Annotated in this window: 48 protein-coding genes and 1 riboswitch (2 of these 49 only partly in view); of the genes, 19 read left to right on the top strand and 29 right to left on the bottom strand. The window is 64.5% G+C overall.

Annotated features, from left to right (window positions below; translation table 11 throughout):
- Positions 1-414 carry the beginning of a TIGR01459 family HAD-type hydrolase gene (locus J4G32_RS12975; RefSeq protein ID WP_210493880.1) on the bottom strand. Its footprint begins 447 nt before the window's first position, so the window shows 414 of its 861 coding nt (coding positions 1-414); the start codon lies at positions 412-414; the stop codon falls past the left edge of the window.
- A 120-nt stretch (positions 415-534) separates the two neighbouring features.
- On the opposite strand from J4G32_RS12975, the gene J4G32_RS12970 reads away from it, so the two are divergent.
- Positions 535-1,488, top strand: a complete 954-nt coding sequence (locus tag J4G32_RS12970; protein ID WP_246505025.1) for a hypothetical protein — start codon at positions 535-537, stop codon at positions 1,486-1,488.
- Positions 1,489-1,590: 102 nt separating this feature from the next.
- Here the strand turns inward: J4G32_RS12970 and J4G32_RS12965 are convergent, their stop codons facing one another.
- The 8 genes from J4G32_RS12965 to J4G32_RS12930 all read right to left on the bottom strand — a co-directional run bounded on the left by J4G32_RS12965 (position 1,591) and on the right by J4G32_RS12930 (position 10,125).
- Positions 1,591-2,412 (bottom strand): MipA/OmpV family protein, encoded by an 822-nt coding sequence (locus J4G32_RS12965; protein ID WP_210493871.1) that lies wholly within the window; start codon positions 2,410-2,412, stop codon positions 1,591-1,593.
- A gap of 182 nt (positions 2,413-2,594) precedes the next feature.
- Positions 2,595-3,359, bottom strand: a complete 765-nt coding sequence (locus J4G32_RS12960; RefSeq protein ID WP_210493867.1) for a hypothetical protein — start codon at positions 3,357-3,359, stop codon at positions 2,595-2,597.
- Between the two features lie 222 nt (positions 3,360-3,581).
- The gene (locus J4G32_RS12955; protein ID WP_210493863.1) at positions 3,582-4,484 is read right to left on the bottom strand and encodes a carbohydrate kinase family protein; all 903 of its coding nucleotides are present in this window, start codon (positions 4,482-4,484) and stop codon (positions 3,582-3,584) included.
- On the bottom strand, positions 4,472-5,566 hold the full coding sequence (locus tag J4G32_RS12950) for an ABC transporter ATP-binding protein (protein WP_210493860.1): 1,095 nt from the start codon (positions 5,564-5,566) through the stop codon (positions 4,472-4,474). The genes J4G32_RS12955 and J4G32_RS12950 overlap by 13 nt, the downstream gene beginning before the upstream one ends.
- Positions 5,566-7,080, bottom strand: a complete 1,515-nt coding sequence (gene argH, locus J4G32_RS12945) for an argininosuccinate lyase (RefSeq protein ID WP_210493856.1) — start codon at positions 7,078-7,080, stop codon at positions 5,566-5,568. The genes J4G32_RS12950 and argH overlap by 1 nt, the downstream gene beginning before the upstream one ends.
- 5 nt (positions 7,081-7,085) lie before the next feature.
- Positions 7,086-7,943 (bottom strand): carbohydrate ABC transporter permease, encoded by an 858-nt coding sequence (locus J4G32_RS12940; RefSeq protein WP_246505024.1) that lies wholly within the window; start codon positions 7,941-7,943, stop codon positions 7,086-7,088.
- On the bottom strand, positions 7,943-8,860 hold the full coding sequence (locus J4G32_RS12935; protein ID WP_210493850.1) for a carbohydrate ABC transporter permease: 918 nt from the start codon (positions 8,858-8,860) through the stop codon (positions 7,943-7,945). The genes J4G32_RS12940 and J4G32_RS12935 overlap by 1 nt, the downstream gene beginning before the upstream one ends.
- 11 nt (positions 8,861-8,871) lie before the next feature.
- Positions 8,872-10,125, bottom strand: coding sequence for a sugar ABC transporter substrate-binding protein (locus J4G32_RS12930; protein ID WP_210493848.1), 1,254 nt, complete (start codon positions 10,123-10,125; stop codon positions 8,872-8,874).
- Between the two features lie 190 nt (positions 10,126-10,315).
- Here J4G32_RS12930 and J4G32_RS12925 point away from each other — a divergent pair, with 190 nt between their 5' ends.
- The 3 genes from J4G32_RS12925 to J4G32_RS12915 all read left to right on the top strand — a co-directional run bounded on the left by J4G32_RS12925 (position 10,316) and on the right by J4G32_RS12915 (position 15,260).
- Entirely contained in the window at positions 10,316-11,542 is a 1,227-nt protein-coding gene (locus J4G32_RS12925) for an ROK family protein (RefSeq protein WP_210493847.1), read from the top strand.
- Positions 11,543-11,564: 22 nt separating this feature from the next.
- Positions 11,565-13,988, top strand: a complete 2,424-nt coding sequence (locus J4G32_RS12920) for a PIG-L family deacetylase (protein ID WP_425515512.1) — start codon at positions 11,565-11,567, stop codon at positions 13,986-13,988.
- A gap of 507 nt (positions 13,989-14,495) precedes the next feature.
- Positions 14,496-15,260 carry an LOG family protein gene (locus tag J4G32_RS12915; protein ID WP_246505023.1) on the top strand — a complete coding sequence of 255 codons (765 nt, stop codon included), beginning with the start codon at positions 14,496-14,498 and terminating at the stop codon, positions 15,258-15,260.
- A gap of 74 nt (positions 15,261-15,334) precedes the next feature.
- On the opposite strand, the gene J4G32_RS12910 is transcribed toward J4G32_RS12915, so the two are convergent.
- From J4G32_RS12910 to J4G32_RS12875, 8 genes are all read right to left on the bottom strand, one after another.
- Positions 15,335-16,111, bottom strand: a complete 777-nt coding sequence (locus J4G32_RS12910; RefSeq protein ID WP_210493844.1) for an SDR family oxidoreductase — start codon at positions 16,109-16,111, stop codon at positions 15,335-15,337.
- A gap of 81 nt (positions 16,112-16,192) precedes the next feature.
- On the bottom strand, positions 16,193-16,807 hold the full coding sequence (locus J4G32_RS12905; RefSeq protein ID WP_210493841.1) for a nucleotidyltransferase family protein: 615 nt from the start codon (positions 16,805-16,807) through the stop codon (positions 16,193-16,195).
- A 2-nt stretch (positions 16,808-16,809) separates the two neighbouring features.
- Complete coding sequence (locus J4G32_RS12900; protein ID WP_210493838.1) at positions 16,810-17,871, bottom strand: XdhC family protein; 1,062 nt, start codon at positions 17,869-17,871, stop codon at positions 16,810-16,812.
- Between the two features lie 24 nt (positions 17,872-17,895).
- Positions 17,896-20,205 (bottom strand): xanthine dehydrogenase family protein molybdopterin-binding subunit, encoded by a 2,310-nt coding sequence (locus J4G32_RS12895; RefSeq protein ID WP_246505022.1) that lies wholly within the window; start codon positions 20,203-20,205, stop codon positions 17,896-17,898.
- 1 nt (position 20,206) lies between these two features.
- Positions 20,207-21,220 (bottom strand): FAD binding domain-containing protein, encoded by a 1,014-nt coding sequence (locus J4G32_RS12890; RefSeq protein ID WP_210493832.1) that lies wholly within the window; start codon positions 21,218-21,220, stop codon positions 20,207-20,209.
- Entirely contained in the window at positions 21,217-21,693 is a 477-nt protein-coding gene (locus tag J4G32_RS12885; protein WP_246505021.1) for a (2Fe-2S)-binding protein, read from the bottom strand. Before J4G32_RS12885 ends, J4G32_RS12890 begins: the two co-directional genes overlap by 4 nt.
- A 348-nt stretch (positions 21,694-22,041) precedes the next feature.
- Positions 22,042-24,810 carry a phosphoenolpyruvate carboxylase gene (ppc, locus tag J4G32_RS12880; protein WP_210493826.1) on the bottom strand — a complete coding sequence of 923 codons (2,769 nt, stop codon included), beginning with the start codon at positions 24,808-24,810 and terminating at the stop codon, positions 22,042-22,044.
- A gap of 88 nt (positions 24,811-24,898) precedes the next feature.
- Positions 24,899-26,215, bottom strand: a complete 1,317-nt coding sequence (locus J4G32_RS12875) for an Hsp70 family protein (RefSeq protein WP_210493825.1) — start codon at positions 26,213-26,215, stop codon at positions 24,899-24,901.
- Between the two features lie 173 nt (positions 26,216-26,388).
- Between J4G32_RS12875 and J4G32_RS12870 the strand changes: the two genes are divergently transcribed.
- On the top strand, positions 26,389-28,710 hold the full coding sequence (locus J4G32_RS12870; protein ID WP_210493823.1) for a Tex family protein: 2,322 nt from the start codon (positions 26,389-26,391) through the stop codon (positions 28,708-28,710).
- On the opposite strand, the gene solA is transcribed toward J4G32_RS12870, so the two are convergent.
- Positions 28,707-29,906: an N-methyl-L-tryptophan oxidase gene (solA, locus tag J4G32_RS12865; RefSeq protein WP_343232647.1), complete on the bottom strand. Its 1,200-nt coding sequence runs from the start codon at positions 29,904-29,906 to the stop codon at positions 28,707-28,709. The two genes, J4G32_RS12870 and solA, sit on opposite strands and share 4 nt — an antisense overlap.
- A gap of 103 nt (positions 29,907-30,009) precedes the next feature.
- Positions 30,010-30,117: riboswitch (TPP riboswitch) on the top strand.
- 75 nt (positions 30,118-30,192) lie between these two features.
- On the opposite strand from solA, the gene thiB reads away from it, so the two are divergent.
- The 8 genes from thiB (at position 30,193) to nagA (ending at position 40,000) form a co-directional block, all read left to right on the top strand.
- Entirely contained in the window at positions 30,193-31,194 is a 1,002-nt protein-coding gene (thiB, locus tag J4G32_RS12860) for a thiamine ABC transporter substrate binding subunit (RefSeq protein WP_425515517.1), read from the top strand.
- Positions 31,195-31,202: 8 nt separating this feature from the next.
- The gene (locus J4G32_RS12855; RefSeq protein WP_210493819.1) at positions 31,203-32,777 is read left to right on the top strand and encodes an ABC transporter permease subunit; all 1,575 of its coding nucleotides are present in this window, start codon (positions 31,203-31,205) and stop codon (positions 32,775-32,777) included.
- Entirely contained in the window at positions 32,764-33,450 is a 687-nt protein-coding gene (locus tag J4G32_RS12850; protein WP_210493815.1) for a thiamine ABC transporter ATP-binding protein, read from the top strand. Before J4G32_RS12855 ends, J4G32_RS12850 begins: the two co-directional genes overlap by 14 nt.
- Before the next feature lie 168 nt (positions 33,451-33,618).
- Positions 33,619-35,919: a putative bifunctional diguanylate cyclase/phosphodiesterase gene (locus J4G32_RS12845; protein ID WP_210493811.1), complete on the top strand. Its 2,301-nt coding sequence runs from the start codon at positions 33,619-33,621 to the stop codon at positions 35,917-35,919.
- A 234-nt stretch (positions 35,920-36,153) separates the two neighbouring features.
- On the top strand, positions 36,154-37,044 hold the full coding sequence (locus J4G32_RS12840) for a glucosamine kinase nucleotide-binding domain-containing protein (RefSeq protein ID WP_210493807.1): 891 nt from the start codon (positions 36,154-36,156) through the stop codon (positions 37,042-37,044).
- Positions 37,037-37,822 carry a GntR family transcriptional regulator gene (locus J4G32_RS12835; protein WP_210493802.1) on the top strand — a complete coding sequence of 262 codons (786 nt, stop codon included), beginning with the start codon at positions 37,037-37,039 and terminating at the stop codon, positions 37,820-37,822. The genes J4G32_RS12840 and J4G32_RS12835 overlap by 8 nt, the downstream gene beginning before the upstream one ends.
- Complete coding sequence (locus J4G32_RS12830) at positions 37,812-38,867, top strand: SIS domain-containing protein (RefSeq protein ID WP_210493794.1); 1,056 nt, start codon at positions 37,812-37,814, stop codon at positions 38,865-38,867. Before J4G32_RS12835 ends, J4G32_RS12830 begins: the two co-directional genes overlap by 11 nt.
- A complete protein-coding gene (nagA, locus tag J4G32_RS12825) occupies positions 38,867-40,000 on the top strand; it encodes an N-acetylglucosamine-6-phosphate deacetylase (RefSeq protein ID WP_210493790.1) in 1,134 nt (377 codons plus the stop codon). The genes J4G32_RS12830 and nagA overlap by 1 nt, the downstream gene beginning before the upstream one ends.
- Here the strand turns inward: nagA and J4G32_RS12820 are convergent.
- The 4 genes from J4G32_RS12820 to J4G32_RS12805 form a co-directional block, all read right to left on the bottom strand.
- Positions 39,997-40,434 (bottom strand): GNAT family N-acetyltransferase, encoded by a 438-nt coding sequence (locus J4G32_RS12820; protein WP_210493782.1) that lies wholly within the window; start codon positions 40,432-40,434, stop codon positions 39,997-39,999. The two genes, nagA and J4G32_RS12820, sit on opposite strands and share 4 nt — an antisense overlap.
- The gene (locus J4G32_RS12815) at positions 40,431-41,255 is read right to left on the bottom strand and encodes an ABC transporter permease (protein ID WP_210493772.1); all 825 of its coding nucleotides are present in this window, start codon (positions 41,253-41,255) and stop codon (positions 40,431-40,433) included. The genes J4G32_RS12820 and J4G32_RS12815 overlap by 4 nt, the downstream gene beginning before the upstream one ends.
- 5 nt (positions 41,256-41,260) lie before the next feature.
- Positions 41,261-42,208, bottom strand: coding sequence for an ABC transporter permease (locus J4G32_RS12810; protein WP_210493768.1), 948 nt, complete (start codon positions 42,206-42,208; stop codon positions 41,261-41,263).
- A gap of 66 nt (positions 42,209-42,274) precedes the next feature.
- Positions 42,275-43,774, bottom strand: a complete 1,500-nt coding sequence (locus J4G32_RS12805; protein WP_210493765.1) for an ABC transporter substrate-binding protein — start codon at positions 43,772-43,774, stop codon at positions 42,275-42,277.
- 150 nt (positions 43,775-43,924) lie between these two features.
- Between J4G32_RS12805 and J4G32_RS12800 the strand changes: the two genes are divergently transcribed.
- The 6 genes from J4G32_RS12800 to J4G32_RS12775 all read left to right on the top strand — a co-directional run bounded on the left by J4G32_RS12800 (position 43,925) and on the right by J4G32_RS12775 (position 49,043).
- Positions 43,925-44,953: a serine hydrolase domain-containing protein gene (locus J4G32_RS12800; RefSeq protein WP_210493762.1), complete on the top strand. Its 1,029-nt coding sequence runs from the start codon at positions 43,925-43,927 to the stop codon at positions 44,951-44,953.
- Positions 44,954-45,029: 76 nt separating this feature from the next.
- Positions 45,030-45,932, top strand: a complete 903-nt coding sequence (locus tag J4G32_RS12795; RefSeq protein ID WP_210493758.1) for an N-acetylmuramic acid 6-phosphate etherase — start codon at positions 45,030-45,032, stop codon at positions 45,930-45,932.
- A 48-nt stretch (positions 45,933-45,980) separates the two neighbouring features.
- Positions 45,981-46,883 carry an N-acetylglucosamine kinase gene (locus J4G32_RS12790; protein WP_210493754.1) on the top strand — a complete coding sequence of 301 codons (903 nt, stop codon included), beginning with the start codon at positions 45,981-45,983 and terminating at the stop codon, positions 46,881-46,883.
- A 22-nt stretch (positions 46,884-46,905) separates the two neighbouring features.
- Complete coding sequence (locus tag J4G32_RS12785) at positions 46,906-47,700, top strand: bestrophin-like domain (protein ID WP_210493750.1); 795 nt, start codon at positions 46,906-46,908, stop codon at positions 47,698-47,700.
- An 81-nt stretch (positions 47,701-47,781) separates the two neighbouring features.
- Entirely contained in the window at positions 47,782-48,684 is a 903-nt protein-coding gene (locus J4G32_RS12780) for a sugar kinase (protein WP_210493743.1), read from the top strand.
- 2 nt (positions 48,685-48,686) lie between these two features.
- Entirely contained in the window at positions 48,687-49,043 is a 357-nt protein-coding gene (locus tag J4G32_RS12775) for a DUF3088 domain-containing protein (RefSeq protein WP_210493738.1), read from the top strand.
- Positions 49,044-49,074: 31 nt separating this feature from the next.
- On the opposite strand, the gene J4G32_RS12770 is transcribed toward J4G32_RS12775, so the two are convergent.
- From J4G32_RS12770 to J4G32_RS12740, 7 genes are all read right to left on the bottom strand, one after another.
- A complete protein-coding gene (locus J4G32_RS12770) occupies positions 49,075-50,658 on the bottom strand; it encodes a peptide chain release factor 3 (protein ID WP_210493734.1) in 1,584 nt (527 codons plus the stop codon).
- A 407-nt stretch (positions 50,659-51,065) separates the two neighbouring features.
- Entirely contained in the window at positions 51,066-52,181 is a 1,116-nt protein-coding gene (locus J4G32_RS12765; protein ID WP_210493732.1) for a succinylglutamate desuccinylase/aspartoacylase family protein, read from the bottom strand.
- Between the two features lie 31 nt (positions 52,182-52,212).
- Positions 52,213-53,211 carry a glucokinase gene (locus J4G32_RS12760; protein ID WP_210493728.1) on the bottom strand — a complete coding sequence of 333 codons (999 nt, stop codon included), beginning with the start codon at positions 53,209-53,211 and terminating at the stop codon, positions 52,213-52,215.
- A 44-nt stretch (positions 53,212-53,255) separates the two neighbouring features.
- Positions 53,256-55,064 carry a glycoside hydrolase family 15 protein gene (locus J4G32_RS12755; protein ID WP_210493723.1) on the bottom strand — a complete coding sequence of 603 codons (1,809 nt, stop codon included), beginning with the start codon at positions 55,062-55,064 and terminating at the stop codon, positions 53,256-53,258.
- Positions 55,065-55,081: 17 nt separating this feature from the next.
- Positions 55,082-55,849: a trehalose-phosphatase gene (otsB, locus tag J4G32_RS12750; protein WP_210493717.1), complete on the bottom strand. Its 768-nt coding sequence runs from the start codon at positions 55,847-55,849 to the stop codon at positions 55,082-55,084.
- Positions 55,850-56,213: 364 nt separating this feature from the next.
- Positions 56,214-57,533, bottom strand: coding sequence for an HlyD family type I secretion periplasmic adaptor subunit (locus J4G32_RS12745; RefSeq protein ID WP_210493703.1), 1,320 nt, complete (start codon positions 57,531-57,533; stop codon positions 56,214-56,216).
- A protein-coding gene (locus J4G32_RS12740) for a type I secretion system permease/ATPase (RefSeq protein WP_210493701.1) crosses the window boundary here: on the bottom strand, positions 57,533-57,671 show its final stretch. 1,637 nt of this gene lie beyond the right edge of the window; the window shows 139 of its 1,776 coding nt (coding positions 1,638-1,776); the start codon falls outside the window, past its right edge; the stop codon is at positions 57,533-57,535. Before J4G32_RS12740 ends, J4G32_RS12745 begins: the two co-directional genes overlap by 1 nt.

Raw genomic sequence — 57,671 nt, 5'->3', positions numbered from 1 at the left:
GTAGTAGTCCATGAGCTCGGTCGCCACCACCGCATCCGCAGTTTCGAGGTCGACCAGTTCGACGTCCAACCCTTCGAAGACGTGCTCCGCCCGGGGGGTGCCGATGTGGAAAACCCGGCGAATTCCTGTCTCCTCGATGCGAAAGCGGGTCAAATCGCCTGAGGTCACAATGGCGTCCCAGGCTGAGCGCGAAATCCGCTTGGCGTCCAGCAACGCCTCGACCTCGGCGCCGCGCGAAGGAGCATTGGAGATCAGCACCACGCGGCCGCCGTTGCGGCGAAAGGCCGACAATGCGTCGGCAGCCTTCGGGTGAGCCACCACCCCATCATGGAGGACGCCCCAGACATCGCAGAAAATGACGTCGTAGCGGGACAGGATTGCCGCGGCACTGTCGAACACGGGGGGTATCATCATGAAATCAACGGATGTCCAGAAGGGCGAGAGAGAGCGGGCTCGACGGATGTGGGAGGGCAGGATATCTCTCCATAGAGCGCGGCATCCGCCCCGCCAAGCGGCAACATCCCGATGGTTCCCATGCTTCGTCCCTGGCTCGCGTCACTCGGATTTCTCTGCCTTGTTGCAACAGCCCAGGGAGCGTCCCTCGATACCCTGGCGGTCGACGTCACAAACACCAGCGAACCGGTCCTTTGCGCCGAAAAAGACAATGTGACGATGAACTTTGCCTCGCCCAGCGTGCGCAACTTCCGGATCGAGGCCGCGCACCCGACCTATATGGGAACGCTACGCGACGACAAATGGGAGCCCGACTGGACCGCCTGCGGTGCTCTCACCGCAGCGTCATCGGCCGCCCCGCCCTCGCACAAGGTCACATTCTACGAGAGCGTTGACGTGTGGCTCACAGGCTTCACGTTTCCCAATTTCTGGCGCAAGAGCGACGTCACGGTTCAGGTGGGCGACAGGGTCGAGAAGAACCTGCATCTGATCCAGCTGTGGGTCCGGCGCGATGAGCGCGCCGAGGAGGTGCTGGTGCTCTATCCGGCCGACGGATATTGGCGCATCCGCCCCCTGCCTCCGGCACATCTGGGATGGAGCGCCTACGGCTCGTCATTTCTGCTGGGCCCGATCGAAGTCAACGAGCGGCCCATCGTGAACCTCAAACACGTGCGGTTCGATCCCAAGACGATGACCTTCACGGTGACCTTCACGGACGGCAATGCGGCAACCGTCGCCATCAAGAATCTCGATCGCGACCGCATGACCCTCGACGTCACTCTGGACCGGCCGATCGAGAAAGGCCCGTTTGCCGCCCTCCGCTCCATGTATGTGACCGAGTTCAACGCCGACGTGGCACGGATTGCGGCCCGCGAGGAGGGTGCGCCCTCATGGACGGAAAGCCCCATCATGACCTTTCGCAACGCCAAGGCGACGGATGTCTGGATGGGCCGCCTGGTGCCGTCGCGCCACAACACAAGCGCCCCCGACATGATGTTCAACCGGTTCGGCGATAGCGAGAAGCCGACGCGCTGATACCGGATCGCCGCCAATCACGGTGAAGAAAAGGGCGCCCCGTTTCCGGAGCGCCCTTTGAAGGAGTTCAGCCCTCAACGAGGACGACGGTCTTAGCGACTTTTACAGTCCTGAATCGAACGAATAGGAGACGGTCATGCCGAGCCCGAACTGGTTCTCGGAGCCGAACCGCTTGACGATCGGGCTGTCGCCCGCATCGCCCACAAGGCGCTTGTAGGTCACGAAGGCGGTGGTGGACCACTGGCTCGACCAGTCGTAGGTCAGGCCGGTCGTGGCACCGACCGACGTGATTCCGCCTGACGGCCGATAGGCGGTGACCTGGCCGTTGAGGAACGCCTCATAGGGTGTCACGCCGAAATAGGTTCTGGTGAAGGAGTTGCCGCCAAGTGCAACGCGCGGTCCGACCGAGACGATGAAGGCGCCATAGCGCTGGACCACATCGAGCCCGATATCGCCGACGAAGCCTTCATAGCCATTGATGCCGTAGCGGATTTCGGCGCGAGCACGGAGAAACTCGACGGGCCAGTATTCAACGAAGAGGCCGGGCTCCACGGCCCAGTCGATCTTGTTCAACCCAAACAGCCGCCGATCGCTGCTCAAATAGCGGCCGCCCTCATAGCGTCCGACGACGCCGAGTGTCAGCCCCGACTGCTCGACGAACGCAAAGCTCACCCCGTCATCCGGAGCGGAATATCGGACTGGCGTGCCGGCGCGGCGGAAGCTGAACGAAGGGAAGGCCACGAAATCCATCTTGTCCGACCCAGGATAGGATGTGCCGATCTGGGCATTGCCCTTCACGGTCACAATCCAACCGTTCGGGTTGGTCGGAAGCGCGGTAAAGACGGGATCAGCCGCCAAGGCCGGCGAGGCAGACACCGCCATCGCAGCGGTGGCAGCGAGAGCGAAAGACTTCAAAGAACGCATGACAGATCCCGGTTCGGCTTCTGAATGAAGTCCTGACGACATTCGCAAATGTGGTCAAGGCCGATAGAGTTACAAATGCCGCAAGGTTCTGTCAGGATCCTTTACGGGACCTAAAGACAAGACGGCCGCGTTGCATAACGGCCACGCCTGGGCAACGCCTTTGCCACAGGCGGGCTACGCGATCATCGCCGTTGCGGACGAAGCGAGCGTGCCAGTTCGCGGATGACATTGTCCTCGATGTTGAGGTTCAGACCGTCCTGATCGTCATCCGCCGCGTCGTTCTCGGCCGGCGAGGCTTCGGCTTTCTCAGGCGGGGCGGGCTGGCGCTGCGCAGGACGCTCAGCGGGTTGCGCCTGAGCTCGGCGGGGTTCGGGTTCGCCGGCGTCGCGGGCTCCCTTCTGCGGCGCATAGGTCCGGTTGGCGCCGAGGCGACCTTCGAGGGTGTCCAGAAGTGTGTTGAGTGCCGCATTCGACAAGGGAACATCAAGTGAAGGGGGAAGTCCCTCGAGAGCGATCGCCCGGTTCTGGTAACCGGCCTCGCCCGTCACTTCAGGTCCAAACCAGGGCAGCGGTCGAAAATCGCGGGAATCGTCTTCCTTCTCGAAATCGACCGAGATGAGATCCAGCGGACCCGGGGTCACGAAGCGATCAATCCGAACCTCGCGCGCGCCGATCGAGAGAGTGGAGCGAACGTAATCGACCTTGCCGGGGGTCACATCGAGCAGCGCTTCCGCATGCGTGCGTGGAACATCTGTTCTTTCCTCGACAGGAAATCCGTTGCCCGTCGTCACCAGCACGAGACTGCCCTTGTCGCCGTCAATCACGACAAACGAGCTCCGATCGGCCTGGTTCGGGAAATGCCCCTCTGTCAGCCGATTGCCACCGCGCTCCTTGCGGATCAGGCGCGCAAGAGATGAAGCAATGAGATAACGTCTGGTAGTAATCATTTTAGTCTCTCTCTAATCAGCAAGTCTAAATACGCCACTTCAAAAAAAATTCCAGACACTTGTTAACAACTAATACATTGTTGCGGGCGACCGCTACCCCTTTGTGCTGATGGGCAAATCTCTTGCGTCCTGATTTTTCGGAAGTTTCTCCCATTAACCATATCTGGATTAAAGAGAGGTCAACGCCCAAGCTTGGCCGCAGCATGCGCCGACAAGGCAGGCTTACGCGAGGCTGTTCAATGCCGACACGCCGCCTGATGCCTGGACCGAAAGGCTGCCCGCTGCAATCGCAGCCTCCAGGCAACTTGCCCCGTCGCCGCCCGCAAGCCAGACATGCAGGAACCCGGCATTGAACGCATCCCCGGCCCCAGTGGTATCAATGACATTAACCTTCGGAGCCGTGCGAACGAAGCGATCTCCGCCGCGAGCGAGGATCGCGCCGTCGGCTCCCCGCTTGAGGACCACGAGCGGAAAATGGGCCGTCAGGCAATCGAGCCCCTGCTCGATCTTTGTCGTCCCCGCCAGGGCTGCCATCTCCTCGACATTGGGCAAGAAGGCGTCGATTCCCTGGCAAGTCTGAAGGAAATCTGCGCGATAGATCAGATCCTCGTCCCAGCTCGGGTCCAGCGATACGGTCAGGCCCTTTTGCTTGGCGCGCGCCACCAGATGCACAATTTCGGCGAGGGTCGCGTATTCGGCGATGTGCAGGTGGCGCATTCCCGGGGCGTCCAGCGCTGCTTCAAGGGTGGCAGGATGTCCATGGCCCGCACGCCGGGACAGAAAGGCCCGGTCTTGAGCCTGGACCATCGCCACCGTTAGTTGAGGCCCCGCATCGGCGGCCCGTTCGACGAAGGACAGGTCGACGCCACTCTCCAGGAGACCCACGTCCAGCCCCAGCGATAGCGGGTCTGTGCCCAGACGGCTCACGAGGGCTGCGGACCTGCCGAAACGCGCAAGATGGGCGGCGGTGATGAAGGCCCCCCCGCCCGGGACGACCGCCACATCGCGCGCGAAAAGCTCCCGGCCAAGCACTGGCATGCCGGAAAGGCCGGTGAAGACCAGATCGCAATAGGTCCGGCCGAGGCACAGGACCCCACCGACCGCCCCGCCGCTCACATCCGGCATAGGGCCCGTTCGGTTTTCGCGTCGAAGAGGTAGAGGCTGCCCGCCGGAGCGCGCACCGTCACAGAATCGCCGGCGCGCGGGATCGCGCGCCCGGGCGCGGTCGCAATGGCCGGCGTTCCGCCGAGGTCAAGATGGACGAGGGTTTCGGCTCCGAGCGGTTCGACGACGGAGACCTCACCCGTCAGGACGAAGGTCTGGCCGGCCTCAGCCTCGTCGACAACAAGGTCGTGCGGACGCACGCCCACCAGCACATCGGCGCCGTGGCTGACCGCCGCGTCGGCCGGCACCGGCAGGCTCAAGCGCCCGGATTTGAGGATGGCGGTGCGCGCGCCACCCTCGTCCCGAATGGTTGCCGGCAGCAGGTTCATGGTCGGGCTTCCGATAAAGCGCGCCGTAAAGATGTCGGTCGGGTTGTCATAGAGTTCCATGGGAGTGCCCACCTGGAGGATATGGCCGTCGCGCATGACCACGATGCGATCCGCCATTGTCATCGCCTCGACCTGATCATGCGTCACGAACACGATGGTGGTGCCGAGGCGCTGATGGAGCTTCTTGATCTCGATGCGCATCTGAGCGCGCAGCTGGGCGTCGAGGTTCGACAGCGGCTCGTCGAAGAGAAACGCGACCGGGTTGCGGACCATGGCGCGGCCGATGGCGACACGCTGGCGCTGCCCACCGGACAACTGAGCGGGCCGGCGATCAAGCAACGCCTCGAGGCCGAGCATCTGTGCGGTCTCGGCAATCCGCTTCTTCTTGTCGGTCTCGCTGAGCTTGCTCGTGTAGAGACCGAAACCAATATTCTGGCCGACCGACATGTGCGGGTAAATCGCGTAGTTCTGAAACACCATCGCGATGTTTCGGTCCTTCGGCTCGAATTCGTTCACCACGTGACCGTCGATGCTGACAGTTCCGCCAGAGATGTCCTCAAGGCCCGCGATCATGCGCAAGGTCGTCGACTTGCCGCAGCCGGATGGGCCGACCAGAACCACAAATTCACCGTCCTTCACATGGAGATCGATGCCGTGAACGACGGGCGTCTTGCCATATCGTTTGACAAGTCCGTCGAGCGCAATGGTGGCCATCAGGCTTCTCCCCGAAGCGAATTGAATCGTGTGTCGAGCTCGTGCCGGGCATCGGTTTCGCGCAGGCGTATCCGGTCTGCGGCGTCGCCCAGCTGGCCGAGCTTATCCCGGTACGCCTGAAGGGCTGCCGCCAGCGGCTGCGGTGCCGGCCCGCCGAAGCGCTGACGGATCGCGACGAAATAGTCCGGCGAGACGATTTCCGCGAAGGCCATCGCGTCGATTTGGCTCCCGCGCCCGGTGGCGCCGACAAACGCCGTCTTGAAGGCCGCATAACCATCCTTGGCCAGATCGCCCTTGACCGCAACGACCGCACGCGCGACAGCCGCGGCGATCTCGTGCGCCTCGCGGAAGGACAGGCCCTCGCGACGCACGAGAGAGTCAGCCAGTTCGGTGACCGTGATGCAGCTCCGGCGAATGTTGTCGCGGACACGCTCTTCGTCGATGCTCACTTTGTCAATGAGGGCGGCCAGCAGGTCCAGCACGCGGCCGCCGGATGCGAAAGCCTCGTAGCCCATGCTCTGGGTTTCGCCTTCGCTGTCGTTCATGTCGGTGAACGGCGTATTGTGCATCACGTCGAGCATCGCGCGGGCGCGGCCATAGGTCTGCGAGGCGAGATGGCGAAGGTGCTCGATCGGCACCGGATTGCGCTTCTGCGGCATGATCGACGAGATCTGCACAAAAGCGTTCGGCACATAGACTTGTCCAACCTCGAAGCTTGTCCAGAACTGCAGATCCTGGATCGGTCGGCCAAGATGGAGAAACATCAGGGCGATCGCGGAATAGGTCGACGTCACATAGTCGACCGCCGCGATGCACCCATACGAATTTTCAAGCGGGCCTGAAAAACCGAGCAGAGCTGCCATGCGCGCGCGATCGATCGGAAATCCCGACGTCGTGATGGCAGCAGCACCCATGGGCGACAGGTCCACCGTCTCGCGCGCCGCCGCCAGCCGCGCGATGTCGCGCAGCAGCACTTCGATGACGGCCGCCAGATAATGCCCGAACGTCGTCGGCTGGGCCGGCTGACCGTGCGTATAGGCGACGATAAGCGTCGCGCTTTCCCGCTCGGCGACGGCGATCAACCGCTCCGCAAGGCGATAGGCCTGCATCAGAAGCCCGTCGATCCGCTCCTTGAGGGCGAGCTTGAACAAAGTGTGGTCGATATCGTTGCGCGACCGGGCCGTGTGCAGGCGGCCGGCGAGATCGGGCCCGAGCCTCGTCTTGAGTTCTTTCTCGATGAGGAAGAAGAAATCTTCGACCTCACCCGTATAGGTCAGGCCGTCGACATCGAGCTCGGCATCGATCGCCGAAAGGGCCCGCGCGATCGCACGCGCCTGTTCAGTATCGAGGATGTGCGTTTCATGCAGCATGACGAGATGGGCGCGATCGATGCTGCGGAAACCCGCCACATGATGGGCCTTGGCGCCATCGAAAAGAGGACGCAGGACGGTTTCCTTGTAGACGGGATCGGGAAACACGCTCGTATCGGGCAGAGACGGACGGGATGTCTTCATCGCGCTCACCCCTTCAGTCCGGCCAGCATCACGCCGCGGACGATGTAGCGCTGCAGGAGCAGAAACACGATCAGGGTCGGGATCGTGGCGAGGCTCGCGCCCGTCATGATCATCTCCCACTGGATGGCCTGCTCGACCGCGAAACTCGAGAGCCCGACCGGGAGGGTGTAGAGCTCGCGGCTATTGGTGACGATCAACGGCCAGAAAAACGCCGTCCAATTGCCCAGGAAGGTGAAGATCGCAAGCGCCGACAGCGCGGGCGTCACCAGCGGCATGGCCACGCGCCACCAGATGGTAAATTCGTTGAGGCCGTCCACGCGGGCCGCCTCGAGAAATTCGTCCGGCACCGTCTCGAAGAACTGCTTCATCAGGAAGGTCCCGAAAGCCGTCATCATGCCCGGGAACATGATGCCCCAATAGGTGTCGACCCAGCCGAAGGTGCTGGCCATGAGATACCAGGGTATCACCAGCATCTCGGTCGGAATCATCAGCGTCGAAAGGATCGCGATAAAGATCACATAACGACCGCGGAACTGGAATTTCGCCAGGGTGTAGCCCACCAGGGAATCGAAGAACACATTCGACAGCGTGACCGTCACGGCGATGACGAGGGAGTTGATGAACCAGCGCAGGAACCGGCCATCCGACAGCACGGTCCAGTAATTGTCGAAGGATGGCGACTCGGGAATGAGTTTGAGGTCGTAGACCTGCGACGCGTCCTTGAGCGACGTCGACAGCATGAACAGCAGGGGTGTCACCATCACCAGCCCGCCGATTAACAGCAGCGTCCAGGCGACGATACGGCCGGGCCGGAAGGCGCCGCGCGCCATACTCCTGCCCGAGAGGGTGATCTGCGGTGCCATCAGCGATCCTTCAAGACGCGCAGCTGGATGAGCGAAACGGCGAGGAGAATGGCGAAGAGCACAACGGTCTGCGCTGCCGCATATCCCATATCGAAGGATTTGAACGCCGTCTGATAGATCATCATCACCAGCGGCTTGGTGGTGTTGAGCGGGCCGCCCGGATCATTGAAATTGATGTTGTAGACCTGATCGAAGATCCGCAGGAAGCCGATCGACGAGAACACGATCAGGAACACCAAAGTGGGCTTGAGCAGCGGTAGCGTGATGCGGCGCAGAATGGCGAATTCGGACACGCCGTCGATGCGCGCGGCCTCGTAGTAGGAGGTCGGAATCGCTCTGAGACCGGCAATGAAGATGATCACCTGGAACCCGAGACCGGCCCAGATGGCGGGTGCAAGAATCGCCGGCAGGGCCTGGGTAGTGGAACGCAGAAAGGGCTGTTGCGGCAGACCGGCCCAGGTGAGGAACCCGTTGATCACCCCGATCGGAACCGGCTGGTAGAACCAGCGCCAGACCCAGGCCATCGCAGCAGCGGTGGTCAGGAACGGCAGGAAATAGAGGGCACGGATGAAACCGTGCATGAAGCGCACGCGGTCGAGATAATAGGCGATCGCAAACGAGATCAGGAGACTGATCGGGGTCCCGATGATCAGATACAGGAACGTGTTGCGAAAGACCTGCCAGAAGAGCGGATCCTGCACCAGCCGCGTGTAGTTCTCGAGGCCGACGAACGACGCCGGCCTCATCAGGTTCCAATTGGTGAACGACAGGCCAATGGCCTGGAGCGTCGGCCAGAAGCGAATGACCGAATAGAACAGGATCGGCACCGCCAGAAACGTCCAGGCCCACACGACGCGCTTGTGGCTGAGGCTCAAACCGTTCCACAAGCCACCCGGTTTTGCGCGCGCTGTCGACACTGTCGCGCTCCCTACTTGGCAGCGCGGTCGATGATCGCCTGCTCGGCCTTGGCTGCCTCGGCGAGCGATGCCTTCAGATCCTGGTTCTGAAGCAGGACCCGGTTGACCATGTCGATGGCGGTCTGGCGCTGGGCAGCCTCATCGACGAACATCGTCGTGTGGGCGTAGTCGAGGCCCTTCAGGAACGGGCCATAGATCGGATTGGACAGGTTCTTTTCCGTCATGGCGGCCGAGCGGCGGGCCGGCAATTCACCCACGACCTGCAGCCAGAGCTCCATCGCTTCCGGCGAGCTGATATACGTTAGGAACTTCTTGGAGGCCTCGAGCTTCTCGCCCTGGACACGGCTTGTGATCGCATTGGCGAAGTAGCTGGCGTAGTTGCTGCGCATGCCGTTCGCATCGGCCGGTAGCTCGGTCACGCCCCATTCGAAGCCCTTGATCGACGAGAAGGCGCCGAGCCGGAACGTGCCGTCGATGGTCATGGCCGCAAGGCCACCCTTGAAGGCCGCCTGCGCCTCGTCCATGAAGCCCATGAGCCCGACCTTCTGCTTCGTCTGGAGATCGGTATAGAATTGCAGGGCCTTGAGCCCCGCGTCACTGTCGTAGGCAACCTTGCGGTCGTTATCGGTGTAGGGCACGCCGCCGTTCTGGCGGATGAGCACTTCACGCCACCATTGGTGATCCTGCCCGGCCATATCGAGGGTGAAGCCCTCCGAGATGATATTGCCGGCGCTGTCGCGCTTCACCGTCTTTTCGGCGGCCGCGAGAAACTCCTGCAGGTTCTGAGGCGGCTTGTTGGGGTCGAGACCCGCCGCCTGGAACAGCTTCTTGTTGTAGAACAGCGCGAGGGAGCGCACGGCGGTCGGCAGTCCATAATACTCGCCGCCGCGCTCCATGGCTTTCACGATCGGAAAGAACTCGGCCTGGATTTTGTCGTGCGGGAACGCATCCTTCGGCAGGGGCTGGATGAGCTTGCCCGCGATGAAGCCATCGACCCAGCCGTAGAACAGCTGCACGACATCGGGACCTTGGCCTGCGGTCACGGCTGCCGCGACCTTGGTCTGATATTCGGCGTACGGAAATGTGGTGTGCTTGACGGTGATGCCGGGATTGGCGGCCTGAAATTTCTGGATCAGCTGATCCATGGCCTTGACGCGGGTCTCGAACACATATTGCCAGTATTCGATCTCGACAGCACTGGCCGCATTGGCCGCCAGAACACCGACACCGAAGGCAAGACCTGCGAGCATTTTCCGTAAGCGCATAGGATGACCCTCCAAAATGCCCGCGAAGCGAAAGGCTCCGGCGCAGCAAGAAACACGTTCCCGTTATGGCGGGGCGACGCACCGCACCCCTGCAAACAGGCTGGCTTGCACACCCTGTCCTGTCAATAAAATAATTTACTTGAGTTAATCGCAAGGCCTCGCCATCCTTTGGCTCCAGACAGGTTTGCTGATGCCGCGCTCGAAACCCTCACCTTCGTCGAAAGCTGCGATCGGAAACAATCCCGAGCGCAATCGAAGCCATAACCGTCGGGTGGTTCTCGACGCGGTGCGGCTGCATGGACCGATCGGCCGCACCGCCATCGCCCGCCACGCCCATCTCACCGCGCAGGCCGTCTCCAACATTGTTGGCGAGCTTTTATCCGAAGGTCTTTTGCTTGAATGCGGCCGGCGTCGCTCGGGCCGCGGCCTGCCGCCGGTCCAGGTCATCGTCAATCCCGATGGCGGCATGACAGTCGGCGTCGAGCTTGCGGCCGATCGGCTGGTAACGGTCCTGGTCGACCTCTCCGGACACGTGAGAGCTCACCGCACAACGCTGCTCGCCGATCCGACGCCCGCCAAGATCGTGCCGCTGCTGACGCGGGCAGTCGATGACATCTGTCAGGCCGTGCCCGGCAGTGCTGCGCGACTTCTGGGTGTCGGGGTCGTGATGCCCGGACCCTTCGAGATCGAGGGCATGAGCTCGGTCGGCCCAACGACGCTGCCCGGCTGGTCGGGTCTCGATGCGACGGCGATCCTGAGCAAAGCCCTTGGGAAGCCGGCGATCGTCGAGAACGACGCCACCGCAGCCGCCGTCGGCGAGCGACTGCACGGGGTTGCCCGCAATTTCAAGAACTTTGGGCTGGTGTATTTTGGCGCCGGCCTGGGCCTGGGCATTGTCAGCGATGGACGCCCCATGCGCGGCGCGTTCGGCAATGCGGGAGAGATTGGCCACGTCATCGTATTGCGCGGCGGTAAATCCTGTGCGTGCGGAAACAACGGCTGCCTCGAACGCTACGTTTCCGTTCATGCGCTTCAGGAGCGCCTGCGACGTCACGGCATCGCCTGCGAAACCACCGAGGACATGACTGCCGCCTACGAGGCGCGCGAGCCAGAGATGGTGGCGTGGATTGCCGAAGCCGGGGCCATGCTCGCGCCAATCGTCGGCATGCTGGAGAACATCCTCGACCCGGAGACGATCGTGTTCGGCGGCTCGCTTCCGGATGCCGTCATGGATGCGCTGATCGAGGCGCTTGCACCGCTCCCTCTGTCGGTTGCCAGCCGGCGCGAGCGCGCGATTCCCCGCGTCATCCGTGGCGCAACGGGGCGACTGACGGCGGCGTTAGGGGCGGCCGCGCTCCCATTGCTGGAAACGATGACGCCAAAACTCGACACGGGCCCTGCGGCCTCCCTATCCTGACCTGCAGAACGAGGATGACCTGATGGGCAACCACGATCGGATTGCACGAGAGATGGGCGACCCTGCCCTGATCCGTCTCCACCGCAAGCTCGGGCGCCTGTCGTCCGTCCTCACTGTCATGAACACCGGGGCGCATCCCGACGATGAGGCCAACGGCCTGCTGGCCGCCCTGCGCTTCGGACTAGGTCTGCGCGTCATCGTGGCATGCTCGACCCGTGGGGAGGGGGGACAGAACGCCCTCGGACCCGAGCGCGGCGGCGCGCTGGGCATGGTGCGCACGATGGAGATGGAGGCGGCCGCTCGCGTGATCGATGCCGACGTTGTTTGGCTCGGCCATGGGCCGGACGATCCCATCCATGATTTCGGGTTCTCGAAGAATGGGGACGACACGCTCGCGCGCTGGGGCGAAGACCGGATCGTCGAACGACTAGTCCGTGCATACCGAGAAGAGCGCCCCGACATTGTCATCCCGACATTTCTCGACGTCCCCGGACAGCATGGACACCACCGGGCGATGACGCGCGCGGCCGAAACTGCCCTGGACCGCGCGGCCGATCCAAACGCCTATCCTCACCACCGCAACGAGGGGCTGCAACCCTGGAGGGTCGCCAAGTTCTACCTGCCAGCATGGTCCGGCGGCGGAGCGACCTACGACGATGAGACGTCGCCGCCCCCCGCAACCCTGACCGTCACCCCCACGACAGACGCCGCCACGGGCGCACCCTTCGCCCGGATCGGCGAATGGTCGCGCGCCGCCCATCTCACCCAGGGCATGGGTGTCTGGCTCGACAATCCCGCGCGCCAGTGGCTGCTGCACGGGCACCGGGGCGATGCCATAATGTCCGGCACGGAGCCAGATATCCGCTCGGGTCTCTCCGCCGATGTCGGCGCGCTGGGATCGATTGACGGCATGTCGGCCGCGGCCGCGACCCTGCTGAAATCAGCCCAGCGTGCCATCGAGGCCGCTCAGGCCGCCTTCCCGCATCGCGAGGCGATCGTCGAGTCGGCGCTGAACGCTGCGGATGCCATTGAGACGACGCTTGGCATTCTGCCCGATCCGATGCGTGAACAGATCGAGCATCGCCTCCGCCGCAAGTTGCGTGAACTCGATGCGGTGATTCTCGAAGCGCGCGGCGTGCGCGCGAGAGCCTGGGCCGACCAGACCTTCGTGTCGCCGGGCGACAGTTGCACACTCCATGTGGCGCTCGAGACCGCAGACACCAAGGCCTGGGCGAAACCGGTCGCGGGCGCGGGCGTAACGGTCGCGGCCGGCACCGCCGTCGATGGTCGTCAGGACTTCACTCTTGCAATCTCACGGGACGCCGCGGTCTCGCTGCTCTATCCGCCCCGCTACCGGGCGCTTGGCGGAAACGGCGATGTGACTCTCGTCGTCGGGACAGAGATCGGTGGTCGCACTATCCGCACGACAATCGATCTCGAAGAGCCTTTGCGTATCGTCCCGGAGCATCAGGTTGAAATCGAGCCGGCGGTTGTCATCCTGCCCTTGTCGGCAACACCGGGAGCCGTGGAGGCAACTGTTACACAGTCAGCCGGTTCTGCGATCGCCCCTGTGTCCGTGGCAGGGCCGGAAGGCTGGCATGTAGAGCTCGGCGAGAATCGCATCCGCCTGACCCCACCGGAAGATTTGCAGGCCGGTCGTGCGGTCTTCGATGTCAGCGTCGGCGGAGCGCCCGCCGTTCAGGCCACCCCCGTGGCCTATCCGCATATCGACCAGGGCCTCTATCTCGAGCCTGCGAGCCTGACCTGCCTTGCCCTCGATCTCACACTGCCTGACCGCGCCGAAATCGGCTATGTGGCGGGCGGCAGTGACAGGGTCGCGCCCTGGATGAGGGCGATGGGCCTGTCGGTCACGACGCTCGATGAAAACGGTCTTTCGCGTGATCTATCGCGGTTCTCGACCCTCGTCATCGGCACGCTGGCCTTCTCGACGCGCCCCCGGCTCGCGCAGGCCGCCGGGCACCTCCGGCGCTATGTCGAAGCAGGCGGACACCTGGTGACACTCTATCAGCGGCCCCTGAAAGGCTGGGACCCGGAGGCGACACCGCCCCGGCCAATCGTCATCGGCTCGCCATCGCTTCGCTGGCGGGTGACGAACCCGGCCGCGCCTGTTTCGGTGCTCGACCCGGACAGCCCTCTGCTTGTCGGCCCGAACCGCATCGGCCCCGCGGACTGGGAGGGGTGGGACAAGGAGCGCGGCATCTATTTCGCATCTCGGTGGGACGCGGCCTACCGACCTGTGGTCGCCATCAGTGACGCGGGCGAGGCCCCGCTGCAGGGCGGCCTTCTGAGCGGCATTATCGGTGCGGGACGGCACACGCATGTGAGCCTCGTATTGCATCATCAGCTCGACCGGCTGGTTCCCGGCGCTTTTCGGCTCCTGGCCAATCTCGTTCAGGCGGCCGACGAACTCGCGGGACGGCCATAGACCCGCCGCGGGGAGATCGCGAGGATGCGCGTCGCGATCTAGCGAACGAGCGCAAGGCTGGGGGGCAGAATTGGTGGGTTGGAAAGTCATGACCTTTCCCCCGATGGCGCCCTGAAACGCTTTCTTCAGGCCAGGGCTCCGGTCAACTTCAAGTGGCAGGGCCGGCGCGATTGACGTTTGACCCTGCTACGGCCCATGATCCGCGCCTTATGATCCGCTACACCATTCCCCACGCGCTGCAATTCAACGGCCCCTGTTTGCGTGCTCTCCGGGCAAGCGGTTTCCTGTCCGTGACCGGCAATGGTAGCCCCAGATCGCCGCGATGTTCGACAAGGCATCTCCGTCAAGGCGGGTGCGCTGTCCCGGTCGAACCATGACGCCGGCCCGTGCGATTGCGGCCGACCTCCCGACAGAGGCTGTCGTCGGGCGGGCAATCGGCGGCTCCAATGTCGCGCTGGGCAACCTCGGCCCCTGGCCTCACCCGCTCTCGCTTAAAAGCCAGTTGCCATGACAGACCCGCCCAAATCCAACGCCCCGCAGATGACCTCGCCATCGTTCCGCCTTCCAGCCCTCGACCAGGATTTCCTTCTTGGCGATTCGATGCGAGGCGTGCGGTTCCAACTCGAATACGCGAAAGCAGAAGAAAGCCTGCGGATCTGGGGCGTGCGATCGACGATCGTCGTGTTCGGCAGCGCGCGGGTCCGCGAGGACGGTCCCGGGCGACATGGGGATTGGTATGCGCAGGCGCGGGCCTTCGGGCGGATCGCCTCCGAGCGGGGCGGCGCGCTCATCGTCAACGGGGGTGTGCGCGACAACGTCATTGCGACGGGCGGAGGCCCCGGTCTGATGGAAGCCGCCAATCGCGGCGCGGCCGATATCGGGGCGCCATCCATCGGATTCAACATCACGCTCCCGCGCGAGCAGGAGCCCAATGCTTATTCGACACCCGAACTGACGTTCCGCTTTCACTACTTCGCCATGAGAAAAATGCATCTGGCCATGAGGGCCAATGCGCTCGTGGTTCTTCCCGGAGGCTTCGGGACCTTTGACGAGTTGTTCGAAATCCTCAACCTGCGGATCACCGGAAAAGCCCCGCCCCTGCCCATCGTGCTCTTGGACCGCGACTACTGGGACAGCGTGATCAAGTTCGACGCTCTCGCCGAAAATGGCATGATCACTCCGGCCGAGCTGGGCATCATGCAGTTTGCCGAAAGCGCCGAAGAGGTCTGGTCGAAACTCGTTGAGGGCGGCCTGATGAAGCGCCTGCTGTAAAAAGGAAGGCGCGGGCCTGGCGTATGGCCGGTCCCGCGCCTTGTATTCCCGCTTCAAAAACCCTGCTCGAACCCTCAGGTCGCGGTGATCTGACCGCCGTCGACACGCAGGATCGAGCCAGTCATGAACGAAGCCTTCTGGCTGGCGAGGAACACCGCCGCGGCTGCGAATTCCTCGATCTCGCCATAACGACCGGCCGGAATGCCGGCGCGTGCGGCCTTCGCCACCTCGTCTACGGATCGGCCGGTGCGTTCGGCATTGGCAGCATCCAGTTGCTTGAGACGATCGGTCGAGATGCGGCCGGGCGCGATGGCGTTGACGGTAACGCCGGATGCGGCGACCTCTGACGCCAGGGTCTTGCCCCAGCCGACCAGCGCGGGCCTGACGGCGTTGGAGATCGCCAGGTTCGGAATTGGCTGAATCACGCCAGAGGAAATAACCGAGATGATGCGCCCGTATTTCTGCTCGACCATGCCGGGCAGAAACGCATCGGCAATCCTGACGAGGTTCACGAACATCGCCTCGAACGAATTGCGCCACTGATCTGACGACACGCCCTGGGCTTTGCCCGGGGGCGGGCCGCCGCTGTTGAGGACGAGAATATCGAGGCCGCCGAGGGCCGCCATCACATCCTTCACCAGGGTATCGACCTGATCGGTCTTGCCGGTGTCACAGATGAAGGGCAGGACGTCGTGACCGATCTTTTCGGCTGCTGCCTTGGAGCCGTCCATGGTGCGGCTGGCGATGGCAACGCGCACGCCCTCTTCGGCAAGTCCTTGCGCGATTCCGAATCCCAGTCCCTTGCTGGCGCCGAGCACGAGCGCCCGCTTGCCTGTCAAACCCGTATCCATACTGCCGTTCTCCTGTGCGATGATGCCTGTCGCATATCACGCGCCTGACGCCGCACACAAGGCGAGCAGGGCTCTTGCGCCTTACGGCGCCGAGGTTTCAGCCCTCGCAAGGTCAGCCCGCGTATCGATGTCGAAGAGAATTCCGGGTTCGTCAACCGCGACGAGGGACAGCGCCTCGCCCAAGCCGTCCAGCGTCGCGCGGGCACCGGAATCGCCGGTCAACGCAGCGAGTTTTGGCAGCAGCGCTGCTGCGAAGAGAACCGGATGGCCCCGTCGGTGCGCATGGACAGGTGCAGCAGCCACCACTCCGTGCCCGGCCAAAGCCTGTTGCAGCAGGAACGGCACCTGCGTCGGAACCGCGGGCATGTCGCCCAGGAACACGAAGACCCCATCGGTGTCGGCCGGGAGGGCTGACAGACCCGCGCGAACGGAGGCCGAGAGCCCGGTCTCATATGTTGCGGCGTGAACGACTGTCAGTTTTGCTCCCTGCGGATGCCCCTTCGCGAAGCGTCGCGCAGCCGAGGCCACGTCCGTGGCGTCCGATCCCGTGACGACCATCACGGCATCGACAGGCGCATCCAGCGCCGCCCGCAACGCGCCTTCAAGCACAAGACCTGTGCCCATTCGCGCCAGAAGCTTGCGCCCTCCGAACCGGGACCCTGAACCGGCCGCTACGACAATGGCCTGCAAGCCCATCGTCAGGCCGCTTGTGTAGCGAGCGAGGACAGACCACGCGCCGCAGCGTTGGAAGATTCCTGGATCACCTCGCTCATGACGCTCGTGGCAATCTCCCATGACGACCGCGCGCCGATGGGCAGGCCGATCGGCGCCTTCAGGCGCGCCAAAGCGACGTCGCCCACGCCGTCGCTCCGCAGCCGGGCCAGCTTTCTGGCAAGGTGGCGGCGACTGCCGAGGAGCCCTACATAGCATGCTCGCGATGGCAGGGACGCCAGAAGCGCATCGTGATCATCGTCGTCGTTATGGGCTGAGACCACGACAGATGTCCAAGGGTCGAGACCGACAGACGCGAAAGCCTCCGCCGGACCATCGCGCCGGTACGCGATGCCCGGCACGGGCGGAGGCGCAGGAGGACCTTTGGGCCGCACCAACGTGACTTCGTAGCCTGAGACCTGCGCCAGCGAGGCAATCGCCAGAGAACTCGGATCATGTCCCACCACGATCAGGCGTCGTGCGGGGAACGTCCAACGGAACATCGGGCCGTCCTCGCCTGCTGATCCTGCCTCAGCTGATGTCACAGCCACGAGATCACGGGCGGCGAAAAGCTCTGGGGGAACGAGCGCGAAATCCCCTGCGGAAGCAACACAGTGACGCGATTGGCCATCGCTGAGCCAAAGCGCCGGCTGGCGGCTTGCCGACAGGTTCAGCAACGTCTCGAGGCTCGCGTCGCCTGCAGGCACGTATTCCACCAACAGGTCGATGCGTCCGCCGCAAGGGAGCTGGATATCAACCGGCCCACCCTGCCCATAGACCAGGCGGCGAGGCGCGCCATCATCCAGCGTCGCAAGAGCATGAGCGGTCACATCGGCTTCGACGCAACCGCCCGACAGATATCCCACCACCGCATCACGCGTCACAGCCATCTGTGCACCGACGCCTCGTGGCCCGCCGATGGCACGTACCATCGTCACGAGGGCAACAGGAAGCCCGGCGGAAGCCGCGTCCCGGAGAAAGGGCACAACGCTGTCCTGCAGGCCGAATGTATGCCAGTCGGCCTTCGCCATCTCCAATGCGGACGTCATCGCGCTGCCCTCGAAGGCCGTCGTCTAGAGGAGGTTCTCAAGGCGGATCGGCAGATCGCGGATGCGCTGCCCCGTGGCGTGGTAGACCGCGTTTGCAACCGCAGCGTTCGTGCCCACATTTCCAAGCTCCCCGAGGCCCTTGATCCCAAGCGCATTCACTTTCGTATCATCCTCCGGCACGAAGATCACCTCGACGTCCTGAATGTCAGCATTGACCGGGACCATGTATTCAGCCAGGTCATCGTTCACGTAGCGGGCGAACCGGTGGTCCATTTCGGTGGCCTCGTGCAACGCAGCCGAAATGCCCCAGATGAGCCCGCCCATGAGCTGGCTTCGCGCCGTCGTGGGACTGATGATGCGGCCGGCTGCAAATGCGCCCACGATGCGCGGCGCGCGGATCTCCCGTGTCCGTCGGTGCACGCGCACTTCGACGAATTCGGCCCCGAACGCATATTGGATATGATCGCCCGCCGACGTGCCAGACGCCATGATCGGAAGGCCCTTCCCGAGCATGGCGTTGCCGACGAGCTTGATGGTCTTGGAAGCGATCTCGGGCATGTATTTCGCGTGCGCCTCAATGGGGCCGAACCCCAGTCGGGCGCTGGCTGCCATGAGCGTCTCCGACTGGCCGTCAGGAGCACGCAGTTGCCCGTCGGAGAACGTGATCATGTCGCGATCAAGCCCGTGCATCGGTCCGTTGGAGGCGACGGCGGCGGTCACCAGCCGATGGCGCAGTTCCTTGCAGGCATCGGCCACGGCGTTGCAGATACTGGCAGTGGCGTTCGAGCCACCTGCCACCGGTGCAGGGGGCAGAGTGCTGTCGCCGAGTTCGACGCTGACGCGCTCCAGCGGCACCCCGAGAAACTCCGCGGCCGTGATAGCGAGCGCCGTATAGGCTCCGGTGCCGATGTCGTGACCAGCGCTTTGGACCCGCACGGATCCGTTCGGCGCGAGCGTCACCTTGGCTTCCGCCGGCGCCACATTGGTCGGGTAGCAGGATGTGGCGCAGCCCCAACCGATCAGCCAATCCCCGTCTGTCATGGAACCCGGAACCGGGTTGCGCGACGCCCAGCCGAAAGCTTTGGCGGCCGTGTCGTAGCAGGTCATCAACGCCCGGCTTGAATAGGGTGCGTCGGTGATGGGATTGATCTGCGTGTCGTTGATGCGCCGAAGCTCCACCGGGTCCATATGGAGAGCAACCGCCAGCTCATCCATGGCGCTCTCGATGGCGAAGATGTAAGGCACCTCCGCGGGCGACCGCATGAAGCCCGGCGTACTGCGATCGGCATGAATCACATTCACCCGCGTGGCGATGTTGGGGCACGCATAGAGTACGGCGGTGGTCTCGGTGCCGGCCACCTTGTACTCGTCCGGGCGCGAGGAGACTTCCCAACCCTCATGCGAAAGGGAGGTCAACTGACCATTGGACTCGGCGCCGAGCTTGATGAGGTGCTGCGTCTCGGCGCGAAAGTTCGAGACCGTGTAGGCTTGTTTTCGCGTCGCGACGAGCTTGACGGGTCGGTTGAGGCGCTGCGCTGCCAGCGCGATGAAGGCAGTCCGCGCCGTCAAGGCGGCCTTGCCGCCAAAGCCGCCGCCGACGAACGGCGAGATGATCCTGACCTTGTCCGGCTTGATGCCCAGCTGCCTGGCGACTCCGTTCTTGAGGCCATGCACATATTGGCTCGGCTCGTAGATGGTCAGTTGGTCGCCGGACCACACGCAGGTGGTCGAAAAAAGCTCGATGGCGTTGTGGTGCTGCGTCGGCGTTGAATAATAGGCCTCGATTTTCACCGGGGCTGCGGCAAAGGCCTTCTCGGCATCCCCTGTTGCCGGGTCCGAGCGCGTCAGCGGGTTGGTCATCGGGCGCGGTTGCGGACGCGACTCGTCAAACCCTGCTTTCGGCTTATTGACCGCGTAGTCGACCCCTACCTTGTAGGCAGCCTCCCGCGCGGCCTCGAACGATTCTGCGATGACGACAGCAATGATCTGGCCGGCATGCCAGATCTTGGACGAACTCATCGGCATGATCGTCGAGGATGCATAGCCACCCCCGGCGAAGAAGCGAACGCTGCGAACCTTCCCCTTCATATTCTCCCAGGTGAGGATGTCGAGAACGCCATCCACGGCTTTCGCGTCCTCGAGATGGAAAGCCTTGATCTTGCCGCGGGCAATCGCGCTGGTGACGAGATAGGCATGGGCCGTGTCCTCCATCGGCGTGTCGGAGGGGTAGCAGGCGGCACCTGTGACCTTGAGGCGGCCATCGATGCGCGGAACCGGCTTGCCGAACATGCCGCCTTCGCTGATGGGGCCCACCTGGCTTTCGGAAATCGTCATGTCAGAACTCCAAGGTCGCTGCTTCGAGGAGCGCACGCACCAGTGTTTCTCGCCCGAGTTCGGGTTTGAACGCGTTCTCTCCGCGTCCACGCGCAGCGGCAAAAGCCGCCTGTGCGGCCTGCCGCGCGCGTTCCTCGTCGAGTGGTTTGCCGGTCAGGACCGCTTCCGCCTCTTCGGACCGCCACGGCACCGTCGCCATGCCACCAATTGCGATGCGGACTTGCCGGACGATCCCGTCTTGAAGATCGAGGGCCACGGCAGCCGACGCGATGGCGAATTCGTAGGATTCCCGGTCGCGAATCTTCAGATAAAGAGAGCGTTTCATCCAGGGCTCGCCCGCAATCCGAAACGCAGTGATGATTTCGCCGGGGAGGAGTGTGGTCTCCACGTGTGGCGTCTCGCCAGGCTTCACATGCAGATCCCGAAACGCAATCGTGCGATCGCCTTGCACGCCTGCGATGTCGACCGTCGCATCGAGGGCCAAGAGCGCTTGAGCGAAGTCCCCCGGATAGGTCGCGATGCAATTCTCGCTCGTTCCCAGTACGGCGTGCTTGCGGTTGACGCCCTCGAGTGCTGCGCAGCCGCTGCCAGGAATTCTCTTGTTGCAAGAGGCCCACGAAACGTCCCGGAAATAAGTGCACCGCGTCCGCTGAAGGACGTTGCCTCCGAGGCTTGCCATATTGCGGAGCTGAGCGCTGGCCGCGAGCTTGAGAGATTGCGCAATGACCGGAAAGTCCTTGCGGATCGCCGGATGGTCGGCCACATCGCTCATCCGCGCCAACGCGCCAAGCCGCACATCGCCGCTCTCCACCGCGATGTCGGACAGGGAGGTTTCGAGAGGGTTGATGTCGACGATCCGCTGCGGGCGCATCACGTCGAGCTTCATCAGGTCCAGAAGGGTCGTCCCGCCGGCGAGAAACTGCACCGGCGCATCGAGGTGCCCGTTCGCGTCGATCCGGCCCGCCTGCACGGCCGCGCTGACGCTGTCGACGCGTTGGTAAGAAAACGGTCTCATGCGTCGCGCTCCCGCATGAGAGGCTTTGCCTGTTTGATGGCGTCGACGATGTTCGGATAGGCCGCGCAGCGGCAGAGATTACCACTCATGTATTCGCGGATGTCTGCGTCCGTCTCGGCATGGCCCTCCGTGACGCATGCCACAGCCGACATGATCTGTCCCGGCGTGCAGTAGCCGCATTGAAATGCGTCGTGATCCATGAAGGCCTGTTGCATCGGATGAAGGTCCCCTTCTTGCGGCGCCAGGCCTTCGATGGTGGTGATGTGTTTTCCCTCTGCTGCGGCCGCAAAGGTCAGGCAACTGAGCACCCGTCGCCCATCCACGTGCACCGTACAGGCTCCGCACTGGCCGTGATCGCAGCCCTTTTTCGACCCTGTCAGACCGAGATTCTCCCGCAGCGCATCAAGGAGTGTCACACGCGGGTCGGCGACGACCCGCCGAGACCGTCCATTGACCTGCAGCACGAGATCCAAGGTTTGACAGCGATCCCGCAAATTTTCCGGGGGAGACGATTTCAAGGGCGAGGAAGCGTCCATATGAGGTTCCACATATCTGGAGCAGCCAAGACGCACCGTTGGCGGCGCGCCCGCAGTCTAGAATTGTGATAACCTGGGCCGCCTGGAGCGGTTCCTGTACGGTGCCGATAATTCCGGTTTGCGTGGGTCACGCCGTCGCTGCGTGCGCTTGCGGGTAGCAGCAGCCTGCTTGGCCGACACGGAACGGGACTTGTCTCCCCGGGGCCTCGCCGTCTCCTGTCGATGGGTCAAACGCTCGATACAGCGTTCGCTTTATCCAACAGGTTGCCCTGGCCGCGCGTTCCCCTAGCCGCTGTTTCGCAGACCGGCCGCAATGCCGTTGATCGACAGGTGGATGCCTTCCACCACGCGTTCGTCCCGATCGCCCGCACGATGGCGCTTGAGAAGCTCGATCTGCAGGTGGTTCAACGGGTCGAGATAGGGAAAGCGATTGCGGATGGAGCGGGCCAGCAGCGGATTGCCGTCGAGAAGCGTCTCCTGTTCGGAAATCATCAGAAGCTTGGCAATGGCGCTCTCCCATTCGCGACGGATGCGCGGGAAAATGGCGTCCCGCAACGCCACATCCTCGACAAGCTTGGCATATTGCGACGCGATGGCGATGTTGCTCTTGGCCAGCACCATGTCCATGTTCGACACCAGCGCCCGGAAGAACGGCCAATCGCGATACATTTCCTGCAACAGTGCCAGACCGGTCTCGGGATGATCCGCCAGATAGGCATCCACCGCGGATCCGAACCCGAACCATCCGGGTAGCATGAGCCGGCATTGCGCCCAGCCGAAGACCCATGGGATCGCGCGCAGATCCTCGATCCGCCGTGAGTTGGTGCGCGACGCGGGCCTGCTGCCGATATTCAGATTGGCGATCTCGCCGATCACGGTCGATTCCCAAAAGTACTGCTCGAAGCCCTCGGTCTCGTAGACGAGCCCGCGATAGGCCTTGAACGCGCTGTCGGATAGTTCCTCCATGGCGGCAAGATAGTCCTGGCGCGGGGCCGATTGCCCGGAATGCATGAGAGACGCCTCGAGGGTCGCAGCCGCCAGAATTTCCAGATTGCGACGGCCGAGCTCGCGGTTGGAATACTTGCCGGCAATGACCTCGCCCTGCTCCGTGATGCGAATGGCGCCTTGCACCGCCCCGCCCGGCTGCGCCAAAATGGCCTGATAGCTTGGGCCGCCGCCGCGGCCAACCGAACCGCCCCGGCCATGGAAGAGGCGTAGGCCCACGCCGTGCCGCTCGAACACGTCGATCAGCGCAATCTCGGCCTTGTACAACTCCCAGCCCGAGGTCAGAAAGCCGCCATCCTTGTTGCTGTCGGAATAGCCGAGCATCACTTCCTGCGCCTGGCCGCGACTGCGCACCAGACGCATGTAGTCCGGCAGCGTAAACAGCGCTTCCATGACGCGGCCGGCATTGCGCAGATCGTCGATGGTCTCAAAGAGCGGCACGATATTGACGCTCATCTCGCCGTCGCGGGGACGTAACAGGCCCGCTTCCTTCAAGAGAAGCGCGACTTCGAGAATATCCGACGGATCGCTCGCCTTGGAGATCACGTAATTGGGCACGGAGGCAGGACCATAAAGTCGGTGCGCGTTGGCCGCCTCGCGGGCGATCGCCAGCTCCGACATCGTCTCCGGCGAATAGTCCTCAAACGGCGAGGACAGCAGCCGGGGCGTCTGCAACTCCTCCAGGAGGCGTCTCACCCGATCCTCCTCCGAAAGCTGCGCGTAGCCGGTCCCCGGGGTGGCTTTCTCCAGCAACTCGCCAATGACGCGCTCATGGACGTCGGAATTCTGGCGCATGTCGATGCTGGCAAGATGGAACCCGAACACATCGACAGCGCGGCGGATTTTGCGCAGCCGTCCGCGGGCAAGATGGCCGGAGCCGTTCGATTGCAGCGAGCGGTGGATGACCGCGAGATCGCCAGCCAGCTCATCGACGGTGTCATAGGGCGGCGCCGCCCCGATCGCGTGACGGGCAACCTGACTGTGACCCAGCCGCTCGGCGGTGGCCGCCAGCCGCGCGTAGATTCCCGACAGGGCGCGACGGTAGGGCTCGCCCTGTCGATGCGGCGAATGATCGGGCGAGGACGCCGCCAGCGCTTCCACCTGCTCGGACACTGCCACGTAATCGCCATCAAGAGACAATTCACCGCCCACGCGATTGACCTCCTCCAGGTAAAAACCCAGTGCCCGTTGGCTCTGCAGCAGCAGCGCCTGGCGCAGGGCGTCGGCGGTCACAAACGGATTGCCATCCCGGTCGCCGCCGATCCAGCTGCCCATGCGCAGAAAGGACGGCAGCTCCACCGTGTTCCAGACCGGGTCCATCGCGACAAGCTGATCCTCGAGCGAAGCGTAGAGGCGCGGCAATTCCTCGAAGAAGGTGTAGTCGTAGTAGGAGATGCCGTTCATCACCTCGTCGATGACCTTCAGCCGGTTCCGCCGAAGAATGCTGGTCTGCCACAGCGTCAGGATGGCCCGCCGCAATTCCTCGTCGCTGTCGGCGAGCTCGGCGGGCGTCAGGCTCTGGCGGTCGCGCCGCACGAGGATGTCGGAGACCTCCATCTCGCGGTCGATGGTGCTCTTGCGGCGAACTTCGGTGGGATGGGCCGTCAGCACCGGCGAGACCAGAGCGCTGGCGAAGAACGCCGCCAGGTCTGATTGTTTCAGGCCTGCTGCGGAGGCCTGTGCGAGGGCGCTGGCGAGCGTGCCGGGGCGCGGGCCGGACTGCGCCATGGCATGCGCCCGCGACCGTCGAACGTGATGCTGGTCCTCCGCGAGGTTCGCCAGATGGGAGAAATAACTGTAGGCGCGGATGATCTGGTTGGTGCGAACCCGCGACAGGCTGTTCAGCGTCGTCTCCAGCTCGCGCTGTGCCGCCACGTCCTCTTCCCGATGGAAGCGGATGGAGGTCTGCCGGATGCGCTCGACGATCTCGAAGACCGATTCGCCTTCCTGCTCGCGGATCGTGTCCCCCAGAAGCCGGCCGAGCAGGCGGATATCGTCGCGAAGCGGAAGATCCTTCGTGGGCGTGGTGTCGAGAGGGTTAGCGGACAAAGGTCGGCCTCGCTTGAAGAGAAATGCTGCACCTGCGAATAAACGCCCTGTACCCTCCCGCCGCAAGCGCCATCTCGTGGCGGCAGACCTAGGGCTCTCCGGCTGCCCATTGGGTAGGGTTATCGGATTGTCCGATGAGGGCGAGCCCATATGCGATCGATTCGAACTGATCGGCCGAGGTCAGCCGGGTCTCCCCGAACCGATCGATGAAGAGCCGCCGGATGGCGGGCACGAACGAGGTGCCGCCGGTCAGGAAGACCCGTTCGATCTCTTCCGCCCGTACCCCCGCAACCGCGAGCGCCTGGTCGACCGTGTGGGCAATTTTGCCGACGTCGTCGGCGATCCAGCCTTCGAAATCGGAGCGGGTCACCGGCGCCGTGATGTCGACACCTTCTCCCCTGAATTGAAAAAGGGCCTCCTCGGCGGAGGACAGCGCGAGCTTGACGTTCGAGACGGCGCGATAAAGCGCGAAACCGAGGTCGTAGTCGACGATCTCGATGAACTTCTCGAGCGGCGCAGGATCGATGGCCACACGCGCGAGCTCCCGCAGTTCCTTGAGGTCGCCACTGCCCTTCATGAGAGCCAGTTGATTCCAGCGGGCGAAATTGGCGTAATAGTGGTTGGGGATCGTCAGGATCTTGCCCATCGACCGATAGGAGCCGCCCTTGCCGAGGCGGGGCGAGACCACCCGATCGACGATGCGATAATCGAAGGCGTCGCCCGCAATCCCGATCCCTGAATGGCCAAGCGGCTCGGCCTTGAGAACGCCCGCCGCGCGCGAAAAGCGCATCACCGAGAAGTCGCTTGTGCCGCCGCCAAAATCGGCCACCAGAACCGTGGCGTCATGGTCGAGCTGGCGGGCGAAAAAGAATGCGGCGCCGACGGGTTCGTACACATAGGTCGCCGTGTCGGCGCCCAGCCCTGCAAAGGCCGAGCGATAGCGCTGCATGGCCAGCGCATCGTCGGGATTGTGGCCCGCAAACGTGACCGGACGGCCGACCACCACGTTGCGTGCCGTCAGGTCCACGGCGGCGCCCCCATGCCGGATCAGGGTGCGCAGGAAGGCCCCCAGAAGATCCTCGAAGCGATACCGGTCGCGGAAGATGCGGGTTTCCTGAAAGGTGGCGCTGGCCGCAAACGTCTTGAACGACTGGATGAACCGATGAGCGTGCAAGCCGTCAAGAAAATGCTCGATGGCCCAGGGTCCACCTTCCACATGGGTGCGCCGGCCATTGCCGTGACGCTCGTCCCAGAAGCACAATGCCGTTACGTAAACCTTGAGCTGGGCGCCGTCATGCTCGAACGTCACGGCCTCGACCCGGCCGCTCGGATCGGCAATCGCCACGACCGTGTTGCTCGTCCCGAAATCGATTCCGATGGACAGATCGCTGCTAGCGGCGGGCATGGGAACTCTCGTGGAAGGCGGGGCGGACGGGGCCGCATCGTCTATACGCGACCGTCGGACAGGCCAAGCGAAATCGCCCTTGTTGATGTCGGACGCGATGGACTCCCGACCCCCCATTGTTGACCGGAGGCGGGCTCGCACCGTAGAAGCCGCGCCTTACGTTCGGAGGTTTCATGCAGTCCATCGGTCAGCGCATCGCCGCGGAATTGAACGCCCAGGAATGGCAGGTCAAGGCAGCCATCGCGCTGCTGGACGCGGGCTCCACAGTCCCGTTCATCGCCCGCTACCGAAAGGAAGTTACCGGAACGCTCGACGACACGCAGCTTCGAACCCTGGACGAACGCCTGCGCTACCTGCGCGAACTCGAGGATCGCCGGAAGGCAATCATCGACAGCGTCCGCGAGCAGGGCAAACTTACGGATGCCTTGCTCGTCCAGTTCAGCGCCGCCGACACCAAGGCGCGCCTGGAGGACCTTTATCTGCCCTTCAAGCCAAAACGCCGCACCAAGGCGCAGATTGCGCGCGAAGCAGGCCTGGAGCCCCTCGCCGACCAGCTGCTGACCGATCCGACACAGGAGCCTCTTGTCGTCGCCCACGCCTTCGTGGCCGACGACAAGGGCATCGCCACGCCCGAGGCAGCCCTTGAGGGCGCCCGCGCGATTCTCGTCGAGCGATTCGCCGAGCATGCAGAACTGCTCGCCGCCCTGCGGGACACCTATTGGCAGCGGGGTCGCCTGACGTCGCGCGTCCGCGAGGGAAAGACCACCGACGGGGCCAAATTCGCGGACTATTTCGACTTTTCCGAGCCGCTGCCGAAACTTCCGTCTCACCGCATCCTCGCGCTGTTCCGGGGCGAGAAGGAAGAGATCCTCGATCTGCGGATGGAGGAGGACAAGGATAGCGCCGAGCCAACCTATGCAAGCCCCTACGAGGGCCGCACCGCCACGACCTTCGGCATCGCCGACAAAGGACGCAAGGGTGACCGCTGGCTGCTCGACACGGTGCGATGGGCGTGGCGCACCAAGCTGCGCTACACCATCGAGCTCGATATGAAGATGCGCCTTTGGCAACTGGCCGAGGATGAAGGCGTGAAGGTCTTTGCCGGAAACCTGCGCGACCTTCTGCTGGCGGCACCCGCCGGCGCCCGCCCGACGCTCGGCCTCGATCCCGGATTCCGCACCGGCGTGAAGGTGGCGGTGGTGGATGAAACCGGCAAGGTCGTGGGCACCGACACCATCTATCCGCACGAACCCAAGCGTCAATGGAACGAAACACTGCAGGTTCTTGGTCGCCTGTGCCGGGCGCACAAGGTCGAGCTGGTGGCGATCGGCAATGGCACGGCTTCACGCGAGACCGACAAGCTCGCGGCGGAACTCGTGGCCGCGAACCCGGATCTCCGCCTGACCAAGATCATGGTGTCGGAAGCCGGCGCGTCGGTCTATTCCGCGTCCGCCTTCGCCAGTCAGGAACTGCCGGATCTCGATGTGTCGATTCGCGGCGCGGTCTCGATCGCCCGACGTCTGCAAGACCCTTTGGCCGAACTCGTGAAGATCGACCCCAAATCGATCGGCGTCGGCCAGTACCAGCACGATCTGGCAGAGCACAAATTGTCGCGATCCCTCGATGCGGTGGTGGAAGACTGCGTCAACGCGGTGGGTGTTGATCTGAACACCGCCTCCGCGCCGCTGCTGGCACGCGTGTCGGGACTGGGCGAATGGGTCGCACAGAATATCGTCAGTCACCGCGACGCGAACGGACCGTTCCGCACCCGCAAGGCCCTGTCGGGCGTGATGGGGCTGGGTCCGAAAACCTTCGAACAGGCGGCGGGGTTCCTGCGCATTCCCGGTGGCGACGATCCGCTCGATGCCTCCGGCGTCCACCCAGAGGCCTATCCGGTGGTCCGCCGGATCATCGAGGCGACCAAGAGCGACATCAAGGTCCTCATCGGCAATGGCTTGCTTCTCAAGGGCCTGAAGCCCGAACGCTTCACCGACGACACCTTCGGTGTGCCAACCGTCAAGGATATCCTGGCCGAACTCGAGAAGCCCGGTCGCGATCCGCGCCCCGAATTCAAGACCGCGACCTTCATGGACGGAATCGAGAAGATCAGCGATCTCAAGCCCGGCATGATTCTCGAGGGCGTCGTCACCAACGTGGCGGCGTTCGGCGCTTTCGTGGATATCGGCGTGCACCAGGACGGCCTCGTGCATATTTCGGCCCTCGCCGATACCTTCGTGAAGGACCCGCGCAGCATCGTCAAACCGGGCGACGTGGTGCGAGTCAGAGTGCTTGAGATCGATCCCGCGCGAAAGCGCATTGCGCTGACGATGCGCATGAGCGATCCGGTCGAGAAAAGGCCAGCGGCTCCAAGCAATCAGGAGCGCGTGGCGTTCCAGAAATACGACAGCAAAAAGCCATCGACCGCCAAGGATACCGGCGGCGGCGCGTTGGCCGACGCGTTGCGGCGCGCAGGTCTGTCAGACAAGCCGCGCTAGCCGGAAACGGCGCGTGCAGCGTTTCGACGGGCGAGCGAAAACGGCGCGAGATCGAGGTCGCTGATCCCCGTTGTGGTGAGATCGGCGACGGCCGCGCCAATCCCGGCCGAATGCTTGAAGCCATGCCCCGAACAAGCCGAGACGACGAGGACGCGCTCGTGGGCGGGATGCCGGTCGATCAGAAAATGCGAATCCGGTGTGACCGTGTAGAGGCACGTCACCGAACGCTCGGGCGCGCTTGCAAGACCCGCAAGCCGACCAGCGAGATGCGCCGCAGACATGTCGGTTCCCTCGTCTGCTGCGACGACGCGCTCGACATGGTCAGGATCGGTCGTCACGTCGTACTGCTCGCCGGCTGTCTTCATGACCCTTTGGCCCGGAAGCGCCGGAAAGCCGTAGAACATGTCGGATGGCGCGGGCCCATGGGTCCAGATGAAGACGGGGCTTCTGCGCCAATCCGCGAGCCGCGCGTCGTCGATTGCGAACCAGTGCATGACCTGCCTGCAGGGCGACAGGATCGTGTCGAAAGGCGCTCCCAGAAGTGCGGGCGCCCAGGACCCGGCAGCAACGACAACCTGCGCGGCCAGAATGATGCCGGCCTCATTGGTGTCGATGCGCACCCCGTGACGATCCGACGTGATCGCCCGCACTGTCGTGCCGAGGCGGAGCGTGGCGCCGAGTTCGCGCGCGCGGCGGATCTGCGCCGACACGCAACGCTCTGGGTCGACATAGCCGCCGCCCGGTTCGAAATATCCGGATTCGTGATCCTGCGGCGTAAACTGCGGAAAGCGGTAGCGGATCTCGGCCGCGCTCAGCATCTCATGGGCGATCCCGAAATGCTCGGCCGCGTGACGCGTCGTTGCGAAGAAGTCGGCCCGTCGTGTTCCCGCTCCTCCAGCGCCCGACCCGACAATCAGGCAGCCGCATGCCGTCAACAACGTCTCTCCGGTCTCGGCCTCAAGCTCGCGCCAGATATCGTGGGCCCGCAGAACCAGCGGCATATAGGCCTCGCCCTCTCCGACCGCCTGCCGAGTGATCCGCGTTTCGCCGTGAGTTGATCCCCGATCGTGCGGAGGATGATCGCGATCGATGCCGATGGCCCTCACCCCTCGCCTGGCCAGTTGGTAGAGCGCCGCCGCGCCCATCGCCCCCAGACCCACGACAGCGACATCATAGGTTTCAGACCCGTTCGACACTGTAATCTCCTAACGCCCGTCCCTATCCCAAGCAGAAATTCAAACGCCCCGCAACCGCGCCTGTGACCAAGCTTGTGAGGGTGTCGGAACTGGTCTAGAAGCGGGACGTCTCACGGGGAGCCCACGATCAGGGCTGAGAGGCGGCCAGGCCGTCGACCCGTTGAACCTGATCCGGGTTATGCCGGCGGAGGGAATGAGCATGCGATCTCGCAGATCCACCTGGCTGCGCCCCGTGCACGTTATGCCGACCGTCCGGCTTGTCTTTTTGCATGGGAGTCGTCTGATGATCCGCAAATTTGTTCTTGCCGCAGGCCTGCTTGCCATATCGATCGGCGTTGCCGCGGCGCAATCCAGGCCCGTGCTGACGGTCTATACCTACGGGTCCTTTGCGGGGAAATACGGGCCGGGCAAGCTCATCAAGGATCGTTTCGAGGCAGGCTGCGGCTGCGAGCTCACGTTCGTCACTGCCGAGGATGCCGGCAGCCTCGTCGGGCGGCTGCGACTGGAGGGTGAGAGCACGAAGGCAGATGTCGTCGTCGGCCTCGACATGAATCTCGCCGCCGAGGCCAAAGCGCTTGGACTTTTCGCCGCCCATCAGGCGGACGTCAAAAATCTCTCTTTGCCGATCGCATGGTCGGACGACACGTTCATCCCCTTCGACTGGGGCTATCTCGCCTTCGTCTACGACGCGAACAAGCTCCCCAACCCGCCCAAAAGCCTGAAGGAGCTTGTCGACAGCCCGAACGGGCCGAAGATCGTGCTGCAGGATCCCCGGACCAGTGCACCCGGCCTCGGCTTCATGCTGTGGATGCGCAAGGTCTATGGGGATGAGGCAGGACAGGCGTGGGGCCGCCTGAAGCCGCGCGTCGTGACCTTCACGAAGGGCTGGTCGGAAGCCTATGGGCTGTTCATGAAAGGCGAGGCCGACATGGTTCTGTCGTACACGACCTCACCCGCCTACCATGCGGTCGCGGAGAAGAAGGACAACTTCAAGGCGGCAGGTTTCACGGAGGGACATTACCTTCACGTCGAACTGGCGGGCATGACCCGGACGACCAAGCAGGCTGCACTTGCCAAGTCGTTCATGGCGTTCGTCCTGTCCGAGCCGTTTCAATCCGCCATGCCCGAGGGCAACTGGATGATGCCGGTGAAAGACCCGGCGGCGGGCCTTCCGGCAGCGTTCCGGGATCTCGTGAAACCCTCGAAGACCCTGCTGTACACGCCCGAGGAGGTGCAGCAGAACCGGCGTACCTTCACGGATGAGTGGCTCAACGCCACCTCCCGCTAAGGCCCCCCATGCGGTTGCCGCTGCCTCATCCCGGGAGCATCGTCGCCTTCGCGATTCTTGCTCTCGTGGGCGGCAGCTTCATCGCGCTCGTGACGATCGACGGCGGCAAGCCGACGCTTCTGTCGATCGGTCCCTATCTGTTTCGCGTCCTTGTCTTTTCGCTGACACAGGCGACTCTCTCCACGCTCCTGTCGATCGGCTTTGGCACCGCACTCGCTTTGGCGCTGGCAAGGCGCCGGTTTCCCGGCCGTGACGCCGTGCTGGCAGCGCTGGGCACGACGATGGTCATCCCCGGGATCGTCGCGGTGCTGGCGGTGATCAGCGTCTATGGTCGCAGCGGATGGATCGCGAGCGGCCTGAGCGTATTGGGCTGGAGCAGCGACGCCAGCATCTTCGGCTATCCCGGAATTCTCATCGCCCATGTGTTCCTCAACTCGCCTTTCGTCGCTCGGATCGTGCTTGATGGCCTGAGCGTGGTGCCGGCGGAGCAATGGCGCCTGGCGTCGAGCCTCGGGTTCACCCCCGGTCAGTCATTTCGCCATCTCGACTGGCCGGTTTTGCGAGCCGAACTGCCCGGACTGGCGAGTCTCGTGTTCCTGCTCTGCTTCAAGAGTTTTGCCATCGTGCTGGCGCTCGGCGGCGGTCCGGGGCGGGCGACTCTCGAGGTCGCCATCTACGAGGCGCTCAAGATCGATTTCGATTTCGGCCGCGCCGCCTGGCTCGCCCTGGTGCAGATAGCCGTCTGCCTGTCGGTGACCCTCGCGTTGAACCGCGCTTTCACTCGGCCGCCCGCGGCCCTGACAACACGCTTGCCGGCGGCGCGGACGGACCGGAGCCATCGGGCGCTGAAGCGCGTCGATGTTGGCGTTCTGATAATCGCATCGGTATTCATCGGGCCGCTTCTCCTGAGTGTGCTGAGTGGCATCGCCTTCATAGGCGCGGTGCTGGACAGGGATGTGGCGGTCGCGTTCGCCACCAGCCTTGCCATCGCCACGGCCGCCGCTGCCGTCGCATGCCTGCTGGCGCTGGCGCTTGGGGCGGCCGCGCGCCGCGCGCGCCTTCGGTCGCGGTCGCCCGCCGTTGCCGCCTTCTACGACATCCTGCCGAATCTGCTGCTGGCGGTTCCGCCCTTTGCGCTGACGGCCGGACTGTTTCTGATGATGCGCCGATTTGTAGAACCCGCGCAGGCAGGCTTTCTGCTCCTCCCGCTCATCAACGGGCTTGCTGCCCTCCCCTTCGCCTATCGGTCGATCGCGCCCCGCCAGTTCATCGCGGAAGAACGCTATGGAAGGCTGTCGCAGACCCTGGGATTGTCGGGATGGTCGAGGTTTTCGATCATGGACTGGCCGATGCTGCGACGGCCGTTCGCCGCGGCGTTTGCCCTGTCGATGGCGCTGTCGTTCGGTGATTTCGGAATCGTGGCGCTTTTTGGTGGCGCTGAACTGCGCACCCTGCCCTATCTGCTCTACGAGCGTCTCGGAGCCTATCGCCTTGATGAGGCCTCGGCCATCGGCCTCCTGATCCTTGCCATGGCGTTTTGTCTCGCTCACCTGTCAGGCCGGATGTCCCATGCTGCGGATTGAGAATTGCCGTCTTGTCTGGCCCGATTTCAGGGCTGAGTACACGCTGACGGTGGCAGCCGGGGCGCTATGCGCCATCGTGGGACCGTCAGGCGGGGGCAAGACCACGCTCCTGCACATGATCGCCGGGTTCGAGACGCCGGAAAGCGGCGCTCTTAGCTTCGATGGACAGGACCTGCTGCCGCTGCCGCCAGCCAAAAGACCGGTGGCCATGGTCTTCCAGGACCACAACCTGTTTCCGCATCTCACGGCGGAAGAGAACGCCAGCCTCGGCCTGCGCCCTTCGCTGCGGCTCGACCGGTCTGAGCGGGAGGCCGTGGTGGACGCTCTTGCGGCGGTCGGGCTGAGTGGGCTGGAACGGCGCCGACCCGAGGACATGTCGGGCGGCCAGCGCCAGCGGGTCGCACTCGCCCGGGCGCTGGTGTCGCGCCGCCCGTTGATCCTTCTGGACGAGCCCTTCAGCAGCCTTGATCCGGCGCTGCGCGAGGATATGATCCTCGTGGTCGACGCCATGCGACGCCACCGGGCGGTCACCATCCTGATGACCATCCACACCCCCGACGAGGTGGCTGATGTGGCCGACCAGATGGCATTTGTCGCCGAGGGGCGCGTTGTGGCGTCCGGCTCGCCGGCCGAGGTCATGAGCCGGCCGTGGTCGTCCGACCGTTCTGCCTAGCCTGGCAGGAATGCTCTGATCCGTCGCCGCGCGGCGATAATGCGCCGTGCTTCGCATACGGAGTAGTGTCTTATATTCCTTGGGCCGGGCAGTTTTGTCCGCTAGGGTCTGACAGCGTTTCGGCCCGTTTTCCGCAACTCACCAGAGGACGAGCCCCGTCACACTCCCATGTCAGAGACGTCCTCTCATCCCCTAACCCCCCTGGGCGGCGAGTTTCGCGCGCCGGGCAGAGAGGCAGCCTTCCAGGCGGAGCGTCTTCCCGACACCCTCCGGCATGTGCGGGTGCTTTTTCTGCTCTCCTCCGTGCTGAACGCCCTCTTCCTGCTGAGCGACTGGCGATTTTACGGCGATCCGCACTTCTACGTGGCGATTCCGGCGCGGGTTGGAGTCGTTGCGGTGTCTATTCTTTGCGTCTGGCTGGTCAGGTGGGCGACGACCTTTCAGCACGCGCAGCGGCTGATGTTGCTGTGGGAACTTGCCACCGCAATCGGCGTGGCCTTTCTGGTCAGCTCGCACAGCAATCTCGCCCTCTTCGTCGTGCTTCTGCTGCCGTCGATCTATTATCTGGTCGTCCCGACATCCTTTCGCTGGACCGTGACAGCCGGCGTGACCTGCAGCATTCTGCTGCTCGGCGGGTACCTTTTGCCCGAGAAGGCGAACCCCACCGAGACCGGGCTGATTCTGGCGATGGTCACGCTCAACCTCGCGCTGATTCTGGTCGTCACCCGGTCGAACCGGCTGCAACGCACCGAGTGGGCCGCCACGCAGGCAGCCCGTGAGGCCAAGGACGCGCTCGTCGAAAGCCGGGCGATGTTCGAGACGATGTTCAAGACCGTTCCGATTCCCCTCATCGTATCCCGCGCCGACGGCACGCTGGTCACCACCAATGACGCCGCGATCCGCTATTTCGGGATCGAGCCCGAGACATTGGGGATCCGCTCGGCCGCCGAGGTCTATGAGAACCCTGACGATCGCGCGATCTTTCTGGACAAACTCGCCCAGGATGGCCGCGTCACCGGATTCGAAACCACCATCCGCCTGGCGGATGGAACGCTCCGCGCCGTCCTGGTGGCCGGCGACATGGTGGAGATCCGCGGCGAACATTTCGTCATGTCGGCTGTGGTCGATATTACCGAGCGCAAGGCGGCCGAGGAGAGGGTGTGGCGCGCGGCCAGCCACGATTCCCTCACCGGCCTTCCCAACCGCGGGCTTTTCCAGAGCCGCCTCGAGCAGGCTTTGGCCGAAGCCGAGCGCAACGGCACCCATGTCAGCATCCTTCTGGTGGATCTCGACAACCTCAAGACCGTCAACGATACGATGGGCCACGATGCGGGCGATGCTCTGCTGAAGGAGACCGCGAATCGCCTGAAGGTGATGATGCGCGAGTGCGATACCGTCGCCCGGCTGGGCGGCGACGAGTTCGTCATCGTCGTCATCGAGCCGATTCTGCTCGCCAATGCCATGAGCCTCGCCGAGCAGGTGCTCTCGGAACTGCGTTTTCCGTTCCGCCACGGCGACGAAGTTCTCTCGGGCCTTGCAAGCATCGGAGTCGCGGGATTTCCCGAACATGATCGCAAGCCGACGGAGCTTCTCAAAGACGCGGATCTGGCCCTCTATGCAGCCAAGGCGCAGGGGCGCAACCGGGCGGTAGCGTACACGCCTGACATGCGCCATCGAATCGAACAGCGCGCGACCGTGAGCCGCGAGATTCAGGAGGCGGTGCGGCTTGGCGAAATCATTCCCTATTACCAACCCAAGGTCGACCTTGTTTCGGGCAAGGTGACGGGCTTCGAGGCCCTGGCGCGCTGGCAGCATCCCGAACAGGGCTTCCTGACCCCCGCCTCGTTTCTCACCGCCTTCGAGGACCCTGAATTGTCGATTACGGTCGGCGAACATATGATTCGGCAGGTCGCAGGCGATATCCGGCGATGGCTCGACCGCGGCATCGATTGCGGCCGTGTTGCGGTCAATCTCTCGACCGCGCAGTTCAACTGGATCGGGCTGGCCAAGCGCTTCATCGACATCCTCCAGGAGGCCGGCGTTCCCAACGAGAGGCTGGAGGTCGAGATCACCGAAACGGTGTTCCTCGGGCGCAGTTCGACCCATGTGGTGACGGCGCTCAAGCAGTTTCACGACAGCGGCATCCGCATCGCATTGGATGATTTCGGGACTGGCTACGCGTCTCTCATTCACCTCAAGCAGTTTCCGGTCGACGACATCAAGATCGACCAGAGCTTCGTCACGGATCTGGAGACTGATTCGGAGAACGCGGCGATCGTCCAGGCGGTGATCGAACTGGGATTGAGCCTCGGCATGAATGTGATCGCCGAGGGTGTCGAGACGGAGGAGCAGGCCGAATTCCTGAGGTCGCGCGGCTGCGCACAGGCGCAGGGCAATCTCTATGCCGAGCCGATGCCAATGGAGGAAGTACAGCATTTTCTCGACCGGCAGCGGGCCCGTTGCGCCTGACAAAACGATCAGCCCCGCGAAAAAAGCCCTCACGAAAGCGCGCAGAGCACGGCCAAGTGCTCTTCTAGTGGTATCGCGCGCATCCACGGGCTTGTCGGAAAGGCCCATTCGTTCTCGCTCGCACCCGACGGTCTCATCGCCGCGGATCGTCCAGGGCCTTCACGAACTGGACATTAAGTGGCATGGTTGGCGCAACGGCGCGTCCCCGCGGCGTGCACAGGATCGGCCCCCCATTTGACCACGCAAAACCCCTTGTTTCTCGGTATCGATGGCGGCGGCACGAAGTGCCGCGCACGCCTGCGCGATGCCAGTGGCAGGCTCTTGGGTGAAGGGTCAGGTGGCCCGGCCAATGTGCGCCTCGATCCCGCGCTGGTGTGGCGGTCGGTGCTTGCCGCAACCCGCGCGGCGGCCGGTGAGGCCGGCCTCACGGAGGCCGATTGGGCGCGGACCTACGTTGGCATGGGGGCTGCAGGAGCAGGCCAGGCCACGTCGCTGCAACAATTCATGACCTTGCCCCATCCCTTTGCGGCCATGGCTGTCGAGACAGACGCACATACGGCCTGGCTTGGCGCCTTTGGCGGGAAGGACGGGGCGATCCTGATCATCGGCACAGGGTCATGCGGCTACGCAAGCGTGGCCGGAGCGCGCCACTATGTCGGCGGATGGGGCCACGAAATCTCCGACGAGGGAAGCGGGGCCGCAATCGGGCGCGATGTCCTTCGCCGCGCGATCTGGACCCGTGACGGACGCCTTCCCGGATCCACGCTCGCCACAACCATACTCGCGGAATTCGGCAACAGCCCGGAGGCCCTGATCGATTGGGTCGGCAGCGCTCGCCCGGGCGACTTCGCGCGTTTCGCGCCGGTCGTTCTCCAGCATGCCGAGGCTCGTGATCCACTGGCTCTGGACGTGATCGAACGGGCCGCGGCCGATGTGTCGCAGATCGCCTTGCGGCTCCTCGATCTTGGCGCTCCCGCCCTATGCCTCTTCGGCGGGTTGGCCGAGCCACTACGGCCATGGCTGCCGCCACCGGTGCAGCACGCCATCACGCCGCCGCTCGGCGATGCGCTCGACGGGGCAATCCTGCTGGCACGCGGTCTCTTCATGGAGGGCAACGATGCTTAGCCCCGGCTTCGAATCCCTCGACCTGACACCGCTCGACGAGGACAACCCGACACCGCTCTACATTCAGTTGCAGCAATCGATCGAGGATGCCTTGCAGCGCGGGGCGCTGAAGACGGCCGACGCGCTGCCGGGGGAACGGGACCTCGCCAAGCAACTCGGCGTCTCCCGCGTCACGGTTCGCAAAGCCATTAACGGGCTCGTCAAGAAGGGCGTCCTTGTCCAACGCTGGGGATCGGGCACCTTCATCGCGCCGCAGACACGGATCGAACAACCTCTATCCCGGCTGTCGAGCTTCACGGACGACATGTCGGCGCGCGGCCTGCCATCATCCGCTGTGTTGTTGAGCCGCTCGGTCGGCCAGGCAGCTCCCAACGAGCTGATGGCGCTCGGCTTGTCGCCGGGCGATCTGGTCAGCCGGGTCAACCGCCTCCGGCTTGCGGATGGGGTGCCGATGGCGATCGAACATGCGGTCGTGCCGAGCCGGTTTCTGCCAGACCCGTCGCTGGTGAAGCAATCGCTCTATTCCGTCCTGCACGAGCAGGGCGTGATGCCAAGCCGCGCGTTGCAACGTCTGCACGCGGTTCTGCTCTCCGCCGAGCAGGCAGGCCTTCTCAAGGTACCGCCGCAGAGTCCGGCGCTCTATATCGAGCGCCGGTCCTTCACCGCCTCGGGCGAGGCGGTCGAGTTCACGTCGTCCTATTATCGGGGCGATGCCTATGATTTTGTCGCCGAGTTGACGATCGGTCAGCCGGACCGGATTCCAACCGATGCCTCCTGACGCCGACGCTTTCGACCCAGCCGCCACCGCGATGTTGCGGGAAGCCCGCGAGGCCCCACAGGTCGTCGCGCGCCTGCTCGCCGCCAATGCGCCACTCTGCCGCGATCTCGGCGCACGGCTGCGCGCATTGCCTCCCCCCTTCGCAGTCACTTGCGCACGCGGCTCGTCCGACAACGCCGCGACCTTCGCGAAATACCTGCTCGAAATCCATTCAGGGCTCGTGACCGCCTCCGTCGGACCCTCCGTGACATCGGTCTACGCGGCGCGGCCGCGCATGCGCGACGCGCTCTTTCTCGCCGTCTCCCAGTCTGGCCGGAGCCCGGATATCCTGCACCTGGCGCAAGCCGGCCGGGATGACGGCGCGCTGACCGTTGCGCTTGTCAACGACACGCAATCGCCGCTGGCGGCAACCTGCGAAATCGTGCTGCCGCTCCATGCGGGCCCCGAGAAAAGCGTCGCGGCCACGAAGTCGTTCATCGCAGCACTTGCCGCCGGCCTCCAGCTCGTGGCTCACTGGTCGCAGGACAGCGTTCTGCTGGCGGCTCTCGAGGGATTGCCGGAAGTGCTGGACACGGCGGTCTCCACCGATTGGTCGGCCGCCCTGCCGCTTCTGTCGCGCGCCGACAACCTCTTCGTGGTGGGGCGCGGCGTCGGCTTCGCGGTGGCCCAGGAAGCGGCCCTCAAGCTCAAGGAGACGTCTGGCATCCATGCGGAGGCGATGAGTTCGGCCGAGCTGATGCACGGGCCGTGGACGCTCGCCGGCGACCACTTTCCGATTCTCGTGCTGAGCCAGCGCGACGAGACCCTCAGCGGCGTGAACGATCTTGTGACGAAGCTGAACGGCCAGGCGATTCCCGTCGTCGTGGCGGGCGCTGCCGAGGGCCCGGCCTCCATCATGCTGCCATCGGGCGAGGGCATTCATCCCTATCTGGCGCCCATCGCGCTGATCCAGAGCTTCTATCCCCTTGTCAACGCGATCGCCCATGCGCGTGGCCGCAATCCTGACAAGCCGCCGCGGCTGCTGAAAGTCACGGAGACCGTGTGATGCGCTTTGCCCTGACCGGCGCTCGTGTGTTCGACGGGACGCATTGTCTCGACGGCTGGGCCGTCATCATCGACGACCACCGCATCGCGGCCGTGGTGAGCGAGAGCGAACTCGACGAGACAGTCCCGCGCCAGGAGATCGCAGGGCTCCTCGCGCCGGGCTTCATCGACACGCAGGTGAACGGTGGCGGCGGCGTCATGTTCAACGACGTCCGCACGCTCGAGGGCCTGCGCACGATTGCCTCCGCCCACCGCGCCTACGGCACAACGGGTCTGCTTCCCACCTTCATCACCGATAGCCGCGAACGCATGGCCGAGGCCGTTGACGCCGTCGGCAAGGCACTCGCGGCCGAGGTGCCGGGGGTGCTGGGGATTCACGTGGAGGGCCCCTTCCTCAACCCGGAGCGAAAGGGCGTCCACGACCCCGCCTACATGCGCCCCATTGACGACGACGACATCGCGATCCTCACCTCCTCGCGGGAAGGCCGCACCCTTGTGACCCTGGCGCCTGAGATGAACCCCATGACGGCCATCGGCCGCCTGTCGCAGGAGGGCGTCATCGTCTGTGCCGGCCATACAGCGGCCGATTACGAGACGATCATGGAATCCTGCCGCCATGGATTGCGCGGGTTCACCCATCTCTTCAACGCCATGCCACCCTTGTCCGGGCGGGATCCCGCCACGGTGGGCGCGGCTCTGGACAGCGGCCGCACATGGTGCGGGATCATCGTGGACGGGCATCATGTGTCCGATGCCTCCCTGCGCATCGCCATCGCGGCGAAAGGCGCGCCGCATATCATGCTGGTGACCGACGCCATGGCGGTCACGGGAACGGATCTTTCGGAATTCCCCTTGCATGGGCGGACGATCTACCGCCGCGACGGCAAACTCACCACCGCTGACGGGACTCTTGCTGGATCGGATCTCGACATGGCGAGCGCCGTCCGCAATGCCGTCAACCGATTGGGCGTCTCGCTTCCCGATGCCCTGCGCATGGCGTCGTTGAACGCGGCGACCTTCCTGCGGCTCGACCATGAAATGGGACGCATCGCGCCCGGCTACCGCGCCGACCTTGTCCTGCTCGATGATGGCCTTACCGTGAAGCAGACATGGATCGGCGGAGCGGCAGGCTAGCGTTTCTCGTAGAAGACGAAGGCGTAGGTTCGGCCCGCGAAGTCGCGATCATAGCCGCGCGCCACCTGCCAGCCGTGACGCTCGTAGAATCTGCGGGCAGCTTTGTTGTCGCGGAAGCATTCGAGCGTGCGCGCGCCGTTCTTCTCCGCGTGCGCAAGGAGCTTCGCACCGACGCCCTTTCCGATGGCAGCCGGATCCATGAACAGCATGTCGATATGGCCATCGGTGACCAGCAGGAACCCGGTCGACCGGCCATCGTCCTCGGCCACGACGAGAGCCTGCCAGCAGGAGGCGAACCGCGCTTCGAAGAACGCCGTGTCTCGGCTCCCCATCGCGACATCGTCGAGGATCTCCGAGAACGCCGCCCGATAGGAGCGCGCCGCCACCCGCGCCAACGCCGGAATATCGCTTTCCCGGGCTGCGCGAAGCATCATGGTTGGCCGCGCAGGCGGGGATCGAGGGTGTCGCGCAGCGCGTCACCCAGGAGGTTGAATCCGAACGACAGGAACAGGATGCCGAAGCCGGCGAAGATGGCGCTCCAGGGCGACAGCAGGAGGAAGTTCCGGCCTTCGGCCAGCATCAACCCCAAGGACGGCGTCGGCGGCTGTGTGCCGAGACCAAGGAAGGACAACGACGCCTCGACGAGAATGGCCGCGGACAGCAGCAGACTGGTCTGGACGAGAATGACCGAGGCGAGGTTGGGCAGGATATGCAGGAAGATGATACGCGCATCCGATGCCCCGATCGCCTTGGCGCCCGCCACGTATTCACTCTCGCAAAGGACCAGCGCCGGTCCTCGGAGGAGGCGAGCGAAGATCGGCGTGTAGACGACCGCAATCGCCGCCGCCGCGCTGTAGGTGTGGGGCCCGAGAACCGCGATGATGCCGATCGCCAGCAGCATGACGGGGAAAGCAAACAGCACGTCCATCAGCCGCATGACGATGCGGTCGAGCCAGCCGCGGTAATAGGCCGAGATCAATCCCAGCGTGCCTCCGGCGAGCAGCGCAATGCCGACGGCGATCACGCACGCGATAAGCGACGTGCGGTAGCCGTAGAGAATGCGGGTGAGCACGTCGCGGCCAAGCTGATCGGTGCCGAGCCAGTTGAGAAGGGTCGGTCCCCTGAGACGCCGGGCGACGCTTTGGGCCATCGGGTCATAGGGCGCGATAAAGGGTGCCCCGAGGGCGAGGAACAACTGCACCGCGACGAGGATGACCGCGAAGGTCAGGAGCTTGTTCTGGGAGAGGCGTGCCATCACGGTCATGCCCGCACGCGCGGATCGACGAACATGTAGAGCATGTCGACCAGAAAGTTCACGAAGACGAAGCCTGCCGTCACCACCAGGATGGTCGCCTGAATGAGCGGATAGTTGCGCTCGGCGATCGCCCCGAGGATGAGGCGGCCGAGACCCGGAATGGCGAAGACCTGCTCGACGACGATGGCGCCGCCCAGCAAGTAGCCGGTCATGATGCCGACACTGGTGAGGAAGGGGATCATGGCATTGCGTAGGGCGTGTTTGTAGACCACCCGCCGCTCCGTCAGCCCCTTGGCGCGCGCCGTGCGCACGTAGTCCTGACCGAGAGCATCCAGCATGGCGGAGCGCACGAGGCGGGAGAGATTGGCGAGAATCGGCAATGCCAAGGCAACCGCCGGCAGGATCATGCGCTCGAGATTACCCAGGGGATTCTGCGAAAAGGGCACGTAACCGAGCGACGAAAATCCGGGCGCAAGACTCGACAGCAGAAGGATCAGCACGATGCCGAGCCAGAATGACGGGATGGTGAGGCCCGCGATCGCGCCGACGCGCATCGCCACATCCGCCACGCCGCCCCGGGTCTGCGCCATCAGGCAGCCGACCGGGACTGCCAGCACGGCGCCGATGACGAGCGCCAGGAAGGTGAGTTCGAGGGTCGGCCAGAGATGGATCAGGATCTCGCCGGCCACCGGCCGCCCGGTCCAGAGCGAGGTGCCGAAATCGCCCCGCAGGGCGGCCCCCGCCCACAGGAGGTATTGCTCGACCAGCGGCCGGTCGAGGCCGACGCGCCGGTTGAGTTCTGCCATGCGCTCCGGCGTGATCTCGGTATTGGCCCCGAGCATGATGGCAACCGCGTCGCCGGGAATCAGCCGGATCATGAGGAAGACGATGATCGACACGCCAAACAGGACGACGACGAGATCGAACAGGCGTGTGAGAATGACGCGGTTCATGCGGAATTTTCGGATCGGACCCTCCGGTGAACGCGTTGCGGACGCCGGAGGGTCATGTGGCGGGGATCAGTTGGTGGTGTTTTTGAGATTCACCAGCGAGCGGTTCGCCATGATGTCGAAGCCCTGCATCTTGTCGCGCATGGCCGAGAACAACGTGCTGTAGGTCAGGTGCGCCACCGGGCCGGAGCAGGCGAGTTTCGCCTGAACCTTGTCGTAGGCGGCCTTGCGGGCAGCCTGATCCTGCATGGTGCGGGCGCTGTCGAGCAGGCCGTCGATCTCCGTGTCCGAGTACTTGAACACGTTGGTCGAGCCACCGGTGCGGAAGGTGCGGAAGAAATACTCGTCAGGATCGGCGCTGCCGGCATTGGTCGACGCGAAGAGGTCGAAATTGCTGTTGCGCCAATCCTGGATGAACTGGCCCTGCTCCTGGTTCTTCAGCTCAACCTTGAAGCCTGCCTTGTTCAATTGCTCCTGCACGACTTGCGCGACGTCCTTGATGTCCTGGCGCGGCAGGACGTTCATCGTGACGGCGACCGGCATGGCGACGCCGGCTTCCTTGAGAAGCGCCTGCGCCTTGGCGGGATCGGTGGTGTAGCAGGGGAAGGTCTTGACATCGACGGCCCAGGATTTGAGCGCCGGCGACAGCGGCCCGCCGGGAACGCCTGCGCCAAAGAGCGCCGCTTCGACGATTTCCTGGCGGTTCAGCGCATAGTTCAAGGCCTCGCGCACCTTCGGATTGTCGAAGGGCGGCTTCGACACGTTCATGCCCACCAGGCTGTAGGCGAGCTCCAGCGTTTCGGCGAGCTTGACGCCCGGCTTGCCCTTGAGCTGCAGCGCCGTCGCGGCGTCGATGTTGGGCAACATCGCGAATTGACCGTTGATGAGTCCGACCTGGCGGGTCGCCGATTCCGGCACGATGTTGAACTTGAGGCCGGCAAGTTTCGGCAGGCCCTTGTCCCAATAGGCCTCATTGCGCGACAGCAGCACGAAGCCGTTCGGCTGCCATTCGGTAAACTGGAACGGGCCGGTGCCGACCGGCTTCTTCTGCAGCGCGTCCTTGTCGGCCTCGACCGCGCTCGGGACGATCATGATCGTGGAGATGGACGCCAGCAGCGGGGCGGAAGGCTCCTTCAGCGTCAGCTCGACGGTCAGCGGATCGATCGCCTTGGCGCTTTCGATGCTTGAGAGACGGCTTGCCAGCGGAGAGGCGATTTCCTTGCTCTGCACGCGCTTGATGGACGAGACGACGTCGTCCGCCTCCATGGGGGAGCCATCGTGGAACTTGACGCCCGGGCGCAGCTTGAACGTGTAGGTCTTGGCATCGGGAGAAATCGTCCACGAGGCGGCAAGGCCCGGCACGACCTTGAGATCCTTGTCGACCGCCGTCAGCCCCTCATAGATGTTGCCGTTGACGATCATGAAACTCGGGAACGCCGTGATGAGATGGGGATCGAGACCGGTCGGGCTGAGATCCGCGCCGATTTCAAGGACCTGGGCCGAAGCGCCGGCCATTGCCGTCATGAGGAAACCCGCGCCCAACGCGCAGCGAAGTGCCGACCTGATCATTCGTTTGTTCTCCCTTGGAAGCCGCTGGGGAATTTATAGGCCATCGCTTTTGCCCTGTCATGGTCCAATCTCATACCACTCTGGTGGCAGCCCGGGCGTGTGGTATGGTTGCCTTGCCCGAGCCCTCCTGACCGTTTGACCCGCCACGCCATGCCCTTCGACGATCTGATCGTGTCCGCTTTCGCGCCTGCTTTGGCGGCTGTCCAAAACGGGTCCATTCCAGGCGCGGTGCTTGGTGTCGTGACAGCGTCCGGGGAGCGCGCCGTCAGATTTGCGGGGTCGGCCCAGATCGCGCCGGAGCAGGTGCCGCTCGCGCGCGAGACGTGGTTCGATCTGGCCTCTCTCACCAAGGTGATTTTCACCACCACGCGGATTCTCCGCTACGTGGAGGACGGACAGATCGGGCTAGACGATCCGCTCGCCAGCGTCATTCCGGATCTGCGCCAGTACGATCTGAACGCCGCCGAGCGCCGCCTGACATTCCGGCAATGTCTCGCGCACGACACCCACCTGCCTGCCGTCGAGCCGCTCTATACCTACGGGCAGGACCCACAGACCCTGCGCGCCTTCGTGCTTCAGCGCGAATGGCGGCCCGGTCCGTCTGTCTATTCGGACAACAATTTCATCCTGCTGGGTATCGCCATCGAACGCCTGTCGGGCCTGCCGCTGCTCGCGCAACCCCTTCCTGGCGGCCTGACCTTCAGGCCCGACCCGGCCCAATGCGCCGCGACTGAATTGTGCACCTGGCGAGGCCGCATGATTCGCGGCGAGGTGCATGACGAGAACGCCTTCGCGCTCGGGGGCGCCTCCGGCCACGCGGGATTGTTCGGGACCATCGACGGCGTGCTCGACTTCGCCCGGACCTGCCTCGACGGATCGGGCCTCGCATCCGCCTCGATCGCGGCCATGCGCCAGCGCCAGGTGCGCACGCGGACCATCGGCTGGGAAATTGCGCACGCGGGATGGCATGGCGGCGATTCGTGCTCGGGCGGCACGATCGGCCATACGGGCTTTACAGGCACCGGGCTCTGGCTCGATTTCGAGCGTGGGCTGGCCTGGGCGCTGCTGACAAACCGGGTCCATCCCACCCGTCACCGGGAGAGCGGCATCCTGGCGTTGCGGCGCGCCACCGGGGAAGCGGTGATGGCGCTGTTCGGGAACCCGAAACGGGAATCTTAGGACGCCCCGCCCGAGGCCGCACCGGATTGCTCCGGCCGCGTACTGGACCTATAGTGGTCTGCTAGAGAGATCGCACATGACCACCGAGAATTTCAGTCCCCGCTTCCAGGACCTCGATGCCTGGCCCAGTCTCGACATCCTGTCGGCCTTCTACGAGGGCCAGCTCAGCGCCGTCGCGGCGGTGCGGGCAGCGCTCCCCGCCATCGCCGCGGCTGCCGAAGAGGCCGTCACCCGCCTCCGCCGCGGCGGACGGATTGTCTATGTGGGCGCCGGAACATCCGGCCGCATCGCCGTGCAGGACGGCACGGAATTGCCGCCGACCTTCGACTGGCCAGACGACAAGCTCGTCTACCTGATCGCAGGCGGTCAGGGCGCCCTGCTGAAGGCGGTCGAGAATGCCGAGGATTCGGTCGAGCAGGGAACAGCCGGGATTCGCGATGCCGATGTCGGCCCTGACGATGTCGTGATCGGGGTTGCGGCGAGCGGCCGGACGCCGTTCACCATCGCGGCGCTCACCGAGGCCCGCTCACGGGGCGCGCAGACCATCGGCATTTCCAACAACGCCGATGCGCCCATTCTCGACGCCTGCTCGCATCCCATTCTCGCCGAGACGGGGATCGAGGTCGTGGCGGGCTCGACGCGGATGAAAGCCGGCACGGCCCAGAAGGTGATCCTCAATCTGCTTTCGACCCTCATCATGGTGCGCCTCGGCCGAGTCTATGGCGGCCTGATGGTGCACATGCGCGCCACCAACGCGAAGCTCCGGCGCCGCAGCGAAATCATGGTGTCGCAGATCACCGGATGCGATGACGCCACCGCTATCGACGCCCTGAGAAAAGCCGACGGCGACATGAAGCTCGCGTCGATGATTGCACTGGGGATCGATGCCGCTGACGCACAAGCGGCGCTGACGGTCAGCGATGGCAATTTGCGCCAAGCCCTGTCACAGTTCCCGGCCGAGGCAGCGCGTCGATCCTAGCGCCCTGACCTCTCGCCGGCCGATTCTGTTCAGGGGACACGACGCACGATGACGCTGGGACTGGGCATCGACGCGGGCGGCACGGCAACACGCTGGAGACTGGTCGAAGAGGACGGCGCCTGCGTCGCGCAGGGCTCCGTCGAGCCCCTGACCGGACACCTGTTCTCGCAGGCCGCGGAGACCCGGGCAAAGCAGATCGTCGGCGCGATGGCGGCCGTGGTGCGCCAAACCGGGGACCCGGTGGGAATTGTCGCGGGCATCACCGGATTGACGCGGGAGACGCCCGCGGAAGCGACCATGCGCGCGCTTTTCGCTGACGCCTTTCAGCTTGCCCCGGACAAGATCTTCGTCGCCGAGGACATGTGGATTGCCTACCTGTCCTATTTCGCGCTGGGCGAAGGCATCCTGATCTACAGCGGCACAGGCTCCATCGGCTATTACCTGTCGCCCGACAAGGAGGTGATCCGTGTCGGCGGCCGCGGCAATCTCATCGACGATGGCGGGTCCGGATTCTGGATCGCGCGCGAGGCGCTGAAAGCCGTCCTGCGCATCGAGGAGGAGGACCCCGGCCAGGGCTGGGCGACGATCCTTGGCACCTGCCTGTCGGGCGCGCTCGGCGGCACCGACTGGAACGTGGTGCGGGCCTTCGTCTATGGCGGCGATCGCGGCAAGATCGGCGAACTGGCGCGTGTCGTCGGTGAGGCAGCAAGCCTTGGCGACGCAACCGCGGAGGGAATCGTGCGCGCGGCAGGGGCTGAACTCGCGCGCCTCGCCAATGCGCTCTTCAAGCGGCTGGCGCCGCGCCCGGTCGCCATCGTGGGCGGCGCCTTCCGCATCCACCCGGCCATCGGGGAGGCGTTCCGGCAGGATCTGCTGGCGCCCGTCGAGGTCATCGGCAGCGATGTGGACGCGGCGCTGACTGCCGGCCGCCTCGCCGCGCTGGTTCGGTAGGGCCGCATCGGGGAGCGCCATCATGATGATCTTCGACGAGTGGCTCGATCTGCCCATCTGGGGAATATTCGCCGCCCTCGCGCTTGGGTTCGGTCTGTCGGGCGCGCTCATCCACTGGCTGTCCTTTGGCAGGCTGGGACAGCCGCATGCCGTCAAGCTTGTCGGCGTGGTGGCGCCCTTTTTCAGTTCGGTGGCCATTCTGTTCGCACTTCTCACCGGCTTCCTGGCCAACGACGTCTGGGACCGCAATCGCGTCGCCAACCGGGCCATTCTGGCGGAGCGGGACGGCCTGCTAGCTGTCCACGCCATGAGCGTCGCGGTCGTGTCGGACATGTCGGAGATTCGCGCTGCGGCCCAAGCCTACGCCCGCAGCCTGGTCGAGGATGAATGGCCGTTGATGCGCGATCAGGAGAGTTCGGTGAAGGCCGACGAACAATTGCTGGCGCTGCTCGCCCGGGTGTCGGACCCGAAGATGGCGGCGGCGGCCGGTCAGGCGGCACAAGGCGCGCTCCTCGATACGGTGCTGAAACTGCGCGGATCCCGTTACGACCGTCTTGCCATGAGCGGGGATCGCACCGATCGGACCAAATGGACCGCCGTGTTGATTCTCGGCCTCATCACCCAGATCGCCATCGGGGTCGTTCATCTTGAGCGCCCCAAGGCGCAACTGACCGCGTTGTCGATCTTCTCCCTGGCGGCGATCATCACCCTGGGGCTGGTAGCTATTCGCGAGCGGCCCTTCGATGGCGAATTGCGATTCTCCCCAGCGCCCATCGAGGAGGCCCTCGCCATCATGACACCGCCCCCCAAACCGTGAGCGAACCGGTCCGGGGTTGCGCGCGGGTGCGAACTTGCTCCACACTTCGGACTTACCCGTGCCGCCGAGATTGAAAGTCAGATGCAAGCCCTGTTTGTCGGCCAAACCTATATCGACGTCACCTTCCTGGCGGACGAGATTCCCACCGGAGACGAGAAGACGGTCGCGCGCGACTATGCGATCTCGTTTGGCGGCAACGCCGTGACGGCAGCCTTTGCCTGCGCCAAGCTTGGAATTGCCCCCGATCTCCTGACATCCATCGCCGACGACTGGCTGGGCCGGATGTTCATCGACATGGCGGCCAAATACGGCATTTCGGTCCATCACCGCAAAGTGAAGGAATCCTCGCTCTCCTTCATCATGCCCCAAGGTGGCAAGCGCGCCATCGTGCGCTGCCGCGACGACCATTATCTGCACCCGGTGCCACCGCTGAACATCGACGGTTGCCGGGCTCTCCATCTCGATGGGCACCAGGCCGATGCGGCCATGCACTACGCCAAGATTTGCCGAGATTCCGGCATTCTGACCTCGCTGGACGGTGGCGGGCTGCGGTCCAACACCCATGAGCTGCTTGAGCTGATCGACGTGGCGATCGTGGCCGAACGCCTGTGCGAGCAGATGAACCTGACGCCGCAGGAGATGCTGGCCTATCTCAAAGGGCGGGGCTGCCGGATCGGCGGCGTGACCATGGGGGAGCGCGGTCTGCTCTGGTATGACGAGAGCGGGATGGAAAGCGTGCTGCCGGCGCTCAACGTGCCGGCAGGGGCAGTGGTCGACACCAACGGGGCGGGCGACATTTTCCACGGCGCCTATGTCTACTCGGCCATGGCGCGGCCCGAGCGTCCCTGGCTCGAGCATTTCCTCTTCGCTCGCGCGGCCTCTGCCTACGCGATCCAGCATCTCGGCAACGAGGCCAGCCTGCCGACGCTCGGCGATATCGTGGAGACGCAGCAGCGCTTTGCGGAACGTCGCCTGGCCGCATGACCATGCCAATTCCATTCCGGGATCGCTTGTTCGTGCTCACGCCCGGATTTGCCGACCCGGCCTTTCCGGGCAGGCGCTTCTATTGCTGGCATTGCGCCTTGCTGGAGGGAGTCCTGGCGTCGTTCCCGCATCTTGCGGCGAGGCTGGAGGTGGTTCGGGTCGCATGGCCGCGCCCGCGGGCGGACGTGATCGCCCTTGTGGGCGAGTCCCACCAGTCCCTGCCCCTTCTGGTGCTGGGAACCGAGACCCTGCCGGATGTTCCGGCCGAGCAGAATGGGTCCGTCCGCTTCGTTGCCGACAAGGACGCCATCCTGCGCGCCCTCACCATCCGGCACGGCTTTCCCGAACCGCATCCCTAGTGTCCGTGATCCCTCGTGTCCGTGGCGGCCCTCAGGCGGCTTTCTTTTGGTAATCCTTCACGTCCGAGAACGTGATGCCTTTGGCGCGGTCCATCTCGTATTGCAGGTTGAACCCGTTTGCCGCCATGAAGACAGGCGCGCCGTCGAGATCGCGTGCCATGGACGAGACATGCGAATCGATGAACCGGTCGAGCTCGATCCGGTCGGCCGCCTCGATCCATCGGCAGATGGTGAAGCGAGTCGGCTCGTAATCGATCGGCAGGCCGTATTCGCCCATCAGGCGTTCCTTGAGCACGTCGAGCTGCAACGCGCCGACCACGCCGACAATCGCGCCCGAACCGTCCTGCGGGACGAAGAGCTGGACGACGCCCTCCTCGGCCATCTGCTGCAGGGCTTCCCGGAGCTTCTTGGCCTTCATGGCATCCTGCAGCTTGATCCGGCGCAGCAATTCGGGCGCGAAGCTCGGCACGCCGCGGAACACCAGATCCTCGCCCTCCGTCAACGTGTCGCCGATGCGCAGGGTGCCATGATTGGGCAAGCCCACCACGTCGCCGGCCCAGGCCTCGTCGGCAATCGCCCGGTCCTGGGCGAAGAAGAATTGCGGGGCGTTGAGGCTCATGGGCTTGCCGGTCCGCACCAGCTTGGCCTTCATGCCCCGGCTGAGCTTGCCCGAGCAGATCCGCATGAAGGCGATCCGGTCCCGGTGATTCGGGTCCATATTGGCCTGGATCTTGAACACGAAGCCGGTCATGCGCGGCTCGCCGGCCTCCACCAATCGCTTGTCGGAATCCTGCCCCCGGGGCGGCGGCGCGAAGGCCGCCATGGCGTCGATGAGATCGCGCACGCCGAAATTGCGCAGCGCGCTGCCGAAAAACACCGGCGTCAGGTGACCCTCGCGGAAGGCCTCCAGGTCGAAAGGCTTGCAGGCCTCCTGCGCCAGAGACACCTCGTCCTGCCAGGCGTCGACCTCCTCGGGCGGCAGCAGCGCAGTCACGAAGGGGTCGGTCGGCCCCGACACGGTGACCGGCTCTTCGTCCGTATCGATGCGGCGCACCAGATTGCGGCGCAGATCGTAGGTGCCGGCAAAACTGCGGCCCTGGCTGATCGGCCAGGTGACCGGTGCGGTGTCGAGCGCCAGGGTCTTCTCGATCTCGTCGAGAATGTCGAACGGGCTTCGCGCCTCGCGGTCCATCTTGTTGATGAAGGTCACGATGGGGATGTCGCGCATCCGGCAGACTTCGAAGAGCTTGCGGGTGCGCGCTTCGATGCCCTTGGCGGCGTCGATGACCATGATGGCGGAATCGACCGCGGTCAGGGTCCGGTAGGTATCCTCGGAAAAGTCTTCGTGGCCCGGCGTGTCGAGCAGGTTGAAGACGCAACCGCCATATTCGAAGGTCATGACCGAGGTCACGACCGAAATGCCGCGGTCGCGCTCGATGCCCATCCAGTCCGACCGGGTCGAGACGCGGTTCTTCTTGGCCTTGACCTCGCCGGCGAGCTGGATCGCGCCGCCGAACAGGAGCAGCTTCTCGGTCAGCGTGGTCTTGCCCGCGTCCGGGTGAGAGATGATCGCAAAGGTGCGGCGGCGGCTCACGGGAGCCGGAAGATCGGTCATGTGCGGTCTGTTCCCCGGGCTATGGGAGCCAGGTTTGAAGCATGGTCCGGCGCGGTCGATCCCCTTTGCCGGAGGGTCATGCGATGAAAAAGGGCGCTGCCTGATCGACGTCGTGGAAGACAAGGCTCCCGGCACCAAAATCAGACTCTTGCGGCAAGGGCAACACGCCGCAGTGCGGCCCCTTTACGTCGCCCGGGCTTTCAACCCATATTGGTGTTCCCCGTCAACAACGAAAAGGAGGTGATCAAGTGTCTCATTGTCATACCCTGCGGTCCCCGGTTTCCGTGACCTTGATCCTGGCCTCTGCCGAGATCCGTGCGTAACGCACAAAAGGCGCGGTCCTGACCGGACCGCGGACCAACGACAATGGAAAGGCTGTCCCTCGCGGGCAGCCTTTCTTTTTTGGCCTATGCGCCGAGCAGATTGCCCGTGCGGGTCGCGGACCGGCCCGCCACCTTGGCGATCCGCTGTCCCCCGGTTGCAAAGCGCAGCAGAATGCGCGCGAACAGCACACCGTCCGTGGCCGCGCGGGCCTCGACCGAAACGCCGGTGAGGGGGTCGATGATGTGGGCAACGACGTCGCCGGCCATCACGACGTCCCCGACGTCTTTCCGGAACAGCACCATGCCGGAGGACGGTGCGACGACCGGCTCGGTCCCCGCCAGCGGCGTGGGGTCGCACAAGGCGTCCGGGATCGCCGGCTTCTCGCCGGCAATCGCGCCGCACAGGGTCATGAAGGCCACGAGCGCTGCCGCATCGGCGCTCCCCCAATCGTCGCTCACATCCGCTTCGCCTCGGAATTCCAACGTCGTCGCGTGGCAGGCCATCGGGATCGGCCGATCCGGGAAACGATCGGCCAACTCCGCCCAGGGACGGCTGCAGGCCTCGTCGAAGGGGTCGTCGCCTGAGACTTCGGCCACCAGAACAGCGCGCGCGCCCAGCAACGCGGAGAGCGGACCGAGCGCCTCGGCCGAGCGCGTGTGGGTGTAGAGATGGACGACAGCCTCGGCATCGCAATGAAGATCGAGGACGTAATCGGCATCGATGGCGAGCGCGAGCAGGGTCTTCTTCAGCACATCGGCGGGATTGTGGGTTTTCCAGCCGGCGAGTTCGTCGAGAAGCGCCTGGCGCACCAGGCGGACATTGGCCTGAGGATCCGCCGTCAGCGCCGTTTCCACGCGGTTTCCGGCTGCCGCAACGACATTCGGGTAGCCACGGTTAAAATTCGCACCATTCGCCAGATCGAAGCGGCCGACCGGTTGCCCGAGGAGCTTCTGAGACAGTCCGATCGGATTGGCCGACGGCACCAGCACGATCTCGCCGGCAATCCGGCCCTCCGCTTCCAGCGCCTCCAGCTGCCCGCGCAGGTGATGGGCGGCGATCATCCCGGGGATCTCATCCGCGTGGAGGGCCGCCTGGACATAGACCCGGGGCCGCGCTCCGGGCTTGCCGAAGCGGTGGACGGTAAGGGAGAGGTGGCTGCCGGGGGCGAGCGGAGCAAGCGCGATCTGTTCGGTTTTCATGGCCCGGCCATACCCCCTCGGGCGCAAAGGCTCAAGGCCGCTGCCAGCCCTGTGAGCCGAAGACGAACCGGTCCGGGTCGGTGACCAGAGCCGCCAGCCCGTGGATCGCGGGTTGCGGATTGACGATCACGAAAGCCGGCACCGTGCGGGCCCAGGCATCGTGCGGCGCCTTGCGGTCGAAGGCATCGCGAAAGCCCCCGCCGGCCAGGACATCGACCATTCTGGGGGCGATGCCCCCGGCAATGAAAACCCCGCCGGAGGCCTCGAAGGTCAGCGCAAGATCGCCTGCGAACCGGCCCAGCCAGCGGGCAAACATGGCGAGACTGTCACGGGCGAGAGCGCTGCCGTCAGCGGCCGCCGCCAGGACATCGTTGGGAATGGTGAAGGGGCAGGTCTCCCCGCGCGATGCCGCAAGCGCCCGCGAGATCCGGAAAAGCCCAGGCCCGGACAGCACGACTTCGGCGGTGATTCGGCCACCCACCCGCTCGAGATGCGGCCAGATATCGGCCTCACCCTCGGCGACCGGCCCGAATTCCACGTGTCCGGCTTCTGTCGCGAGAATCGCAAGCCTGTCCCCGACGGGCACCAGCGCGGCCGCCCCGAACCCCGTTCCCGGACCAAGGACCACGCGTGTCCCCTGACCGACCGGCCCGCCACCACCGAGTCCGACCAGATCACCATCATTGGCGCTGAGGACGGTCACCGAGGCGGCGACCGGCGTGTAATCATTGACCAGGGTGACGCGCTCCAGACCCAGCGCCTTCCCGATCGCCTCGGCATCGATCGTCCAGTGGGCGTTGGTCAGGCGGATCACCGGCTTGTCGACGCGCGTCGCTACCGCGATCATCGCCGAGCGGGGCCTCTCGCCCGCATAGCCGCTCAAAGCCTGGGCGATGGCGCCGACGGGATCGGGCGTGTGGGCGGTGAGCGTGCGGGGCAGGAACCGGATCGGCGCACCTGGCGCCGGCAACACCGCAAAGCGCGCATTGGTGCCGCCGATATCGCCCAGCAGGACGGGGAACGCGTACATCAAACCTCGTCGACCTTTCTGCTCTTGGAAGCCGTGCTCAAGGATCAGAAGGCCTTTTCCCAGCTGCGGCTCAGGCGTACGGCAGAATTGATGAGACCCACCATCGAGTAGGTCTGCGGGAAATTGCCCCATAACTCGCCGGTCGTGAAGTCCGCATCTTCCGAAAACAACCCGAAGGAGTTTCGGAGTTTCAGGATCCGCTCGAACAATTCGCGCGCCTCCTGTTTGCGGCCGATGGCGTTCAGCGCATCCACATACCAGAAGCCGCAGATCATGAAGGCCGTGTGCATCTTCCCGAAATCGTCTTCGACATCGTAGCGCAACAGCAGATCGCCCCGCCTGAGCTTGGCGCCCACCGCATCGACTGTCGCGATAAAGCGTGAATCTTCCGGAGAGACGAAATCGATTTCGGCGAGCAGCAGCAGGGTGGCGTCGAGGTCCTTGCCCTCGAACGACGACACGAAGGTTCCGGTTTCGGCGTTGTAGGCCCGCTTGTCGATCACCGCATGCATCCGGTCGGCCTGGCTGCGCCAGAACTGGGCACGGTCCGGCCGGTTCATGGATTGGGCGATCTTGTCGAGCCGGTCGCAGGCCGCCCAGCACATCACGCTGGGGAACGTGTGGACGGCGGCTTTGGTGCGCAATTCCCACGGCCCGGCATCCGGCTGGTCGAACACCTCGACGGCCCGGCGCCCCAGCGTCTCGAGATGCTCGAACAACGATTCATTGCCGGGGCGGATCAGCCGCCGGTCGAGGAAGGCATGAGTGGAGGCCAGCACGATGCTGCCATAGGCATCGTTTTGTATCTGCGTGTAGGCGGCGTTGCCCACACGCACCGGACCCATGCCGCGGTATCCGGCGAGCGACTCGGCCTGGCGTTCTTCCAAATCGGGCGAGCGCGTAATGCTGAAAAGCGGCGGCATATCCTTCTGGTCGGGATTGGCATCCGCATCGTCGACGATGTTGGTGATGTAGGTGAGGTAGTCCTCCATGGTGCGGGTCGTGCCCAGGCGGTTGAGCGCCTGGATGACGAAGTAGGCGTCCCGCAGCCAGCAGAACCGGTAATCCCAGTTGCGCTGCGTGTGGGGAGCCTCCGGAACGGAAGTGGTCAACGCCGCCACGATGGCGCCCGTCTCCTCGAAATTGCAGAGTTTCAGCGTGATGGCCGCCCGGATGACAGCTTCCTGCCATTCGAAGGGAATCGACAGCGCCCGGACCCAGTCACGCCAGAAACCGACCGTGGCGTCGAGGAATTCGCGCGCCGTGGAATCGACCTCCGAGCGCAGGGGCTCGTCCTCGCCGAAGAAGAACGACATCGGCCTGTCGACCACGAAGGGCCGCTCCTGGGCCACATACGTGATGGGGGCGTCGGTTGTCAGGCGCAGGGAATGGTGCGGCCCGACAAAGCGCAGGTGATTGCTCCCCCGCGTCGTCGTGGGCTGCTGCGATCCCCAATCATAATGCGGCCGCAACCGCACCCGGATCCGGGGCCTCCCCTTGAGCGGGCGGACCCGGCGGACGAGTTGAGGCGGCCGAAAGGTGCGATCGAGATGCTTGAACCGCGGCGCAAAATCCGTGATCTCGAGAATGTTGCCGAACGTATCCGTCATGGTCGACACCAGCACGGCGGTGTTCTCGAGATAGGTCTGCTCGCAGGTTTCCATGCCCACCATGTCGATGGCGAAGATGCCGCGCTGGTCCGCGTCGGATTTCTCCTCAAGCCCGTCCAGCAGCGCCGAAAAGACCGGGTCGCCGTCGAAGCGCGGGAAGCAGCTCCAGACGATCTGCGCCCGTCGGTCCACGAGGGCCGCGATCATGCAATTGCCGATGACGGCAAGGTCGAGGGAGCTCATAGGGGACGATATTCCATTCAGAAGGGAGGGGGGCCGCCTGCGGCCCATGTGATGAGGGAATGCCTTAGGTCCGCGGGCGTTCCCACCCGATGCTGGGCGACCGTCTCGCCCGGCCCGATCCGCACGGAGACGCCGCCTTGGGCATTGACGGCCTTGAAACCGTTCTCGTCCGTGAGGTCGTCACCCACGAAGATGGCGCGGCGGCCGCGATAGGGAGGCTCGAGCAGGAAGGAGTCGATCACCTTGCCCTTGCCGGCCGCCGAGGGAAGGATTTCGGCAACCGCCTTGCCGAACTGGACGCGATAATCCGGCCCGAGCGATTCAAGGGCCGCATGGGCGGTGGCCAGGCAAAAGTCCTTTTCCAGCGGCGCCTGACGCCAATGGAGCGCAACCGAACAGCCTTTGTCCTCGATCAGCAGGCCGGGCTTGTCGGCGATGATGGCGTGGAGACGGGCGACGATCGGGCGCAAGGCCGGATGATCCTCTGCCTGGCACAGGTAGAGGTCGTTGCCGATGCGATGCTCGAGGCCGTGGAGGCCAGCCGCGTCGAACTTCCCGCCGCCCAGATGCCCATCCAGGAACGCGATCGGACGCCCGCTGATGATGGCAAGCGCGCCACCGAGCCGGTCTCGCAGGCGCGCAAGCGCCTCTGGAAGGGCGGGATCGACAAGGACGTCGTCCGGACGCTCGACAATATCCACAAGGGTGCCGTCGAAATCGAGGAAGAGCGCCCATTGATCGGTGGTGTCGGACGTGTGGACAGCCTCGACGTTGTCGTTGTTCATGGTCCGGCTTTCGCCCCGCGATAACAGTGATGAACTCTGCCTTCGCAGATTTTGCGCGCGGGCGGAAGGGACGTAGGGGAATGCACGTGCGGTCCTGAACGAACGACACCGCGCGAGAGCACGTTTTGCCAGTGAGATGTGCCGGCCAGGCAGATCATTTTCGGCGAAAAGTCCGTCAGATTCCCGGTCTGGCGGCCCCCCCGTGCACCCCAAGGGTTGAGACGACGGGAGCCCGCCACGTCGTCGCAGGACCGGAAAGGCCTGTGCTCCCGCCCCGGAGCGCCCCAAAAAAAATCCGCAGCGCGCTTGGAAGCGGACGCTGCGGATTGAAGGCCGGCCCGATCGGAGCCGGGCGAAAAAGCGCCTAATGCTCGCGGAAGGCGCGGGCGAACTGCTCTTCCATCGGCTTGATCATATACTCGAACGGCGTGCGCTCATTGACCTGGACGAACACCTCGGCCTGCATGCCGGCGATGAGCTTCAGGTGCTCGAGACGCTTGAGCTCGGTCGCGGGGAGTTCGACGCGAATCGTGTAGAACGACGCCCCGCTCTTCTGGTCGGTGGTCACGTCGGCCGAGACCCGCGACACGGTGCCATGGAGTTCCGGGATCGTGCGGGCATGGGAGGCGTGAACGCGCACGGTCGCTTTCTGGCCGATGGCCACCTGATCGATGTCGCTTGGCTGGACCCTCGCCTCCAGATTGAGGGATTCATTCTCGGGCACGATGTACATGACGGGCTCGGCCGGCGAGATGACACCCCCGACCGTATGGACATTGAGCTGGTGGACATAGCCGGCGCTCGGAGACCGGATGTCGATCCGGCGAAGCTGGTCCTCGGCGGCGACGCGGCGCTCGCTGAACTCCGCGATCTTGCCCTGGATCTCGCGCAACTCCTGCATCGCGTCGGCGCGCAGCTGCTCGTCCACCTGAATCATCTGGAACGAGGTTTCGGCGATCTTGCCCTCGGCCTGGGCGACGGCGGCGATGAGCTGCCCCCGCTGGCCCTCGATGCTGGCGCCGTCACGCTCCAGGGCGTTAAGGCGCGGCAACTGCACGAGGTTCTTCTCGTAGAGCTCACGGACGCCCTTCAGCTCCTCGGTGATGAGGGTTGCCTCGCGGGCTTTTGACGCCTGCTGGGCGCGAAGGCCGGTGATCTCGTCCTGCGACTGCGAAATGCGCTTGCGCAGCTGATCCTTCTGGGCCGCGCGGGCCGCGCGGCGGGCTTCGAACAGGGTCCGCTCCGTCGACAGGATCTTCATGATCGCCGGTTCGCTCGCCCGGCTCGCGAGTTCAGGCGGCGTCGCCAACTCGTTCAGTCCGTCACGCTCCGCCTCGAGACGGGCCTGACGGCCTAGAAACTCGTCGAGCTGCTTGGACACCACCTGAAGGTTGGCGCGCGTCACCGTCTCGTCGAGACGGACAAGCAACTCGCCCTCCTTCACGCGCTGGCCCTCATGGACGTTCAGTTCGCCCACGATCCCGCCGGTGCCGTGCTGGATCTTCTTGATGCTGGTATCGACCACGAACTGGCCGCCGGCCATGACAGCGCCGGACAGGGTGGCGGTCGCGGCCCAGAGGCCGATCGTCCCGCCGAAGAGGGCGATCATGGACACGCCCGCAATGGCTGCCCGATGGATGGCCGCCTGGTGCTTGGACTTCTTGGGTGCTGGCTTGATCAACATTATCCGACCTCCCGCAGGGACGTGCCCGGCGCCGCCGCCCGCGCTGCAGCCGGTGCGGCTGCAGGCGTCGCATTACGTTTCATGACCGATTGCAGAACTTCGTCACGCGGTCCGAGCGCCTTGACGCGGCCCTCTTCC

Origin of the sequence: Microvirga antarctica (genome assembly GCF_017921815.1) — a bacterium.
GTDB lineage: Bacteria > Pseudomonadota > Alphaproteobacteria > Rhizobiales > Beijerinckiaceae > Microvirga > Microvirga antarctica.
The sequence above is the reverse complement of the archived record's forward strand: the minus strand, read 5'-3'. Positions and strand labels throughout refer to the sequence as shown.

What these genes read in the sequence shown, in the direction of transcription:
- J4G32_RS12970 (WP_246505025.1), top strand. Translation starts at nt 535, where the DNA reads ATGCTTCGTCCCTGGCTCGCGTCACTCGGATTTCTCTGCCTTGTTGCA.
- J4G32_RS12965 (WP_210493871.1), bottom strand. Translation starts at nt 2,412, where the DNA reads ATGCGTTCTTTGAAGTCTTTCGCTCTCGCTGCCACCGCTGCGATGGCG.
- J4G32_RS12960 (WP_210493867.1), bottom strand. Translation starts at nt 3,359, where the DNA reads ATGATTACTACCAGACGTTATCTCATTGCTTCATCTCTTGCGCGCCTG.
- J4G32_RS12955 (WP_210493863.1), bottom strand. Translation starts at nt 4,484, where the DNA reads ATGCCGGATGTGAGCGGCGGGGCGGTCGGTGGGGTCCTGTGCCTCGGC.
- J4G32_RS12950 (WP_210493860.1), bottom strand. Translation starts at nt 5,566, where the DNA reads ATGGCCACCATTGCGCTCGACGGACTTGTCAAACGATATGGCAAGACG.
- argH (WP_210493856.1), bottom strand. Translation starts at nt 7,080, where the DNA reads ATGAAGACATCCCGTCCGTCTCTGCCCGATACGAGCGTGTTTCCCGAT.
- J4G32_RS12940 (WP_246505024.1), bottom strand. Translation starts at nt 7,943, where the DNA reads ATGGCACCGCAGATCACCCTCTCGGGCAGGAGTATGGCGCGCGGCGCC.
- J4G32_RS12930 (WP_210493848.1), bottom strand. Translation starts at nt 10,125, where the DNA reads ATGCGCTTACGGAAAATGCTCGCAGGTCTTGCCTTCGGTGTCGGTGTT.
- J4G32_RS12925 (WP_210493847.1), top strand. Translation starts at nt 10,316, where the DNA reads ATGCCGCGCTCGAAACCCTCACCTTCGTCGAAAGCTGCGATCGGAAAC.
- J4G32_RS12920 (WP_425515512.1), top strand. Translation starts at nt 11,565, where the DNA reads ATGGGCAACCACGATCGGATTGCACGAGAGATGGGCGACCCTGCCCTG.
- J4G32_RS12915 (WP_246505023.1), top strand. Translation starts at nt 14,496, where the DNA reads ATGACAGACCCGCCCAAATCCAACGCCCCGCAGATGACCTCGCCATCG.
- J4G32_RS12910 (WP_210493844.1), bottom strand. Translation starts at nt 16,111, where the DNA reads ATGGATACGGGTTTGACAGGCAAGCGGGCGCTCGTGCTCGGCGCCAGC.
- J4G32_RS12905 (WP_210493841.1), bottom strand. Translation starts at nt 16,807, where the DNA reads ATGGGCTTGCAGGCCATTGTCGTAGCGGCCGGTTCAGGGTCCCGGTTC.
- J4G32_RS12900 (WP_210493838.1), bottom strand. Translation starts at nt 17,871, where the DNA reads ATGACGTCCGCATTGGAGATGGCGAAGGCCGACTGGCATACATTCGGC.
- J4G32_RS12895 (WP_246505022.1), bottom strand. Translation starts at nt 20,205, where the DNA reads ATGACGATTTCCGAAAGCCAGGTGGGCCCCATCAGCGAAGGCGGCATG.
- J4G32_RS12890 (WP_210493832.1), bottom strand. Translation starts at nt 21,220, where the DNA reads ATGAGACCGTTTTCTTACCAACGCGTCGACAGCGTCAGCGCGGCCGTG.
- J4G32_RS12875 (WP_210493825.1), bottom strand. Translation starts at nt 26,215, where the DNA reads ATGCCCGCCGCTAGCAGCGATCTGTCCATCGGAATCGATTTCGGGACG.
- J4G32_RS12870 (WP_210493823.1), top strand. Translation starts at nt 26,389, where the DNA reads ATGCAGTCCATCGGTCAGCGCATCGCCGCGGAATTGAACGCCCAGGAA.
- J4G32_RS12855 (WP_210493819.1), top strand. Translation starts at nt 31,203, where the DNA reads ATGCGGTTGCCGCTGCCTCATCCCGGGAGCATCGTCGCCTTCGCGATT.
- J4G32_RS12850 (WP_210493815.1), top strand. Translation starts at nt 32,764, where the DNA reads ATGCTGCGGATTGAGAATTGCCGTCTTGTCTGGCCCGATTTCAGGGCT.
- J4G32_RS12845 (WP_210493811.1), top strand. Translation starts at nt 33,619, where the DNA reads ATGTCAGAGACGTCCTCTCATCCCCTAACCCCCCTGGGCGGCGAGTTT.
- J4G32_RS12835 (WP_210493802.1), top strand. Translation starts at nt 37,037, where the DNA reads ATGCTTAGCCCCGGCTTCGAATCCCTCGACCTGACACCGCTCGACGAG.
- J4G32_RS12830 (WP_210493794.1), top strand. Translation starts at nt 37,812, where the DNA reads ATGCCTCCTGACGCCGACGCTTTCGACCCAGCCGCCACCGCGATGTTG.
- nagA (WP_210493790.1), top strand. Translation starts at nt 38,867, where the DNA reads ATGCGCTTTGCCCTGACCGGCGCTCGTGTGTTCGACGGGACGCATTGT.
- J4G32_RS12820 (WP_210493782.1), bottom strand. Translation starts at nt 40,434, where the DNA reads ATGATGCTTCGCGCAGCCCGGGAAAGCGATATTCCGGCGTTGGCGCGG.
- J4G32_RS12815 (WP_210493772.1), bottom strand. Translation starts at nt 41,255, where the DNA reads ATGGCACGCCTCTCCCAGAACAAGCTCCTGACCTTCGCGGTCATCCTC.
- J4G32_RS12810 (WP_210493768.1), bottom strand. Translation starts at nt 42,208, where the DNA reads ATGAACCGCGTCATTCTCACACGCCTGTTCGATCTCGTCGTCGTCCTG.
- J4G32_RS12805 (WP_210493765.1), bottom strand. Translation starts at nt 43,774, where the DNA reads ATGATCAGGTCGGCACTTCGCTGCGCGTTGGGCGCGGGTTTCCTCATG.
- J4G32_RS12800 (WP_210493762.1), top strand. Translation starts at nt 43,925, where the DNA reads ATGCCCTTCGACGATCTGATCGTGTCCGCTTTCGCGCCTGCTTTGGCG.
- J4G32_RS12795 (WP_210493758.1), top strand. Translation starts at nt 45,030, where the DNA reads ATGACCACCGAGAATTTCAGTCCCCGCTTCCAGGACCTCGATGCCTGG.
- J4G32_RS12790 (WP_210493754.1), top strand. Translation starts at nt 45,981, where the DNA reads ATGACGCTGGGACTGGGCATCGACGCGGGCGGCACGGCAACACGCTGG.
- J4G32_RS12785 (WP_210493750.1), top strand. Translation starts at nt 46,906, where the DNA reads ATGATGATCTTCGACGAGTGGCTCGATCTGCCCATCTGGGGAATATTC.
- J4G32_RS12780 (WP_210493743.1), top strand. Translation starts at nt 47,782, where the DNA reads ATGCAAGCCCTGTTTGTCGGCCAAACCTATATCGACGTCACCTTCCTG.
- J4G32_RS12775 (WP_210493738.1), top strand. Translation starts at nt 48,687, where the DNA reads ATGCCAATTCCATTCCGGGATCGCTTGTTCGTGCTCACGCCCGGATTT.
- J4G32_RS12770 (WP_210493734.1), bottom strand. Translation starts at nt 50,658, where the DNA reads ATGACCGATCTTCCGGCTCCCGTGAGCCGCCGCCGCACCTTTGCGATC.
- J4G32_RS12765 (WP_210493732.1), bottom strand. Translation starts at nt 52,181, where the DNA reads ATGAAAACCGAACAGATCGCGCTTGCTCCGCTCGCCCCCGGCAGCCAC.
- J4G32_RS12760 (WP_210493728.1), bottom strand. Translation starts at nt 53,211, where the DNA reads ATGTACGCGTTCCCCGTCCTGCTGGGCGATATCGGCGGCACCAATGCG.
- J4G32_RS12755 (WP_210493723.1), bottom strand. Translation starts at nt 55,064, where the DNA reads ATGAGCTCCCTCGACCTTGCCGTCATCGGCAATTGCATGATCGCGGCC.
- otsB (WP_210493717.1), bottom strand. Translation starts at nt 55,849, where the DNA reads ATGAACAACGACAACGTCGAGGCTGTCCACACGTCCGACACCACCGAT.
- J4G32_RS12745 (WP_210493703.1), bottom strand. Translation starts at nt 57,533, where the DNA reads ATGTTGATCAAGCCAGCACCCAAGAAGTCCAAGCACCAGGCGGCCATC.